50 protein-coding genes (1 of these 50 only partly in view) are annotated in these 56,997 nt (G+C 74.0%); 38 read left to right on the top strand and 12 right to left on the bottom strand.

Features of this window, described 5'->3' with window-relative positions:
* Positions 1-349: the 5' end (the start) of a RecB family exonuclease gene (locus ABZ806_RS24865; protein WP_500219773.1), read on the bottom strand. The gene continues 611 nt to the left of window position 1, outside the view; 349 of the gene's 960 nt are visible here — the first part of the coding sequence; its start codon is at positions 347-349; its stop codon lies beyond the left edge, outside the window.
* Positions 350-466: 117 nt separating this feature from the next.
* Between ABZ806_RS24865 and ABZ806_RS24860 the strand changes: the two genes are divergently transcribed.
* The 12 genes from ABZ806_RS24860 (at position 467) to ABZ806_RS24805 (ending at position 14,001) form a co-directional block, all read left to right on the top strand.
* Positions 467-1,648 (top strand): M50 family metallopeptidase, encoded by a 1,182-nt coding sequence (locus tag ABZ806_RS24860; protein ID WP_500219772.1) that lies wholly within the window; start codon positions 467-469, stop codon positions 1,646-1,648.
* 106 nt (positions 1,649-1,754) lie between these two features.
* Positions 1,755-2,765, top strand: coding sequence for a tRNA (adenine-N1)-methyltransferase (locus ABZ806_RS24855; protein WP_500219771.1), 1,011 nt, complete (start codon positions 1,755-1,757; stop codon positions 2,763-2,765).
* 381 nt (positions 2,766-3,146) lie between these two features.
* Positions 3,147-4,910, top strand: a complete 1,764-nt coding sequence (gene arc, locus ABZ806_RS24850; protein ID WP_500219770.1) for a proteasome ATPase — start codon at positions 3,147-3,149, stop codon at positions 4,908-4,910.
* A 147-nt stretch (positions 4,911-5,057) separates the two neighbouring features.
* A complete protein-coding gene (gene dop, locus ABZ806_RS24845) occupies positions 5,058-6,575 on the top strand; it encodes a depupylase/deamidase Dop (protein WP_500219769.1) in 1,518 nt (505 codons plus the stop codon).
* Between the two features lie 279 nt (positions 6,576-6,854).
* Positions 6,855-7,064, top strand: a complete 210-nt coding sequence (locus tag ABZ806_RS24840) for a ubiquitin-like protein Pup (protein ID WP_067638008.1) — start codon at positions 6,855-6,857, stop codon at positions 7,062-7,064.
* Between the two features lie 106 nt (positions 7,065-7,170).
* Positions 7,171-8,310, top strand: coding sequence for an endonuclease domain-containing protein (locus tag ABZ806_RS24835; protein ID WP_500219768.1), 1,140 nt, complete (start codon positions 7,171-7,173; stop codon positions 8,308-8,310).
* A 194-nt stretch (positions 8,311-8,504) separates the two neighbouring features.
* The gene (gene prcB / locus ABZ806_RS24830) at positions 8,505-9,350 is read left to right on the top strand and encodes a proteasome subunit beta (RefSeq protein WP_500219767.1); all 846 of its coding nucleotides are present in this window, start codon (positions 8,505-8,507) and stop codon (positions 9,348-9,350) included.
* A 21-nt stretch (positions 9,351-9,371) separates the two neighbouring features.
* A complete protein-coding gene (gene prcA / locus ABZ806_RS24825; RefSeq protein WP_500219785.1) occupies positions 9,372-10,136 on the top strand; it encodes a proteasome subunit alpha in 765 nt (254 codons plus the stop codon).
* Positions 10,137-10,301: 165 nt separating this feature from the next.
* Positions 10,302-11,660 (top strand): Pup--protein ligase, encoded by a 1,359-nt coding sequence (gene pafA / locus ABZ806_RS24820; protein WP_131941345.1) that lies wholly within the window; start codon positions 10,302-10,304, stop codon positions 11,658-11,660.
* A gap of 169 nt (positions 11,661-11,829) precedes the next feature.
* Positions 11,830-12,729, top strand: coding sequence for an FKBP-type peptidyl-prolyl cis-trans isomerase (locus tag ABZ806_RS24815; protein ID WP_500219784.1), 900 nt, complete (start codon positions 11,830-11,832; stop codon positions 12,727-12,729).
* Positions 12,730-12,804: 75 nt separating this feature from the next.
* The gene (locus tag ABZ806_RS24810) at positions 12,805-13,476 is read left to right on the top strand and encodes a helix-turn-helix transcriptional regulator (protein ID WP_500219766.1); all 672 of its coding nucleotides are present in this window, start codon (positions 12,805-12,807) and stop codon (positions 13,474-13,476) included.
* Positions 13,477-13,509: 33 nt separating this feature from the next.
* Positions 13,510-14,001, top strand: coding sequence for a DUF3291 domain-containing protein (locus ABZ806_RS24805; RefSeq protein WP_500219765.1), 492 nt, complete (start codon positions 13,510-13,512; stop codon positions 13,999-14,001).
* Here the strand turns inward: ABZ806_RS24805 and ABZ806_RS24800 are convergent.
* On the bottom strand, positions 13,998-15,080 hold the full coding sequence (locus tag ABZ806_RS24800; RefSeq protein ID WP_500219764.1) for a DUF3866 family protein: 1,083 nt from the start codon (positions 15,078-15,080) through the stop codon (positions 13,998-14,000). The genes ABZ806_RS24805 and ABZ806_RS24800 overlap by 4 nt on opposite strands.
* 96 nt (positions 15,081-15,176) lie before the next feature.
* Here ABZ806_RS24800 and ABZ806_RS24795 point away from each other — a divergent pair, with 96 nt between their 5' ends.
* The 6 genes from ABZ806_RS24795 (at position 15,177) to ABZ806_RS24770 (ending at position 21,702) form a co-directional block, all read left to right on the top strand.
* Positions 15,177-16,187, top strand: a complete 1,011-nt coding sequence (locus tag ABZ806_RS24795; protein ID WP_500219763.1) for a helix-turn-helix transcriptional regulator — start codon at positions 15,177-15,179, stop codon at positions 16,185-16,187.
* Entirely contained in the window at positions 16,184-17,188 is a 1,005-nt protein-coding gene (locus ABZ806_RS24790) for a helix-turn-helix transcriptional regulator (RefSeq protein WP_500219762.1), read from the top strand. Before ABZ806_RS24795 ends, ABZ806_RS24790 begins: the two co-directional genes overlap by 4 nt.
* Positions 17,189-17,251: 63 nt before the next feature.
* On the top strand, positions 17,252-17,470 hold the full coding sequence (locus tag ABZ806_RS24785; RefSeq protein WP_500219783.1) for a hypothetical protein: 219 nt from the start codon (positions 17,252-17,254) through the stop codon (positions 17,468-17,470).
* A 26-nt stretch (positions 17,471-17,496) separates the two neighbouring features.
* Positions 17,497-17,886, top strand: a complete 390-nt coding sequence (gene tatA, locus ABZ806_RS24780) for a Sec-independent protein translocase subunit TatA (RefSeq protein WP_500219761.1) — start codon at positions 17,497-17,499, stop codon at positions 17,884-17,886.
* A gap of 51 nt (positions 17,887-17,937) precedes the next feature.
* A complete protein-coding gene (gene tatC / locus ABZ806_RS24775; RefSeq protein ID WP_500219760.1) occupies positions 17,938-18,804 on the top strand; it encodes a twin-arginine translocase subunit TatC in 867 nt (288 codons plus the stop codon).
* 129 nt (positions 18,805-18,933) lie between these two features.
* The gene (locus ABZ806_RS24770; RefSeq protein ID WP_500219759.1) at positions 18,934-21,702 is read left to right on the top strand and encodes a DEAD/DEAH box helicase; all 2,769 of its coding nucleotides are present in this window, start codon (positions 18,934-18,936) and stop codon (positions 21,700-21,702) included.
* Positions 21,703-21,817: 115 nt separating this feature from the next.
* Here ABZ806_RS24770 and ABZ806_RS24765 read toward each other — a convergent pair whose 3' ends face one another.
* Both ABZ806_RS24765 and ABZ806_RS24760 read right to left on the bottom strand, forming a co-directional pair.
* Entirely contained in the window at positions 21,818-22,687 is an 870-nt protein-coding gene (locus ABZ806_RS24765) for an oxygenase MpaB family protein (protein WP_500219758.1), read from the bottom strand.
* Positions 22,688-22,792: 105 nt separating this feature from the next.
* Positions 22,793-23,665 (bottom strand): aldo/keto reductase, encoded by an 873-nt coding sequence (locus tag ABZ806_RS24760; RefSeq protein ID WP_500219757.1) that lies wholly within the window; start codon positions 23,663-23,665, stop codon positions 22,793-22,795.
* 138 nt (positions 23,666-23,803) lie between these two features.
* Here ABZ806_RS24760 and ABZ806_RS24755 point away from each other — a divergent pair, with 138 nt between their 5' ends.
* From ABZ806_RS24755 to ABZ806_RS24735, 5 genes are all read left to right on the top strand, one after another.
* A complete protein-coding gene (locus ABZ806_RS24755) occupies positions 23,804-24,790 on the top strand; it encodes an ABC transporter ATP-binding protein (protein ID WP_500219756.1) in 987 nt (328 codons plus the stop codon).
* Positions 24,787-25,632 carry an ABC transporter permease subunit gene (locus tag ABZ806_RS24750; RefSeq protein WP_500219755.1) on the top strand — a complete coding sequence of 282 codons (846 nt, stop codon included), beginning with the start codon at positions 24,787-24,789 and terminating at the stop codon, positions 25,630-25,632. Before ABZ806_RS24755 ends, ABZ806_RS24750 begins: the two co-directional genes overlap by 4 nt.
* 133 nt (positions 25,633-25,765) lie before the next feature.
* Positions 25,766-26,416 (top strand): TetR/AcrR family transcriptional regulator, encoded by a 651-nt coding sequence (locus ABZ806_RS24745; RefSeq protein WP_500219754.1) that lies wholly within the window; start codon positions 25,766-25,768, stop codon positions 26,414-26,416.
* Positions 26,397-27,188: an ABC transporter ATP-binding protein gene (locus tag ABZ806_RS24740; RefSeq protein WP_500219753.1), complete on the top strand. Its 792-nt coding sequence runs from the start codon at positions 26,397-26,399 to the stop codon at positions 27,186-27,188. The genes ABZ806_RS24745 and ABZ806_RS24740 overlap by 20 nt, the downstream gene beginning before the upstream one ends.
* A complete protein-coding gene (locus ABZ806_RS24735; RefSeq protein WP_500219752.1) occupies positions 27,185-29,590 on the top strand; it encodes an FtsX-like permease family protein in 2,406 nt (801 codons plus the stop codon). The genes ABZ806_RS24740 and ABZ806_RS24735 overlap by 4 nt, the downstream gene beginning before the upstream one ends.
* A 58-nt stretch (positions 29,591-29,648) precedes the next feature.
* Here the strand turns inward: ABZ806_RS24735 and ABZ806_RS24730 are convergent, their stop codons facing one another.
* Positions 29,649-30,386: an SRPBCC family protein gene (locus ABZ806_RS24730; protein ID WP_500219751.1), complete on the bottom strand. Its 738-nt coding sequence runs from the start codon at positions 30,384-30,386 to the stop codon at positions 29,649-29,651.
* A gap of 19 nt (positions 30,387-30,405) precedes the next feature.
* Positions 30,406-31,041 carry an ArsR/SmtB family transcription factor gene (locus ABZ806_RS24725; RefSeq protein ID WP_500219750.1) on the bottom strand — a complete coding sequence of 212 codons (636 nt, stop codon included), beginning with the start codon at positions 31,039-31,041 and terminating at the stop codon, positions 30,406-30,408.
* 95 nt (positions 31,042-31,136) lie between these two features.
* Between ABZ806_RS24725 and ABZ806_RS24720 the strand changes: the two genes are divergently transcribed.
* From ABZ806_RS24720 to ABZ806_RS24705, 4 genes are all read left to right on the top strand, one after another.
* Complete coding sequence (locus ABZ806_RS24720; protein ID WP_500219749.1) at positions 31,137-32,921, top strand: glycoside hydrolase family 15 protein; 1,785 nt, start codon at positions 31,137-31,139, stop codon at positions 32,919-32,921.
* Positions 32,922-32,963: 42 nt separating this feature from the next.
* A complete protein-coding gene (locus tag ABZ806_RS24715; RefSeq protein WP_500219748.1) occupies positions 32,964-36,044 on the top strand; it encodes an FAD-binding and (Fe-S)-binding domain-containing protein in 3,081 nt (1,026 codons plus the stop codon).
* A gap of 64 nt (positions 36,045-36,108) precedes the next feature.
* Positions 36,109-36,588, top strand: a complete 480-nt coding sequence (locus ABZ806_RS24710) for a MarR family winged helix-turn-helix transcriptional regulator (RefSeq protein WP_500219747.1) — start codon at positions 36,109-36,111, stop codon at positions 36,586-36,588.
* Between the two features lie 184 nt (positions 36,589-36,772).
* Complete coding sequence (locus ABZ806_RS24705) at positions 36,773-37,552, top strand: DUF4142 domain-containing protein (protein WP_500219746.1); 780 nt, start codon at positions 36,773-36,775, stop codon at positions 37,550-37,552.
* Positions 37,553-37,555: 3 nt separating this feature from the next.
* Here ABZ806_RS24705 and ABZ806_RS24700 read toward each other — a convergent pair whose 3' ends face one another.
* Positions 37,556-38,425 (bottom strand): NAD-dependent protein deacetylase, encoded by an 870-nt coding sequence (locus ABZ806_RS24700; RefSeq protein ID WP_500219745.1) that lies wholly within the window; start codon positions 38,423-38,425, stop codon positions 37,556-37,558.
* Between the two features lie 442 nt (positions 38,426-38,867).
* Here ABZ806_RS24700 and ABZ806_RS24695 point away from each other — a divergent pair, with 442 nt between their 5' ends.
* A complete protein-coding gene (locus ABZ806_RS24695; protein ID WP_500219744.1) occupies positions 38,868-40,085 on the top strand; it encodes a beta-ketoacyl-[acyl-carrier-protein] synthase family protein in 1,218 nt (405 codons plus the stop codon).
* A 9-nt stretch (positions 40,086-40,094) separates the two neighbouring features.
* On the opposite strand, the gene ABZ806_RS24690 is transcribed toward ABZ806_RS24695, so the two are convergent.
* Together ABZ806_RS24690 and pgfA are read right to left on the bottom strand one after the other, a co-directional pair.
* Positions 40,095-40,457, bottom strand: a complete 363-nt coding sequence (locus ABZ806_RS24690; RefSeq protein ID WP_500219743.1) for a hypothetical protein — start codon at positions 40,455-40,457, stop codon at positions 40,095-40,097.
* A gap of 13 nt (positions 40,458-40,470) precedes the next feature.
* Positions 40,471-41,484, bottom strand: coding sequence for a cell envelope lipid trafficking protein PgfA (gene pgfA / locus ABZ806_RS24685; RefSeq protein WP_500219742.1), 1,014 nt, complete (start codon positions 41,482-41,484; stop codon positions 40,471-40,473).
* A gap of 169 nt (positions 41,485-41,653) precedes the next feature.
* Between pgfA and nirB the strand changes: the two genes are divergently transcribed.
* From nirB to ABZ806_RS24655, 6 genes are all read left to right on the top strand, one after another.
* Positions 41,654-44,155 (top strand): nitrite reductase large subunit NirB, encoded by a 2,502-nt coding sequence (gene nirB, locus ABZ806_RS24680; RefSeq protein ID WP_500219741.1) that lies wholly within the window; start codon positions 41,654-41,656, stop codon positions 44,153-44,155.
* A complete protein-coding gene (locus ABZ806_RS24675) occupies positions 44,152-45,630 on the top strand; it encodes an FAD-dependent oxidoreductase (RefSeq protein ID WP_500219740.1) in 1,479 nt (492 codons plus the stop codon). Before nirB ends, ABZ806_RS24675 begins: the two co-directional genes overlap by 4 nt.
* Before the next feature lie 72 nt (positions 45,631-45,702).
* Complete coding sequence (locus tag ABZ806_RS24670; RefSeq protein WP_500219739.1) at positions 45,703-46,560, top strand: amidohydrolase family protein; 858 nt, start codon at positions 45,703-45,705, stop codon at positions 46,558-46,560.
* Between the two features lie 55 nt (positions 46,561-46,615).
* Positions 46,616-46,909 (top strand): DUF2470 domain-containing protein, encoded by a 294-nt coding sequence (locus ABZ806_RS24665; protein WP_500219738.1) that lies wholly within the window; start codon positions 46,616-46,618, stop codon positions 46,907-46,909.
* A 48-nt stretch (positions 46,910-46,957) separates the two neighbouring features.
* On the top strand, positions 46,958-47,626 hold the full coding sequence (locus ABZ806_RS24660) for a biliverdin-producing heme oxygenase (protein ID WP_500219737.1): 669 nt from the start codon (positions 46,958-46,960) through the stop codon (positions 47,624-47,626).
* A 135-nt stretch (positions 47,627-47,761) separates the two neighbouring features.
* On the top strand, positions 47,762-47,944 hold the full coding sequence (locus ABZ806_RS24655; protein ID WP_500219736.1) for a hypothetical protein: 183 nt from the start codon (positions 47,762-47,764) through the stop codon (positions 47,942-47,944).
* On the opposite strand, the gene ABZ806_RS24650 is transcribed toward ABZ806_RS24655, so the two are convergent.
* The 3 genes from ABZ806_RS24650 to ABZ806_RS24640 all read right to left on the bottom strand — a co-directional run bounded on the left by ABZ806_RS24650 (position 47,945) and on the right by ABZ806_RS24640 (position 51,385).
* Entirely contained in the window at positions 47,945-49,441 is a 1,497-nt protein-coding gene (locus ABZ806_RS24650) for an RNB domain-containing ribonuclease (protein ID WP_500219735.1), read from the bottom strand.
* 42 nt (positions 49,442-49,483) lie between these two features.
* The gene (locus ABZ806_RS24645; protein WP_500219734.1) at positions 49,484-50,248 is read right to left on the bottom strand and encodes a Crp/Fnr family transcriptional regulator; all 765 of its coding nucleotides are present in this window, start codon (positions 50,246-50,248) and stop codon (positions 49,484-49,486) included.
* Positions 50,249-50,464: 216 nt separating this feature from the next.
* On the bottom strand, positions 50,465-51,385 hold the full coding sequence (locus ABZ806_RS24640; protein ID WP_500219733.1) for a 5'-3' exonuclease: 921 nt from the start codon (positions 51,383-51,385) through the stop codon (positions 50,465-50,467).
* A 99-nt stretch (positions 51,386-51,484) separates the two neighbouring features.
* Here ABZ806_RS24640 and ABZ806_RS24635 point away from each other — a divergent pair, with 99 nt between their 5' ends.
* The 4 genes from ABZ806_RS24635 to ABZ806_RS24620 all read left to right on the top strand — a co-directional run bounded on the left by ABZ806_RS24635 (position 51,485) and on the right by ABZ806_RS24620 (position 56,839).
* Complete coding sequence (locus ABZ806_RS24635) at positions 51,485-52,594, top strand: M24 family metallopeptidase (RefSeq protein ID WP_500219732.1); 1,110 nt, start codon at positions 51,485-51,487, stop codon at positions 52,592-52,594.
* Positions 52,595-52,877: 283 nt separating this feature from the next.
* Positions 52,878-54,107 (top strand): ABC transporter ATP-binding protein, encoded by a 1,230-nt coding sequence (locus ABZ806_RS24630; protein ID WP_500219731.1) that lies wholly within the window; start codon positions 52,878-52,880, stop codon positions 54,105-54,107.
* Positions 54,104-55,426 carry an ABC transporter substrate-binding protein gene (locus tag ABZ806_RS24625; RefSeq protein WP_500219730.1) on the top strand — a complete coding sequence of 441 codons (1,323 nt, stop codon included), beginning with the start codon at positions 54,104-54,106 and terminating at the stop codon, positions 55,424-55,426. The genes ABZ806_RS24630 and ABZ806_RS24625 overlap by 4 nt, the downstream gene beginning before the upstream one ends.
* Positions 55,427-55,450: 24 nt before the next feature.
* Entirely contained in the window at positions 55,451-56,839 is a 1,389-nt protein-coding gene (locus ABZ806_RS24620) for a carbohydrate ABC transporter permease (protein ID WP_500219729.1), read from the top strand.
* Positions 56,840-56,997: the final 158 nt, after the last annotated feature.

The raw sequence follows: 56,997 nt of genomic DNA, 5'->3' as shown, positions 1-56,997 counted from the left end.
CCCCGGCGTCCCCCTCCGCGAACAGCCCCGAGAGCTCCGGCTCCGCCGCCAGCAGCCGCTCCCACTCCGGCGCCAGCATCTCCAGCGCCGCCGCCGGCGTCCGCCCGCCCGTCGGCAGGTCGAACAGCCGCTCCAGCACCGCGTGCACCAGCGTCCCCCGCACCGCCGCCGCGCTCGGACGCTCCGGGATCCGATCGATCACCCGGAACCGGTACAGCAGCGGACACGTCATGAAATCGCCCGCACGGGACGGCGACAACGACCCCACCACCGCGACGTCCCCCGCGCCCCCGCCGCCGCCCCGCGCGGACGGAACGGACGCCTCACTACCCGCCTCGGTCGTCGTCATGGCACAGCAGACTAGGCGACACCCCCGACGAAAATCCCGCACCCGCCCGCACCGGCCCGCCCGCACCGGCCCGGCGGCGGGGCACAGCCCGCCTGCCGGGGCCGTAGCATCAAAGGCGTGACACACAGCGCGCCCCCGACCCAGGGCAAGAAACCGGCCGGGGCCCCCGGCCCCGACGACGGCCGCACCCCGCGACCCGGCCTCTCCATGGGCCGCGTGTTCGGCGTCCCCGTCTACGTCTCGCCCAGCTGGTTCCTGGTCGCCGTCCTCGTCACCGTCATGTTCGAAGGCCAGGTCAACGACGTCGTCGAACGCCCCCTCAGCTACCTCGTCGCCTTCACCTACGCCGTCCTGCTCTACGGCTCCGTCTTCGTCCACGAGCTCAGCCACGCCGTCACCGCCCGCATCTTCGGGCTCCCCGTGCGCTCCGTCACCCTGCACGTCCTCGGCGGCGAGACCGCCATCGAACGCGAAGCCCCCACCCCCGGCCGCGAATTCCTCATCGCCTTCGCCGGCCCCCTCACCAACCTCGTCCTCGCCGGACTCGGCCTCCTCGCCCACGCCACCCTCCCGCTCCCCGACGTCGCGCTGCTCCTCCTCGAGGCCCTCACCTTCGCCAACCTCCTGGTCGGCCTGTTCAACCTCCTGCCCGGCCTCCCCCTCGACGGCGGCCGCCTCGTCCGCGCCGCCGTCTGGAAGGTCACCGGACGCAGCCGCAGCGGCGGCATCATCGCCGGCTGGGTCGGCCGCGCCGTCGCGATCGGCTGCCTCGTCGCCGGCGCCTACCTCGCCACCTACACCACCGCCGACAACGGCGGCATCGGCTGGCTCGCCCTTCTGTGGTCCGCCCTCATCGCGTCCTTCATCTGGGTCGGCGCCACCCAGGCCATCCGCGCCGAACGCGTCCGCGACCGCATCCCCCTGCTGTCGGCCCGCGGCCTCGCCCGCCGCGCCGCCCTCGTCAGCGCCGACACCCCCCTCGCCGAGGCGATCCGCCGCGCCCACGCCGACCACGCCGGCGCCATCGTCATCGCCGACCACGACGGCCGGCCCCTCGGCCTCGTCAACGAGAAGGCCGTCACCGCCACCCCCGAGCAGCGCCGCCCCTGGATCACCGCCGGCGAACTCTCCCGCGGCATCCACGACGACCTCACCCTCCCCGCCGACATCACCGGCGACGACCTCCTCGACGCCCTCCGCCGCGCCCCCGCGTCCGAATACCTCCTCGTCGAACCCGACGGCCGCGTCTACGGCGTCCTCGCCGTCGCCGACGTCGACCGCGCCTTCACCGGGATCTGACCCGAACCCCGACCCCCGCCCCGCCCCGCCGCGCCTCGCCGCGGCCCTCCGGCGACCGATCCGCCGCGGCCCGACCGCACCGCGCCCGCCGATAACCTTGACCCCCATGAGCGAACCCCAGCCGAACGGCCCCGCGCACGCCCCCGGCCGCACCCCCCACGGCCCCTTCCGCCCCGGCGACCAGGTTCAGCTCACCGACCCCAAGGGCCGCATCAACACCATCACCCTCCAGCCCGGCAAGCTCTACCACTCCCACAAGGGCTCCATCCCCCACGACGACGTCATCGGCAGCCCCGAGGGCACCGTCTTCCGCTCCACCGGCGGCATCGAATACCTCGCCTTCCGCCCCCTCCTCGCCGACTTCACCCTCCGCATGCCCCGCGGCGCCGCCGTCGTCTACCCCAAGGACGCCGCCCAGATCATCGCCATGGCCGACATCTTCCCCGGCGCCCGCGTCATCGAGGCCGGCGCCGGATCAGGCGCCCTCACCTGCTCCCTCCTGCGCGCCGTCGGCGAACACGGCCTCATCTCCTCCTACGAGCGCCGCCCGGACTTCGCCGACATCGCCCGCGGCAACGTCGAGAAGTTCTTCGGCGGCCCCCACCCCGCCTGGCGCCTCACCGTCGGCTCCCTCGAGCACGCCCTCACCGAGACCGACGTCGACCGCGTCGTCCTCGACATGCTCGCCCCCTGGGAGACCCTCGACGCCGTCGCCAAGGCCCTCGTCCCCGGCGGCATGGTCTGCGCCTACATCGCCACCACCACCCAGATGTCCCGCGTCGTCGAAGACCTCCGCGCCCACGGCAACTTCGCCGAGCCCTACGCCTTCGAGACCATGCTCCGGTCCTGGCACGTCGACGGCCTCGCCGTCCGCCCCGACCACCGCATGGTCGGCCACACCGGCTTCCTCGTCACCGCCCGCCGTCTCGCCGACGGCGTCACCCCGCCCGCCCGCCGCCGCCGGCCCGCCAAGGGCGCCCACCCCGGCACCGGCACCGCACCCGGCACCGCACCCGGCACCGCATCCGGCAGCGACGCCACGCCCGGCAGCGAAGCACCCGGCGCCGACGCCACGCCCGGTGCCGACGCCACGCCCGGCGACTCCGCCGAGTCGTAGATCACACGCGGTGCCGCGGACGGCCGCCCGGCACCCGGACGGCCACCCCGGCCCGTCACCGTCCGTCACCGGCACCCCGCCCCACCTGCCCCCGCCCCGTCCCGCCGCGCCGCGACGCGCCGCACCCGCGGCCCGCGTCCCCGAGAGTCACCGCACATCCACACGACTCGGCAAACCTCGCACCACGACACGCCCGGACACACGAACCCGCAGGTCCGCGCCCCGTAACCCCCCGCCCCGCAGCACCCCCGCGGCACCCCTCCCGACCCTCCCGGAAGGCCCCCGCACGACAGGAACACCGAATGGGCAGGTTACGGAAGCCCTCCAGATAGGTAGGGTCTCAGTAGGTCGTCGGCTCTCTTCGTGAGGAGGTGACGGGGCGTGGCCGCTCGTGACGATGCTGGGGCGCGCAGGGCGCAGCACGAAAAGGAGGTCAGGGACCTCCAAACGCAGATCTCCTTCCTGGAGGAGGAGATCTCCGTGCTGCGCCGCAAGCTCGCGGAATCCCCGCGCCAAGTACGCGTACTAGAAGAACGCCTCCATGAGGCACAGGCGAACCTGGCCGCCGTAACCGGCCAGAACGAGCGACTCGTAGCGACCCTCAAAGAGGCTCGCGAACAGATCGTGGCGCTCAAGGAGGAGGTCGACAGGCTCGCACAACCACCATCCGGATTCGGCGTCTTCCTCGAAACCCGCGACGACGGAACGGTCGACATCTTCACCGGCGGACGCAAACTCCGCGTGAACGTCAGCCCCACCGTCGACATCGAGGAACTCCAGCGCGGCCAGGAGGTCATGCTCAACGAGGCCCTCAACGTCGTCGAAGCACTCGCCTTCGAGGAGCAGGGCGAAGTCGTCATGCTCAAGGAGCTCTTCGACGACGGCGAACGCGCCCTCGTCATCGCGCACGCCGACGAGGAACGCGTCGTCAAACTCGCCGAACCGCTCCGCGGGGTACCCCTCCGCGCCGGCGACTCGCTCATGCTCGAATCCAGGTCCGGCTACGCCTACGAGAAGATCCACAAGGCCGAGGTCGAAGAACTCGTCCTCGAAGAGGTCCCCGATATCTCCTACAACGAGATCGGCGGCCTCGGCTCCCAGATCGAAATGATCCGCGACGCCGTGGAACTTCCCTACCTGCACGCCGACCTCTTCCGCGAACACCAGCTCAGGCCACCCAAGGGCGTCCTCCTCTACGGACCCCCCGGATGCGGCAAGACGCTCATCGCCAAGGCCGTCGCCAACTCGCTGGCCAAGAAGGTCGCCGAGCAGACCGGCGCCGAGGGCAAGAGCTTCTTCCTCAACATCAAGGGCCCCGAGCTGCTCAACAAGTACGTCGGAGAGACCGAGCGGCACATCCGGCTCGTCTTCCAGCGCGCCCGCGAAAAGGCGTCCGCCGGAACCCCCGTCATCGTCTTCTTCGACGAGATGGACTCCATCTTCCGCACCCGCGGCTCCGGAGTCTCCTCCGACGTCGAGAACACCATCGTCCCGCAGCTCCTCAGCGAGATCGACGGTGTCGAGGGCCTGGAGAACGTCATCGTCATCGGCGCGTCCAACCGCGAGGACATGATCGACCCCGCGATCCTGCGCCCCGGCCGGCTCGACGTCAAAATCAAGATCGAACGACCCGACGCCGAAGCGGCCAAGGACATCTTCTCCAAGTACATCCTCAGCGGACTCCCGCTCCACCCCGACGACCTCAAGGAGCACGGCGGCTCCGAAGAGGCCACCGTCGAGGCCATGATCCAGCGGACCGTCGAGCGCATGTACACCGAGACCGAGGAGAACCGCTTCCTGGAGGTCACCTACGCCAACGGCGACAAGGAAGTCCTGTTCTTCAAGGACTTCAACTCCGGCGCCATGATCCAGAACATCGTCGACCGCGCCAAGAAGATGGCCATCAAGCAGTTCCTCGACACCGGCCAGAAGGGGCTGCGCGTCAGCCACCTCCTCGCCGCCTGCGTCGACGAGTTCAGCGAGAACGAGGACCTGCCCAACACCACCAACCCCGACGACTGGGCCCGCATCTCCGGGAAGAAGGGCGAGCGGATCGTCTACATCCGCACCCTCGTCTCCGGAACCAAGGGCGCCGAGGCCGGACGGTCCATCGACACCGTCGCCAACACCGGCCAGTACCTGTAGCGCCCCGCACCATGACCGAAACCGCGCGGCGGCCTCCCGGAAGGGGGGCCGCCGCGCCCATGCGCACCGGCGCCCACGCCGCGCCACACCCCCGCCACACCCCCGGTCCCGTGGCTCCACCCCCGCGGCCCCGATAGGCTCGACGATATGAGTGTTCGGCGGGTGATGGGCATCGAGACCGAGTACGGCATCTCCGTACCCGGGCAGCCAGGGGCCAACGCGATGGTGACCTCCTCCCAGGTCGTCAACGCCTACCTCGCGGCGTCGGCGGCGCGGGCCCGCAGAGCCCGCTGGGACTTCGAGGAGGAGAACCCCCTCAGGGACGCCCGGGGCTTCGACCTCGCCCGCGAAGTCGCCGACCCCACCCAGCTCACCGACGAGGACCTCGGCCTCGCCAACGTCATCCTCACCAACGGCGCACGGCTCTACGTCGACCACGCGCACCCCGAGTACTCCGCGCCCGAATGCACCAACCCCCGCGACGCCGTCATCTGGGACAAGGCCGGCGAGCGCGTCATGGCCGACGCCGCCCAGCGCGCCGCCCTCGTCCCCGGCACGCACCCGATCCAGCTCTACAAGAACAACACCGACAACAAGGGCGCCTCCTACGGCTGCCATGAGAACTACCTCATGCGCCGCGAGACCCCCTTCGCCGACATCGTCCGGCACCTCACCCCCTTCTTCGTCTCCCGCCAGGTCGTCACCGGCGCCGGCCGCGTCGGCATCGGCGTCGACGGCCGCGGCGACGGCTTCCAGATCAGCCAGCGCGCCGACTTCTTCGAAGTCGAGGTCGGCCTGGAGACCACCCTCAAGCGCCCCATCATCAACACCCGCGACGAACCCCACGCCGACCCCGAGAAGTACCGGCGGCTCCACGTCATCATCGGCGACGCCAACATGGCGGAGCTGTCCACCTACCTCAAGCTCGGCACCACCTCCCTCGTCCTCGCCATGATCGAGGACGGCTTCCTCACCGTCGACCTGTCCGTCGACATGCCCGTCGCCGCGCTGCGGGCGGTCTCCCACGACCCGTCCTGCAAGCACCTGCTCACGCTCCGCGACGGCCGCAAGATGACCGCCGTCCAGCTCCAGATGGAGTACCTCGAGCAGTCCCGCAAGTACGTCGAGGACCGCTTCGGCGCCGACGTCGACGAGATGACCAAGGACGTCCTCGACCGCTGGGAGTCGGTCCTGCACCGCCTCGGCGACGACCCCATGCAGCTGTCCCGCGAACTCGACTGGGTCGCCAAGCTCGCCCTCCTGGAGGGCTACCGCAGCCGCGACGGCCTCGACTGGTCCCACCCGCGCCTGCACCTCGTCGACCTGCAGTACGCCGACATCAGGCCCGACAAGGGCCTCTACAACCGGCTCGCGGACCGCGGCCGCATCGAGCGGTTCGTCACCGAGGCCCAGGTCGAGGCCGCGATCGACGACCCGCCCGAGGACACCCGCGCCTACTTCCGCGGCCGCTGCCTGCGCCAGTACGCCGAGTCCGTCGCCGCCGCCTCCTGGGACTCCGTCATCTTCGACGTGCCCGGACGCGAGTCGCTCCAGCGCGTCCCGACCCTGGAGCCCCTGCGCGGCACCAAGGAGCACGTGGGCGCCCTCCTGGACCGCTGCCGCACCGCGGCCGACCTGGTGGCCACCCTGACCGGCCAGAGCTGAGCCACGGCCTTCGGAGCCGGGCGGCGCACGAGCGCCGCCCGGCTCTTTCGCGTCCATTGGATAGTGTGACAAACCAGCCCTAAAGCCCCGCTGACCTGCGCCAACGGGCGAAGTCTCGGTTTCGTGACCGCTTTGCCCGTTTCACCGGTCGGCGGACCGGCGATAACCCGACCATGCCCCCGGTCCTGGGGTCGGCGGCGGCGAAACGGACGTTCAAGATCCGCTCGCCGGCGAAGATCCCGGCTAGGGTCGGAGGCACCGGCAGAGCGGAGGTACGGAATGGCCACGAAGGACACCGGCGGTCAGAAGCAGACCACCCGGCGCACGGAAGAGGTCGAGGAGACCGAGGCCACGACGACCGAGGACGTGCAAGAGCGCCAGGAGAAGCTCACGGACGACGTGGACTCAATTCTGGACGAAATAGACGAAGTTCTCGAAGAGAACGCAGAGGAATTTGTCCGCGGTTTCGTGCAAAAGGGCGGACAGTGAACAAATCGGACATGGCGCTTACGGCGGGGAGTTGCCTTTTCTCCCAGAAACTCCCCTAATTAAATAGCGCGCAAAGGTCATGGGCGGGGCCGGTAAGGTCCCGCCCATGACGTCGAAAAAGTGCCCGGACTGCGGTGAGGTCAAGCCGGCCTCGGAGTTCTGGAATCGTCAGGCCTCCAGCGACGGACTGGCCTACTACTGCAAGGCCTGCTTCGGTCTGCGCAACAGCCGCTCGTATCGAAGGAAGCAAGCGGGACAGGGGAAGGAGGTGAGGCCTTACCGGAGGCACTCGGAGGTCCCGGAAGGAACGAAGTTTTGCCCGCGGTGTGAGGTGGTCAAGTCCGTCGACGAGTTCGGGAGTAATCGCTCGCGGAAGTCCGGACTCTCCACATACTGCAAGCCGTGCCACAACCAGGTGATCGCAGAGCACAAGCAGGAAAAGCATGGCGGTCAGCGCAACTACATGCTCAAGCTCCGCTACGGCGTGACCGAGCAGGAGGTGGCGCGGATGATCGCCGAACAGGGCGGTGTCTGCGTGATCTGCCTCCGGGCGGAGGCGAAGCACGTCGACCACAGCCACCTCACCGGCCTGGTCCGCCGGATCCTCTGCTTCAAGTGCAACGGCGGCCTCGGCCAGTTCCACGACGACCCCCAGGTGCTTCGCCTGGCCGCGGACTACCTCGAGCTGCGCGGCTCGCACGCGCGGAGGATGCGGATCGAGATCGGTGCTCCGGTGTTCGGAGGTCCGGACCGCGTCCGCTGGGACCCGTTCTGGCGGACGCGTGCGAACAGCCAGCAGTCAGCGCGGCACTACCACCTGCGTGCGAAGTACGGAATCAATGACGAGGACGCGAGGTGGCTCCTCAAGGTGCAGGGGGGCTACTGCGCCGTCTGCGCAGACCTCCCCGCCGAGCACGTCGACCACGACCACAAGACGGGAGCGGTGCGCGGCCTGGCCTGCTCGGGATGCAACACGGGTATGGGACAGCTCAGGGACGACCCGATCGCCTTGCGGAGGGCGGCGGACTACGTTGAGGGGCGGCTCGTCCAGATGGTGCCGACGCCGGACGGCGGCGCGCGGCCGTCGCTGACCGTCCCGGACGTCGACCCGGCGAAGGTGCCCAAGGGCGGCTGGAAGGAGTTCTGGGAGGAGGACGGCGCGTACCGCAAGGCGACGCTGCCGTTCGACGAGGAACTCGACATGCCGACGTTCGACGACTCCGACGGAGCTCTGACGTCTTCCTGATGACGCATCAGTTCCGAGAGGCGTGATGCCCGAGCGCCGGGGCGTGCGTGCGGGGGTGCGGGTCGGGTTCGCCGTGGGCTGACTTGGCGGGGGAGGGCGTGGCATGCGCGCAGGCGACCTTGAACAGTAGGGTCGTAGACGTCCGTGCCGGTGGGGTTGGAGCGCCGGTGCCATGGTGGAGGGAAGGGAGTCGCGTGGCGTCCCACGAATCGCACACCGGACGTCTGCCCGGGTTGTTCGCGAGCCCGGACACGTCGTCGTTCACCGAGTTCCTGGGGGCGTACTCCCCGCAGCTGCTGCCGGGCGGGCGGACGCCGCCGGCGTCGCGGGCGGGGGAGGACATCCCGCACGGGACGACGATCGTGGTGGTGGGCTTCCCCGGCGGGGTGGTGATGGCGGGGGACCGGCGGGCGACGGCGGGCAACGTCATCGCGCAGCGCGACATCGAGAAGGTGTTCCGCGCGGACGAGTTCTCCGCGATCGCGATCGCGGGGACGGCCGGGATCGGGATCGAGATGGTGCGGCTGTTCCAGGTGGAGCTGGAGCACTACGAGAAGCGCGAGGGCCGGACGCTGTCGGTGGAGGGCAAGGCGAACCGGCTGGCGATGATGGTGCGGCAGAACCTCGGGATGGCGATGCAGGGCCTGGCGGTGGTGCCGCTGTTCGCGGGCTATGACGAGGAGCGGGACGAGGGCCGGATCTTCTCCTACGATCCGGCGGGGGGCCGGTACGAGGAGCGGGACTTCCACTCGATCGGCTCGGGTTCGGTGTTCGCGCGGGGTGCGCTGAAGAAGCTGTACCGGGCGGACCTGTCGGCGGAGGACGCGGCGCTGGTGTGCGTGCAGGCGCTGTACGACGCGGCCGATGACGATTCGGCGACGGGCGGGCCCGATCTGGCGCGGCGGATCTTCCCGGTGGTGGCGTCGGTGACGTCGGACGGGTACCACCGGCTGGGCGAGGACGAGGTGGGCGCGCTGGCGCAGGCCGTCGTCGACGGACGTTACGACTCGCCGGGCGGTCCGACCGCCCCGCTGCGATAGAAGGGATCCTGACCGGTGTCCATGCCGTTCTATGTGTCGCCCGAACAGCAGATGAAGGACAAGGCGGACTATGCGCGCAAAGGTATCGCGCGTGGCCGCAGTGTGGTGGTTCTGCAGTACGACGACGGCATCCTGTTCGTGGCGGACAATCCGTCGCGGGCGCTGCACAAGATCAGTGAGATTTACGACCGGATCGCGTTCGCTGCGGTGGGGAAGTACAACGAGTTCGAGAACCTGCGGCTGGGCGGGGTGCGGTACGCCGACATCAACGGGTACCAGTACGACCGCCGGGACGTGACGGCGCGGGGTCTGGCGAACGTGTACGCGCAGTCGCTGGGGACGATCTTCACGGAGACGAACAAGCCGTACGAGGTGGAGCTGGTCGTCGCGGAGGTGGGGGAGGACGCGGAGACGGACCAGATATACCGGCTGACGTTCGACGGTTCGGTGGCGGACGAGCACGGCTATGTGGCGATGGGCGGGCAGGCCGATGCGGTGGCGCAGTCGCTGAAGGACGGCTACCGCGATGGTTCGTCGCTGGTGGACGCGCTGCGGACGGCGGTGCGGGCGCTGGAGGCGCAGGACGCCGACCGGCATCTGGAGGCGACGTCGCTGGAGGTCGCGGTGCTGGACCGCAATCGGGAGCACCGGCTGTTCAGGCGGCTGACGGCGGCGCGGATCGCGGATCTGCTGTCGGCGGCGGACGGCGCCGCGGGGCCGGCCGCCGGGGCGGATGCCGGCGCGGACGGTTCGGCCGGGGCGGCTTCGGAGGCGGACGAGGACTGAGGCGCGGGCCGGTGCCGCGGGGCGCCGGCCGGTGCGGGGCCCGTCGTGGCGGGGGCGGCTGTGGCCGCCTTCGCCGCGGCGGGTTCTTCGTGCGCGCGGGGGCTCGCGGGAAACGGTGGGGTCGAGAGACTGCCAAGTGGGGGTCGCGCCGCATAGGGTCATGGTGTGGACAGGCGCATCTTCGGGCTTGAGAACGAGTACGGCGTCACGTGTACGTTCCGCGGGCAGCGGCGGCTGTCACCGGACGAGGTGGCGCGCTATCTGTTCCGGAGGGTGGTGTCGTGGGGTCGTAGCAGCAACGTGTTCCTGCGCAATGGGGCGCGGCTCTATCTGGACGTGGGGAGTCATCCGGAGTACGCGACGCCGGAGTGCGATTCGGTCGTGGATCTGGTGACGCATGACAAGGCGGGCGAGCGGATCCTGGAGGGTCTGCTGGTGGACGCCGAGCGGCGGCTCCGCGAGGAGGGCATCGCCGGTGACATCTATCTGTTCAAGAACAACACCGATTCGGCGGGGAACTCCTACGGCTGCCATGAGAACTATCTGGTGGGCCGGCACGGGGAGTTCGGCCGGCTGGCGGACGTGCTGATCCCGTACCTGGTGACGCGGCAGATCATCTGCGGGGCGGGGAAGGTGCTGCAGACGCCGCGGGGTGCGGTGTACTGCGTGTCGCAGCGGGCGGAGCACATCTGGGAGGGTGTGTCGTCGGCGACGACGCGGTCGCGTCCGATCATCAATACGCGGGACGAGCCGCACGCGGACGCGGAGCGGTTCCGGCGGCTGCACGTGATCGTCGGTGACTCGAACATGAGCGAGACGACGATGCTGCTGAAGGTCGGGGCGACCGATCTGGTGTTGCGGATGATCGAGGCCGGGGTGGTGATGCGGGACCTGACGCTGGAGAACCCGATCCGGGCGATCCGCGAGGTGAGCCATGACATGACGGGCCGGCGGAAGGTGCGGCTGGCGAACGGCCGGGAGGCGAGTTCGCTGGAGATCCAGAAGGAGTACTTCGGGAAGGCGCGCGATTTCGTGGACGCGCGGGGCGGCGACGCGACGGCGAAGCGGGTGCTGGAGCTGTGGGAGCGGACGCTGCGCGCGGTGGAGACCGGCGACCTGGATCTGGTGTCGCGGGAGATCGACTGGGTGACGAAGTACAAGCTGATCGAGCGGTACCGGCGGAAGTACGATCTGCCGCTGTCGTCGCCGCGGGTGGCGCAGCTGGATCTGACGTACCACGATGTGCACCGCGAGCGGGGCCTGTACTACCTGCTGGAGAAGCGGGGGTCGGTCGACCGGGTGACCCGGGACCTGGACATCTTCGAGGCGAAGTCGGTTCCGCCGCAGACGACGCGGGCGCGGCTGCGGGGCGAGTTCATCCGGAAGGCGCAGGAGAAGCGGCGTGATTTCACGGTGGACTGGGTGCATCTGAAGTTGAACGATCAGGCGCAGCGGACGGTGCTGTGCAAGGACCCGTTCCGTTCGGTGGACGAGCGGGTCGACAAGCTGATCGCGGGGATGTAGCGGGGCCTCCGGTGGGCGTGTCGCGGTGGTGTCCGCGACACGCCCGCCGGGGGCTACCGGCTGGTCACGTGGGCGGTAGGGTGAGCGGGCTGTAGCGGTCGCCGCCCCTCGGAACCCCTCGGAGGACCCCCGTATGCTCCGCCGTTTCCGGTCGTTGTCCTTGGCCGTCGTGCTCGCCGCGCCGCTGGTGCTGTCGGCGGGGTGCTGGTGGGGCGGCGATGGTGTGGCCGTGACGGTGCGGGGTGATTTCGGGAAGGTTCCGGAGGTGAAGTTCCCGAAGGGCGAGCCGGGTGATTCGCTGGCGGTGGAGACCCTGAAGGAGGGGAAGGGGGCGGCGGCCCGCAAGGGTGATCTGGTGGTGGCCGACTATGTGGGTTACCGCTGGAGCAAGGAGGGGCGGAAGCTGCTGGCGAGCAGTTACGTGAAGGGGCAGGCGGGGGCTTTTCCGACGGGTCAGCTGGTGCCGGGGCTGGTGAAGGCGTTCGAGGGGGCGCGGGCGGGGTCGCGGGTGGTGGCGCGGATCCCTCCGAAGGAGGGTTTCGGTGCTGACGGTGATCCGAAGTATCAGGTGGGGTCGGATGACACGCTGGTGTACGTGCTCGATGTGCGGGCGGTGTATTCGAAGACGGCGGGTCCGCATGGGAGGCAGGCGCCGCTGAACGATCCGGGGCTGCCGAAGGTGGCGGAGGCTCCGGTGGGGAAGGCGCCGGTGGTGACGATGCCGCGGTCCGCGCCGCCGGGGAAGCTGGAGGTGCGGGCGCTGGTGCAGGGGGACGGGCCGGCGGTGCGCAAGGGGCAGCTGCTGGTGCTGCAGTACGCGGGGTACTTCTGGCGGAACGGGCAGGTCTTCGATGAGTCGTGGTCGAAGGCGGGTCCGCGTGCGGTGCCGATCGGGACCGGTCAGGTGATGAAGGGCTGGGATCAGGGCCTGGTGGGGCAGCGGGTGGGGAGCCGGATGCTGCTGGTGGTGCCGCCGTCGCTGGGGTACGGGAAGAAGGGGCTGGCGCAGGCGGGGATCAAGGGGAGCGACACGCTGGTGTTCGTGGTGGACCTGCTCGGCGCGAACTGATCGCCGCTGCCTACGTCGCCGCCTCCTCCGTCGCCGCCTTCTAAGCGGTATCCCCGTTGTTCTTAGAATGGCGGGGTGGAGGACATCGACGCGATCGCGCTGCTGCAGGATCCGGTGCGGCGGCGGCTGTACGAGTACGTGGCGGCGCTGGGCCGCGAGGTGGGGCGCAACGAGGCGGCGGAGGCGGCGGGGGTCGCGCGGACCCTGGCCGCGTTCCATCTGGACAAGCTGGTGGACGCGGGGCTGCTGGAGGTGGGCAGCCGGCGGTTGACGGGCCGGTCGGGGCCGGGTGCGGGGCGTCCGGCGAAGGTGTACCGGCGGTCGGGGGCGGAGCGGTCCGTGTCGGTGCCGGGGCGCGATTACCGGACGGTGGCGGGGCTGCTGGCGGAGGCGGCGGAGTCGGCGGGCCTGGACATGGAGCTGCAGGACGCGGCGCGCCGGCGGGGGCGGGCGCTGCGGGAGCGGGCGCTGCGGGCGCCGCGGGAGCGGCCCGGTGGCGTCGGGGAGCTGGCGGAGGTGCTCGCCGAGCGCGGCTACGAGCCGGTCCGGGACGCGGAGGGTGATGTCCTGCGGATGCGCAACTGCCCGTTCCATGCGGTGGCGGAGCAGTTCCCGCCGCTGGTGTGCGGGATGAATCTGGCGCTGCTGGAGGGGCTGGTGGAGGGTTCGGGGGTGCGGGTGCGGATGGATCCGCGTCCCGGCTGGTGCTGCGTGGCGGCCGAACCTTCTAAAAACAACGAGGATTGACATAGAAGCGGGCCCCGTGGTGGGCTGGGGATCATGAACGCAGACACCCGGTGGCATCTCGCCCAGTTCAACGTCGCCACGCTCCGCCACCCCCTCGACGACCCGCGCACCGCGGACTTCGTCGCGCTGCTGGATCCGGTGAACGCGCTCGCCGACGCGGCGCCGGGCTTCGTGTGGCGGCTGGTGGAGGAGGGGCGGCCCGACGCCACCGGGATGCGTCCGGCCGGTGCCGACGTGATCGTCAACTTCTCGGTGTGGGAGTCGGCGGAGGCGCTGTGGGACTTCGTCTACCGCAGCGCGCACCTGGAGACGATGCGCCGCCGCCGCGAGTGGTTCCACCGGCATGCGGAGGCGCACCTGGTCATGTGGTGGATCCCGGCGGGCCACGTCCCGACCGTCGGGGAGGGCCTGGAGCGCCTGGCGGTCCTGCGCGCTCAGGGCCCGTCCCCGCGCGCGTTCACCTTCAACTCGGCCTACACGGCCGAGGAGGCCGCCGGCGCCGGGCCGGCGGCCGTGCGCGGCTAGCCGAGCAGGCCGGCGGTGTGGCGGCCGGCGGCGGCGGCGGCGAGGAAGTAGGGGAGGTCCTCGTCGAGGCGGCGGCCCATGGTGGACAGGCGGACGCCCCAGTCCTCCTCGGCGGCCCGCAGGGTCTCGTGGAGGCCGTCGACGGGGACGGGGACGAGCCGGTGCCGGTCGCCGAGCGGGGCGGCCTCGGCGGCGACGCGGGCGCCGAAGGGGCCGCCGAGTTCGGGGACGGGGATGTCGGCGGCGGCGAGCGCGACGCGGCCGTAGGCGGTGAGGCAGTGGTGGGAGACCCCGATGTGGCGCTCCCGCCTGTCGCCCTCGCTGACGCGCAGGGAGCCGACGGGCCGTCCGCGCAGCACGGACGCGGCGTTGACGGCCTCCCCGGCCGAGACGCCGGAGAACCCCCAGGTCGTGCCGGTGCCGAGATTGCCGGGCCCCTGGGCGAGGACGACGGCGTCTGCGCCGAGGACGAGCCGGGCGGCGAGGAGCCCGGTGTGGACGGTGACGGCTTCGAGGTCGCCGCCGAACGCCTGCCCGACGGTGACGGTGGCGGCGAGGGCGCCCGCGTCCTTGAGCCGGGCGATGGACATGGAGAACCAGGACGGCAGCGCCCCGCCGTCCGGCATGACGTACACGACCCGCGCGGCCGGCCGGGCGGCCAGCAGTGCGGCCAGGATCGGCGGGAGCGCGGAGTGCAGGTCGGCGACGACGACGGGCATGCCGCCGAGGGAGTCGGCGTCGCGGAGCAGGTCGTGGTGGGGGGAGTCCTGCTCGTCGGCGCCGAGGACGGTGGCCTGCAGGGGGGTGTAGCGGGCCTTGACGAGGTGGCCGGGGCCGGTGGGGTCGGGCGGGAGCCGGTCGGGGACCGCGACGACCATCGCGTAGCCGCCGGTCCCGAGTCCCATCGCCAAGGCCGTAGTGTTGAGCAGGACGGTATCGCCCGGTTCGGGCCGTCCCACCAGGGCGGGATAGGCCAGCGCGCGGTGCGTGCCGTCGCCCCCGATCGAGACGTTCAGCTCGACCGCTCCCGGCCATTCGCGGCGGATGTCCTCAACTGTGCCTTTGCGCCATCGGATCACACCGGGAAACGGTAGCGTCCTGCACGACGGCTCGCGGGGACGATCGGCCCACCCGGCCGAGGGCGGGGCCTACGGAGGGAACGAGGTGGTGGCGGAGTGTCGCGGCGCAAGACCGAGCGCCTGCTGAATCTGGTGGTCTGCCTGCTCGCGACCCGGCGCTATCTGACGGCCGAGCAGATCCGCCGGGCGGTGCCCGGCTACCCGGACTCCGACGAGGCGTTCAAGCGCATGTTCGAGCGGGACAAGGAGGAGCTGCGCGAGCTCGGCGTCCCGCTGGAGGTGGGCAGCGACCAGCAGGGCGGCGGCGGTGAGGAGATCGGGTACCGGATCCCGCCGCAGGCCTACGAGCTGCCCGACATCCACCTGACGCCGGACGAGGCGGCGGTGCTGGGCCTGGCGGCGCGGGTGTGGCAGCGGGCGAGCATGGCGGAGGCGGCGTCGGGCGCGCTGCTGAAGCTGCGCGCGGCGGGGGTGGAGACGGACGCGGCGCCGGCGGTGGGGATCGAGCCGCGGGTGAACACCCACGAGCCGGCGTTCGCGGCGCTGTGGGAGGCGGTGCGGGACGGCCGCCCGGTGGCGTTCGACTACCAGGGCATCGGGCGGACGTCGGTGGCGCGGCGGCACCTGGAGCCGTGGGGCGTGGTGAGCCGCCGCGGCCGCTGGTACGTGGTGGGGTTCGACCGCGACCGCGACGAGCAGCGGGTGTTCCGGCTGAGCCGCGTCGTGGGGGAGGTCGCCGCGGACGGCCCGGCGGGGTCGGTGACGGTCCCGGACGGGGTGGACGTGCGGCGCATCGCGTTCGACTGGGGCGACCCGGTGAGCGAGCCGCGGCCGGCGGCGGTGCGGCTGCGGCGCGGCGCCGCGCAGGGCCCGCGCCGGTGGGCCCGCGATGTCCGCCCGGCCGAGGACGCGGCGTGGGACGGGGAGTGGGACGAGGCGGTCCTGACGTTCCGGGACGCCGACCGGTTCGCGCCGTACCTGGCGCGGTTCGCCGACGATGTGGTGGTGCTCGACCCGCCGGATCTGCGGGAGGCGGTGATCCAGCACCTGAAGTCGGTGCTGGCGGGCACCGGCGGGCATCCGGGGGAAGCGGGGGAGGCCCGATGAGCGGCAAGGCGGGGACCAGGGCCGGGGCGACGACGTCCACCGACCGGCTGGGGCGGCTGCTGGCGCTGGTCCCGTACGTGGTGAACCGCGACTCGGTGCTGCTCGGCGAGGCCGCGGCGGCGTTCGGGGTGACCGAGAAGCAGCTGATCGACGACCTGAACCTGCTGTGGTGCGTGGAGCTGCGGGCGCCCGACCCGTACTGCCCGATCGACCTGTCCTACGAGGGCGGGGAGATCACGGTGGCGGAGGCGGAGTCGATCGCGCGGCCGCTGCGGCTGAAGGTGGACGAGGCGTCGGCGCTGCTGGTGGCGCTGCGGATGCTGGCGGGGATCCCGGACCTGGACGACCGGGACGCGCTCAGCCGGGTGATCGCGAAGCTGGAGAGCGCGGCGGGGGAGGCCGCGGCGGTGTCCAGCCAGGTCGCGGTGGAGGTGGACGCCTACGGCGGGACCGCCGACCCGGCCCGCACCGCGGTCGGGGTGCTGCGGGACGCGATCGCGGCGGGCCGCCGCGTGCACCTGACCTACTACGTGCCGGCGCGGGACGAGAACACCGAGCGGGACGTCGACCCGATGCGGCTGCTGGTCGTGGAGGGCAACACCTACCTGGAGGGGTGGTGCCGGCGGGCGGAGGCGGTGCGGCTGTTCAAGCTGGACCGGATCGCCGACCTGTCGGTGCTGGACGTGCCCGCGCAGGTGCCGGACGAGGCCGAGCCGATCGACGTCGACGCCGGCCTGTTCCGCCCGTCGCCGCAGGATGAGGCGGTCACGCTGGAGCTGACGCCGCGCGGCCGGTGGGTCGCCGACTACTACCCGTGCGAGAGCGTGCAGGAACTGGGGGAGGGGCGGCTGCGGGTCGTCCTGCGGACCCCGGACGCGCGGTGGGTGCGGGGCCTGGCGCTGCGGCTCGGAGACCAGGGCCGGGTGGTGGCGCCGGCGGGCGTCGCGGCCGCGGTGCGCGAGGAGGCGGCGCGGGCGCTGGCCCGCTACGGCATGGGGTGAGGGCGCGGGCCGGGAGCCGGGCGGGTCGGGCGCGGCGCGCGGATCGGATACCGTGGCCGGGTGATGTGGGTCGCGGTGTCGGTGTCGCTGGGCTTCGCCGGCCTGGCTGTGCTCGCCTGGTGCGCCTTCAGGGTGTGGCTGGGCGTGCGGCGTTTCGGTCGTGAACTGGAACGCACCAGGCGGAGGCTGGAGCCGAAACAGTCGGCGCTGCGCGATGAACTCTCCCGTATCGAGGACGCCCGGCCGCCACAAACGCCCGGCGAGGGCGTACGATCGGCCTGAGTGCCATTCTGCTGAAGAGGATTGCCATGCCGAACATCGGGACTCCCGAACTGCTCATCATCCTGCTGGTCGTCGTGCTGATCTTCGGGTCGGCGAAGCTTCCGCAGCTCGCCCGGTCGCTGGGCAAGTCGGCGCGGATCCTCAAGGCCGAGACCAAGGGCCTGCGCGAGGACGAGGACGACGCGCCCGCGGACCGGACCGCGCAGGCGGCGGCCCCGGCCCAGCCGGCGGCGCAGCCCGCGGCGCAGGCCGAGGACCCGCGGGAGCGGGCGGCGCGGCTGCGCGAGGAGGCGGCGCGGCTGGACCGCGAGGCGGCGGCCGGTGAGGCCGGCCAGCGGCCGCGCGGCGCGATCGGGTCCGGTGAGCCGATCCAGGGCGTGCCGGTGTCGGACCCGGGCAAGCTCCGCCAGGGCTGAGCGGCCCGGCCGCCGACGATTCCCGCCGACCCCCGAGCCTGAATGCCGACGATGAGACTGAGCAGGCCCGATGCCGCCGCCCCCGACGGCCGCATGCCCCTCATGGACCATCTCCGTGAGCTGCGCAACCGGTTGATCAAGGCGATCCTCGCCTTCGTGGTCGGCGCGATCGCCGGCTGGCTGCTGTTCGACCCCGTGTGGGACTTCCTGAAGCAGCCGTACTGCTCGCTGCCGCAGTCCCATGTGATCGACAAGGACCAGTGCTCCCTGTTCGTCAACGGGATCTTCTCCTCGTTCTTCCTGAAGCTGAAGATCTCCTGCATCATCGGCGCGGTGATCTCCGCGCCGGTGTGGCTGTACCAGATATGGGCCTTCGTCGCGCCGGGCCTGTACAACCGCGAGCGGCGCTGGACGTATGTGTTCCTCGGCGCCGCGGTCCCGCTGTTCTTCGTCGGGACGGCGCTGGCGTACGTGACCGTCGACAAGGGCCTGGCGATCTTCCTGGGGTTCGTCGCCGACGACGTCAAACCGCTGATCACGGTCGACAGCTATCTCAGCTACGTGCTGACGATGCTGCTGGTGTTCGGGCTGACGTTCGAGCTCCCGCTGTTCGTGGTGGTGCTGAACCTGGCCGGGGTGCTCAGCTCCAAGCGGATCCGCGGCCTCCAGCGGATGATCCTGTTCGGCATCTTCGTGTTCGCGGCGGTCGCCACGCCGAGCGCCGACCCGTTCACGATGCTGGCGCTGGCGCTGCCGACCGTGCTGCTGTTCGAGATCGCGGCGCTGCTGGCGTTCCTCAACGACCGCCGCCGGGCGCGCCGCGCCGACCCGTACGAGGGCCTGTCGGACGACGAGGCGTCCCCGCTGGACCTGGACGCGATCGACGCGGAGTTGGAGAAGGGCGACGCCGCCCGCTGACCGCCGCCCGGTGACCGCCGCCCGGTGACCGCCGCCGTGCCGTCCGCCGTCGTGCCGCGCGCCGGCCGCCGCGGATCGAGTCGGCCGTGAATTGGGTATCGGGCCGGTCGAAACCGTAGGCTCGACGGTATGACCACCCCCGACACGGCGTCGGCCGACCAGAGCCCGGCCCAGCGGTACGCCGCCTACCGCAGGCGCACCGCCGGGAGCGGCCCGGCCCTGCTGGACTTCCGCACCCTGTACGACTTCGAGCTGGACGCGTTCCAGCTGGAGGCGTGCCGGGCGCTGGAGGGCGGCAGCGGCGTGCTGGTCGCCGCGCCCACCGGTTCCGGGAAGACGGTGGTGGGGGAGTTCGCCGTCCACCTGGCCCTCACCGGCGGCGGCAAGTGCTTCTACACCACGCCGATCAAGGCGCTGTCGAACCAGAAGTACGCCGACCTGGTCCGCCGGTACGGGCCGGCGAAGGTGGGGCTGCTGACCGGCGACAACAGCGTGAACGGCGAGGCGCCGATCGTCGTGATGACGACCGAGGTGCTGCGGAACATGCTGTACGCGGGGTCGCAGACCCTCGCGGGCCTGGCGTTCGTGGTGATGGACGAGGTCCACTACCTCGCCGACCGGTTCCGCGGCGCCGTGTGGGAAGAGGTGATCATCCACGTCCCGGACTCGGTGCGGATCGTGGCGCTGTCGGCGACGGTGTCCAACGCCGAGGAGTTCGGCGAGTGGCTGCACGAGGTCCGCGGCGACACCGCGGTGATCGTGGACGAGCACCGTCCCGTCCCGCTGTTCCAGCACATGCTCGTCGGCGCCCGCCTGTACGACCTGTTCGTCGACACGGGCAAGGGCAAGGACCGGCAGGCGCGGCTGAACCCGCAGCTGACCCGGATGGCGGTCGAGGAGGTCCGGCGCGCCAAGGTCAACCAGGGCCGCCGCACCGGCCGCCGCCGCGCGCCGCGCCCGCAGCGGTTCCGGCCGCCGCACCGCCCGGACGTGATCGAGCGGCTGGAGCGCGCCGGGCTGCTCCCGGCGATCACGTTCATCTTCTCCCGGGCCGGCTGCGACGCCGCCGTCCTGCAGTGCCTGCACGCGGGGATCCGGCTGACGTCCAAGGAGGAGTCGGAGGAGATCCGCGCGCACGCCGAGCTGCGCACCGCCGACATCGCGCCGGAGGACCTGCGGATCCTCGGGTTCGGCGACTTCCTGGAGGCGCTGCAGCGCGGCGTCGCCGCGCACCACGCCGGGATGCTGCCGACGTTCAAGGAGATCGTCGAGGAGCTGTTCACCCGCGGGCTGATCAAGGCGGTGTTCGCGACGGAGACGCTCGCGCTCGGCATCAACATGCCGGCCCGCACCGTGGTGATCGAGAAGCTCGACAAGTGGAACGGCGAGGCGCACGTCGACCTGACCCCCGGCGAGTACACGCAGCTGACGGGGCGCGCGGGGCGGCGCGGCATCGACGTGGAGGGCCACGCCGTCGTGGTGTGGGGCCCGAACGTGGAGCCCGCGTCGGTCGCGGGCCTGGCCGGCACCCGCACCTACCCGCTGAACTCCAGCTTCCGGCCGTCGTACAACATGGCGGTGAACCTGGTCGGCGCCGTCGGCCTCGAGCGGGCCCGGACGCTGCTGGAGGAGTCGTTCGCGCAGTTCCAGGCCGACCGGGCCGTGGTCGGGCTGGCCCGGCAGGTCCGCAAGAACGAGGAGGCCCTGCAGGGGTACGCCGAGGCCGCGCAGTGCCATCTCGGCGACTTCATGGAGTACGCGGCGATGCGGCGGCGGCTGTCGGACCGGGAGGCGGAGCTGTCCCGGGAGCGGACGTCGGCGCGCCGCGCGGAGGCCGCGAAGTCGCTGGAGCGGCTGCGGCCCGGCGACGTGGTCATCGTGCCGTCGGGGCGCCGCTCCGGGCTCGCCGTCGTCCTCGACCCGGGGGTCGGGCGGCGCTCGGACGGGCCGGCGCCGCTGGTGCTGACGATCAACCGGTCGGTGCAGCGGCTGTCGGTCCAGGACTTCCCGCGCGCCGTGGAGCCGGTCGACCGGATCCGGATCCCGAAGTCGTTCAGCCCCCGCAACCCGCAGGACCGCCGCGACCTGGCGTCGACGCTGCGCAACCGGGTGCCCGACGACGTCCGCGACCGCAAGCGGTCCCGCGCCGACACCGCCGCCGCCGACGACGCCGAGATCACCCGGCTGCGCGCCGACCTGCGCCACCACCCGGTGCACGGCTGCGACCAGCGCGAGGACCACGCCCGCTGGGCCGAGCGGTACCACCGGCTGGACCGGGAGACCGAGCAGCTGCGCCGCCGCGTCGAGGGCCGCTCCCAGGTCATCGCCCGCACCTTCGACCGGGTGTGCGCCGTCCTGCAGCAGCTCGGGTACCTCGACGGGGACTCCGTCACCGACGAGGGCCGCCGCCTCGGCCGCATCTACAACGAGCTGGACCTGCTGACCGCCGAGAGCCTGCGCGAGGGGCTGTGGGAGAAGCTCGGCCACGCCGAGCTGGCCGCGTGCGTGTCGGCGCTGGTGTACGAGTCGCGGCAGCCCGACGACGCGGCCCCGCCGCGCACCCCGGCCGGTGCCGCGCAGGACGCGCTCGGCTCGATGGTGCGGCTGTGGGGGGAGCTGGAGGCGGTCGAGCACGACAACCGGGTGTCGTTCCTGCGCGAGCCCGACCTCGGGTTCGCGTGGACGGCGTACCGGTGGGCGAAGGGCGACGACCTCGACGAGGTGCTGCTGGAGAGCGACCTGACCGCCGGCGACTTCGTCCGCGCGGTGAAGCAGCTGCTGGACCTGCTCGGCCAGGTCGCCGACGCGGCGCCGCCGAACAGCCACATCCGCAAGACCGCGCGCCGCGCGATGGACGCGATGCGCCGCGGCGTCGTCGCCTACAGCTCCGTCGGCTAGTGCCCCCGGCCGGCGGCGTTGGCCAGTGGCGTCGGCAAGCGGCCCCGGCCAGCTCCGTCGGCCGGCGGCGTCGGCCAGCGGCGCCCCGGCTAGCGGCCCGGGCAAGCGGCCGCGGCTAGGGGTGGTGGGCGCTCGCCGTCGCGTTCTTGCGGCGGGCGCGGCGGGCGGACAGGGTGCGGTCCACGCGGTAGGTCGCCAGCCGGACGAGGAGCGCCTGCGGCGGGCGCCGCAGGAACCGGGGCGTCACGCGGTGCCCGGCTGAGGCGCTCCACAGCAGCAGCCCGGCGGCGCGGCGGCGGCCCGGCGTCCACGGCAGCCCGTACTGCGCGCGCAGCGGCTCGGGCAGCAGCGCGGCGGTGATGAGCCGGAACACGGCGAGGGCGGGGAACAGGACGCGGAGCTTGCGGGGCCACAGGACGGCGTCGGCGACCTCGCGGCCCGCGTCGGTGACCTCCAGCCCGGCGAGCGTCTCGGCCATGTAGGCGCGGAACGCGGCCAGGTCGGGGGGCTGCGCGTCCAGCGGGCAGCCGAGGACCTCGGCGACGACGCGGGCCTGCCGGTAGTACTCCTCGGGGTCGGTGTCGCGGGGCCGCATCAGCGTCTCGTGGATGTACAGGGCCGAGTCGATGAGCGTGGCGTTGACCCACATCTGCAGGTCCGGGTCGTTGCCGGAGTAGCCCTCGCCGCGGACCATCGTGTGGATGCCGCGGACCTTCGCGGCGATCCGCGCGACCTGCTCGGGCGTCCCGAACGTGGTGACGAGCAGGAAGTCCAGGGTGCCGAACAGGCGGGCGAGGGGGCGGTCGGCGAAGTCGCTGTGCTCGGCGACGCCGCGGGCCACGCCCGGGTGGGCGAGCTGCATCAGCAGCGCCCGCCCGGCGGCGAGGCCGACGAGCGGCTCGGCGGCCAGCGTGCGCAGGACGTCGCGGTCGGCGAGCCGCTCCGCCGGCCGGTCGGGTGCGGGGAGCGGGGGTGTGGCGGGCAAGGCGGGCCTCCCGGCGGTTCGGATCCTCGCCCGCCATCCTCGCGCAACTATTGACGGACGGTCAATAAGCCCGGCCCGGCCCCCGCGCCGGGGTGTCCGCGCGGGTCAGGAGCCGACGGCGGTCAGCGCGGCGACCTGGTCCGCGCTCAGTTCCACCCCGGCGGCCGCGGTGTTCTCCTCCAGGTGCGCGACCGTGGACGTGCCCGGGATCGGCAGCATCACCGGGGAGCGCGCCAGCAGCCACGCCAGGCTCACCTGGGCGGGGGTCGCGCCGGTCGCGGCGGCGACCTCGTCGACCGGGCCGCCCGGACGCGCCAGCCTGCCGGCCTTGATCGGGAACCAGGGGATGAACCCGAGGCCCTCGGCCGCGCAGTGCTCCAGGACGTCCTCGTAGTTGCGGTCGGCCAGGTTGTAGCGGTTCTGCACGGTGGCGATCGCGGTGACCCGGCGGGCCTTTTCGATCTCCTTCACCCCGACCTCCGACAGGCCGATCGAGGCGATCTTCCCCTCGTCGCGCAGGGCCGCGAGCTCCCCGACCTGGTCGGCGAGCGGGACCTGCGGGTCGACCCGGTGCAGCTGGAACAGCCCGATCCGCTCCACGCCGAGGCGCCGCAGGGCCATCTCGACCTGCTGGCGCAGGTAGGCGGGGCGGCCGAGCATGTGCCACTCGTCCGGTCCGGTCCGCACGAACCCGGCCTTCGTCGCGACCAGCAGCCCCTCCGGGTAGGGGTGCAGCGCCTCCCGGATGACCTCCTCGCTGGCGAACGGGCCGTAGGAGTCGGCGGTGTCGATGAAGTCCACGCCGAGTTCGACGGCCCGGCGCAGCACCCGGACGGCCTCCGCCCGGTCGCGGGGCGGGCCCCACGTCCCCGGGCCGGTCAGCCGCATCGCGCCGTAGCCGAGGCGGTGGACGGTGTGCTCGCCGATGGTGAAGGTGCCGGAGGCGTGTGCCGGGGCGGCCGCTGAGGTGTCGGACATGCCGGCGATCTTACCGAGCGGGCCGGACCCTACCCAGGTCGGAGGCGCCTCATCAGCGCGGAGGAGCCGGGCACCGCGGCGGGCGCGCTACTGTGATCACGATCACGGAACCACCGCCGACCAGCCCGGGAAGTGCCAATGATCGAGGCGGAGAACCTCAGCAAACGCTACGGAGACAAGACCGCGGTCGACGACCTGTCCTTCACGGTCGCGCCCGGCCGGGTCACCGGCTTCCTCGGCCCGAACGGGGCCGGGAAGTCGACCACGATGCGGCTGCTGCTCGGCCTGGACCGGCCCGACCGCGGCGACGCCCGCATCCACGGCCGCCACTACCGCGACCTGGACGCGCCGCTGCGCGTCGTCGGCGCGCTGCTGGAGGCGCGGGCCGTGCACACCGGCCGCAGCGCCTACAACCACCTGCTGTGCCTGGCGCAGACGCAGGGCATCGGCAAGCGGCGCGTCGACGAGGTCGTCGACCTGGTCGGGCTCACCGGCCCCGCCCGCAAGCGCGCGGGCGGGTTCTCCCTCGGCATGGGGCAGCGGCTCGGCATCGCCGCCGCGCTGCTCGGCGACCCGTCGGTGCTGATCCTGGACGAGCCCGTCAACGGCCTCGACCCCGAGGGCATCATGTGGATCCGCACCCTCATGCAGCGGCTCGCCGCCGAGGGCCGCACGGTGTTCGTCTCCAGCCACCTGATGAACGAGATGGCCGTCACCGCCGAGCACCTCATCGTCATCGGCCGCGGCCGGCTGATCGCCGACTGCTCCACCGAGGAGTTCATCGAGCGCAGCACCGAGAAGACGGTGACGGTGCGCAGCCCCGACGCCGACCGGCTCGCCGGCGTCGTCGCCGCCGAGGGCGGCAAGGTCGCCGCGGGCGGCGACGGGCTGATCACCGTGACCCAGATGGAGGCGCCCCGGGTCGGCGAGCTGGCCGCCGCGGAGGGGATCGTCCTGCACGAGCTGACCCCGAGCCGCGGCTCCCTGGAGGCGGCGTTCATGGAACTGACCCGTGACAGCGTCGAGTACGGCGCGGACCCCGGCATCGATCCCGGCATCGATCCCGGCGCCGTCCGGGGCGCCGTGCCCGGAGCCGTCCCGAGCCCGGAGGGGGACCCCCGATGACCGCGCCCACCGCCGCGTCCGCCGCCCGGCCCGCCGCCGGCCCGCCCGAGTTCGGCCGGCCCGGCTTCGGCCGGCTGCTGGTGTCGGAGTGGACGAAGATCCGCACCGTCCGCTCCACGCTGTGGTCGCTGATCCTGCTGGTCGTCCTCGACCTCGGGTTCACCGCCCTGTTCGTCGGCCTCACGATGTCGCAGTGGGACAACACGAGCGCCGGGGACCGCGCGGCGATCTCCGCCGACCCGGTCAGCTTCATCCTCGGCAGCGGGTTCTTCCTCAGCCAGCTGACCGTCTGCGTCCTCGGCGTGCTGGTGATCGGCTCGGAGTACTCCACCGGCATGATCCGCGCCAGCCTGCTGGCCGTGCCGCGGCGGCTGCCGATGCTGTGGGCCAAGGCCCTGGTGTTCGGGCTGGTCGTCCTCGTCCTCGGCATCGCGGTGTCGTTCGTCTCGTTCTTCATCGGCGTCGGCCTCGTCGGGGACCGGATGGAGATCTCCCTCGGCGACCCGGGCGTGCTGCGCGCCGTCATCGGCGGCGGCCTCTACCTGGCGATGCTCGGCCTGTTCGCGCTCGCGATCGGCGCGATCGTGCGGCACACCGCCGGCGGTATCACCGGCGTCATCGGGTTCGTGCTGGTGCTGGCGCCGCTCGCCATGCTGCTGCCCGGCAGCATCGGCGACCACGTCCACGCCTACCTGCCGTCCGAGGCCGGCACCCTGATCGCCAAGGCCCAGCAGGGGCCGGACGACCTGCTGTCGCCCTGGCAGGGCTACGGCGTCTTCGCGCTCTGGACCGTCGCGCTGCTCGCCCTCGCCGCGTTCCTGCTCAAACGCAGGGACGCCTGAGCCACCCCCGCCCCAGCGTCCCCGTGCCGGATCCCCGGCGCGGGGACGTTCGCGTTTCCGCATCCCCCGCCACCTGGACTGTTGCACGATGCAAAGATCCGGGCGTACCGTGTTGGTCAGTTGCTTAAAGCGGATGACCAAGAGGCGGGGGACGATGGCGGACGGCGCGGTGCCGACCCGGATCCGGCTGCTGGAGGCGGCCGTCGCGGTGATGGCCGAGGGCGGCTGGGCGGCGGTGACGTCGCGGGCCGTGGCCGAGCGGGCGCGGGCCAACAACGCGCTCGTGCACTACTACTTCGGGTCCGTGGACGCCCTGCGGCGGGCCGCGGTCGCGCACGCGGTCGAGAAGGAGCTCGAAGGCCCCGTGGAGGCGATCCTGCGCGCGGCGGACGCCCTCACCGGAGTCGCCGACGGCGTCCGTGAGCTCGTGGACCGCGGCGCCGGCACCACCGGGCAGCGGGTGATGGTCGAGGCGATGACGCACGGCCTGCGCGACGGCGAGCTGCGCGCCGGGACCGAGCGGCAGCTCCGGATGTTCCGGGACCTGCTCGCCGCCCGGCTCGCCGAGGACCGGGCGGCGGGGCGGCTGCGCCCCGACGCCGACCCGCGCGGCCTGGCGGTGGTGTTCGCCGCCCTGCTGGACGGGCTGCTCATGCACGTGCTGATCGACCCGGAGACCGAGGCCGGCGACGCGACGGCGGGGCTGACCGCCCTGCTGCGCCCGGCCGGCCCCCCGCCCGGGCAGGCAGGCGAAGGAGACGGCGATGAGGAGACACGGCGGTGAGCGGGCGCCCGCCCGCACGGGCGGGCCGGCCCCGGCCCCGCGCGACCCGGGGGACGCGGGGGCCGCGGTCCCGGCGGTCCTGCTGCGCGGGGCGGGCAGGACCTACGGGACCGGGCACGCCCGGGTCCACGCGCTGCGCGAGGTGGACCTGGAGGTGCCGCGGGGCGAGTTCGCCGTCCTGCTCGGCCCGTCCGGGTCCGGCAAGACGACCCTGCTCAACCTGATCGGCGGGATCGAGCCCGCCACCGAGGGCGTGGTGACCGCCGGGGGCCGCGACCTGTCCGGGCTCGGCGAGGACGCCCGCACCGCCTACCGGCGCGACACCGTCGGGTTCGTGTTCCAGTTCTTCAACCTGATCCCGTCGCTGACCGCGCTGGAGAACGTCCGGCTGGTCGCTGAGCTGACCGGCCGCGGCGACCGGGAGCGGTCGCGGGCGGCCCTGTCGGCCGTCGGGCTCGCCGGGCGCGCAGGCCACTTCCCGGCACAGCTGTCGGGCGGCGAGCAGCAGCGCGTCGCGATCGCCCGCGCCATCGCCAAGGACCCGGCGCTGCTGCTGTGCGACGAGCCGACCGGCGCCCTCGACCTGGAGACCGGCCGCGGCGTCCTGCGCGTCCTGCAGGACCTGAACCGCGAGGGCCGGACGGTCCTGGTCGTCACCCACAACGCCGCGATCGCCGCGATCGCGCACCGCGTGGTGCGGATGCGGTCCGGGCGCGTCGTCGAGGTCACCGCCAACGCCGCGCCCGCCGGCGCCGACGAGGTGACCTGGTGACCGGCGGGGTGAGCGGCGGGGTGATCGGCAGGGGGAGCGTCCTCAACGTCAAGCTCCGCCGCGACCTGCGGCGCCGCCCCGCGCAGCTGGTGTCGGTGGTGGTGCTGGTGATGCTCGGCGTCGCGCTGTTCGGCGCGTCCTACGACGCCTACCGGAACCTCGATTCCGGCTACCAGGCGCTGTTCCACGAGTACCGGTTCGCCGACCTCACCCTGACCGGCGGCGACACCGCCGCGATCGCGGCGGAGGCGTCGGCGCGGACCGGGGTGGAGGCCGTCGCCGTCCGCACCGTCGCGGACGTGCCGCTGCGCCTGCCGGGCGGCGGGACCCTCGTCGGCCGCGTCGTCGGGCTGCCCGCAGGGGCGCAGCCCGGGGTGAACCGGGTGAAGGTCCTCGACGGCGCCTACCTCGACCCGGCCGCGCCGCGGGGCGTCCTCGCCGAGAAGCACCTCGCCGACCACGCGGGGCTGGCGCCGGGCGCCGGGGTGTCGGTGTGGGACGGGCACGCGTGGCGGACGCTGTCGGTGCGCGGCACCGCGTCCTCGCCCGAGTACCTGTGGCCCGCGCCGAGCCGCCAGAACGTGCTGCCGGCGCCCGGCTCGTTCGGCGTCCTGTTCGTCCCCGAGGCCCTCGCCCGCCGGGTCGCCGGGACGGCGGCGCCGAACCAGGCCGCCGTCTACTACACCGCCGATGGGCGCGGGCACGCCGCCGGACTCGACGCGGCCCTCACCTCCGCCGCCCGCGGGCACGGCGCCGGCGCCGCGATCACCCGCGCCGAGCAGCCCTCCAACGCCACCCTCGCCGAGGACATCAAGGGGTTCTCCGAGCTGGCCGTGCTGTTCCCGCTGCTGTTCCTGGCCGCCGCGGGCGTCGCCGTCTACGTCGTGCTGACCCGCCGCGTCGCCCGCGACCGCGTCGTCATCGGCACGCTGCGCGCCTGCGGGTTCGGCCGCCGCACCCTCGTCGTCCACTACCTGGCGACCGGGGTCGCGGTCGGGCTCGCGGGGTCCGTCCTCGGCGTCGCCGCCGGGCTGCTGCTCGCCGGGTCCGTGACGCGGCTGTACGGGGAGGCGATCGGGCTGCCGGAGACGCTGGTGTCGGTGCGCGCGTCGACCGTGCTCGCCGGGCTGGCGTTCGGGGTGGCCGCCGGGGCGCTCGCCGCGCTCGCGCCCGCGCTGTCGGCCGCCCGCGTCCCGCCCGCCGAGGCGATGCGCGGCACCGTCCCGGCGACCGGGGGAGCGGGGCGGCTCGCCCGGCTGGGACGCGCGGTGCCCGCCGCCGGGCGGCTCCCCGCCGGAGCGTGGCTGGTGCTGCGCGGCCCCGCCCGCCAGTTGCGCCGGACCCTGTACACCATGGCCGGCGTCGTCCTCGCGCTCGTGCTGATCCTGGTGTCGTGGGGGATGCTCGACTCCTCCCGGGCCACCGTGTCCCGGCAGTTCGACCAGATCCAGCGGCAGGACGCCGAGCTGGTCCTCGGGCGCCCCCTCGGCGGCGCCGGGCTCGAGGCGCTGGCCGCGACCGGCGGGGTGCGGGCGGCCGAGCCGTCCGCGCACGTGCCCGTCACCATCACCGCCGGCGGCAGGGGGTACTCCACCACCGTCGTCGGGCTCCCCGCCGGGACCCGCATGCACCGGTTCCTCACCCCCGGCGGCGGCGAGCGGGCCCTCCCCGGGCGCGGCGCGCTGGTCGGCGCCGCACTGCGCGGGCGGCTCGGCGTGGACGTCGGCGACCGCATCGGGCTGCGCCTGGCCGGCGGCCGCACCGCCACCACGACCATCGCCGGTTTCGTGGACGAGCCGCTCGGCACCTACGCCTACGCCACCCTCGGCCAGGTCGCCGCCTGGGCGCCCGGCACCGAGCCCGACACCGTTCTCGTCACGTTCGACCCCGGCGCCGACCGCGCCGCCGTCGAGCACGCCCTCGCCGCCCGTCCCGGCGTCGTCGCCTACACCGACGCGCGGGCCGTGAAGAAGACGATGGACGCGTACATGAACCTGTTCTACGTGTTCGTGGCGGTCATGCTCGCGTTCGGCGGGCTGCTGGCGTTCACCGTCCTGTTCGCCACCCTGTCGGTGAACCTCGCCGAGCGCGGCACCGAACTGGCCGCCCTGCGCGCCGCCGGCGTCGGGCGGCGCCGCCTCGGCCGCCTCGTCACCGCCGAGAACCTCCTCGTGGTGACCGCCGGCGCGATCCCCGGCCTGATCCTCGGGCGGCTGGCCACGGGCGCGTTCCTCGGCGCGTTCAACAGCGACCTGATGTCCTTCCACACCGAGATCAGGCCCGCCACGTTCGCCTGGTCGGCGCTCGCCGTCATCGCCGCCGCCTGGCTGGCGCAGCGACCCGGCCTGCGCGCCCTCGCCCGCATGGACCTCGCCGCGCTCGTCCGGGAGCGCGCGGGCTGAGCCCCGTGCGCGGCGGCGCCGCACGGGACCTCCCATGCGGGCGCCGCCGCGCGCCGGGTCAGGCGTAGACGCCGTTCAGCCAGTCCTGCCAGGACCCCCGCGCCCGCTCCGCGGACGCGGCGGCGTCCGGCGCGAACCGGTGCAGGGCGACTCCGACCGGCCCGCCCCACGCGTCCCGGCCGAAGATCCGGTACATCGCGTCGCCGGTGCGAAGCCCCGCGAAGTGCTCGGTGCGGTAGTCGAGGACCGCGCCGGCCGGGCCGGTGCCGGGCAGGTCCACCCGCACCGTGTCTCCCTCGGCGGCGTCGTCCAGCCCGAGCGCCTTCACGGCGGCGGCGAACGAGCCCTTCCGCATGGACGCCTCCGGCCCCTGGATGTCGGAGTGGACCGCCCGGCGGCCGGTGAAGTGCGTCAGGTACTGGCGGAGCGTGTGCAGGTAGAAGTCGGTGTGCCTGCTCGCGCCGTCGTACTGGTCGTCCCAGCCGCCGGTGAAGATACCGCTGTGCACGTACCGGACCCAGGCGCCGCCGCCCTCGCGCGGCTCGATCAGGTGGTCCACGACGTTCAGCGTCTGCGGCATGCCGCCGAGGCCGTCCGGGTCCTCCGCGCGGCTGGTCAGCCGGTGCGGCGGGTCCCAGGCGGTGATGACGCCCATGCCGGCGGCCGTGCCGCCCTCGCGGGGCTCGAACTCCATCGGCCACAGCCACGCGGCGGTGCCGGTGGTGACGGCCTCCCACACCTGCTCGGGGGACGCCTCGGTCTCGTACTCGCGGACGATCTCGAATTCCCTGCCCATGGTTCCCTCTCCTCGCCGTTCAGGTTCCGATCTGCTCCGGGGCGTCCGGCCGGCCCGCCGCCGGCGCCCCCGGTTCGCTCTTCAGGGACGGGTGGACGGCGATGACGACGCGGTGCGCCCGCCCGCCCTCCGCCGACCCGTCGTGGTACTTGCGGACGAGCGCGCCCACCCCGGCGGCCAGCTCCTCGACGAACGCGGCCCGGTCCGCCGCCGAGGCGAACACGACCTCCCCGTCCAGCGCGAAGGTGGCGAGCCGCTTGTCGGCCCGCGCCGCCCCGGTGATCAGCGCGCCCACGTCGCGGACCAGCCGCGCCGCGAGCGCCAGCAGCCAGCGCGCCGACAGCGCGTCGCGGTGCCGGCCGGGGTCGGGCTGCAGCGTCGCCAGCGCCAGCGGGGAGATGACGTAGGACGCCGCCGTCGCCCGCATCAGCCGCTCGGTCATGTTGCCCTTGCGGCGCTCGCCGACCAGCTCGACGAGACCGTGCCGCTCCAGTGTCCGCAGGTGGTAGTTGACCTTCTGCCGGGGCAGCCCCACCCGCGCGGCGAGGGCGGCCGCCGACATCGGCTCGCCGAGCTCGGCGAGCAGCCGCGCCCGCATGGGGTCCAGGGAGGCGGCCGCCGCCTCCGCGTCCTCGATCACCGTCACGTCCAGCATGCCCCCATCATGGCTACCGACAAATAGATTTGTCAAGACAGAGCTAGTTGTCGGAGAGTCCGGGTCATCGGCCGTCTCCCGGGTAATGGGCAGGCATGGTGACCGACCCGGTAGCCCCGTACGCCCCGCCGAAGGCCCTGCGCGACTACGCCTTCATCGCCGACGGCGAGCGCGGCGTGCTCGTCGGCCCGCACGGCGAGTACGCCTGGATGTGCTTCCCGCACTGGGAGTCGGCGCCCGCCTTCGCGGGCCTGCTCGGCGGGCCGGGCGGCTACCTCGTCCAGCCCGTGTCCGACCGGTTCGTCTGGGGCGGCTACTACGAGGACCGCGGGCTCATCTGGCGCAGCCGGTGGGTGACCGCCGAGGGGTCCATCGTCGAGTGCCGCGAGGCGCTGGCCCTGCCCGCCCGCCGCGACCGCGCCGTCCTGCTGCGCCGCTGCCGGGCGGTGCGCGGCCGCGCCCGGCTGCGCGCCCTGCTGGACGTGCGCGCCGGCGGCCCGCGGATGCGGAGCCCGCACCACCACGACCCGGACTGGACGGCCCGCAGCGGCGGCACCCGGATCCGCTGGCGCGGCGCCGACGAGGCCGTCGTGCGGGAGGGCCCGGACGGCGGCGCCCTCCTCGCCGCGACGTTCGACCTCGCCGAGGGCGAGACCCGCGACCTGGTGCTGGAACTCGCCGAGGACACCGCCGCCGGCCCGGCGCCGGCCCTGGACGCCGGCGCCCTGTGGGAGGCCACCGAACGGGACTGGCGGCAGGCCGTCCCCTCCTGCGACGACACCATCGCGCCCCGCGACGCCCGGCTGTCCTACGCCGTGCTGACCGGGCTGACCAGCCGGGCGGGCGGGATGGCCGCCGCGGCGACCACGGCGCTGCCCGAGCGCGCCGACGAGGGCCGCAACTTCGACTACCGCTACGCCTGGATCCGCGACCAGTGCCTCGCCGGCCAGGCCGTGGCCGCGCACGGCGGCCCGCCGCGGCTGCTGCGCGGCGCCGCCGGCTTCGCCACCGCCCGCATCCTGGCCGACGGCGGCCGGCTCCGGCCCGCCTACACCGTCACCGGCGACCCGGTGCCGCCGCAGCGCGACAGTGCCCTGCCCGGCTACCCCGGCGCCCGCGCCGTCACCGGCAACCGGGCGAGCGAACAGTGGCAGCTGGACGCCGTCGGCGAGTCGCTGCTGCTGCTCGCCACCGCCGCCGAGCACGACCGCGCCGAGCCCGCCGCCCGCGAGGCCGCCCGCATCGCCGCCGACGTGATCGGCCGCCGCTGGGGCGACCCCGGCGCCGGCATCTGGGAGACCGAGGACCGGCTCTGGACCCACTCCCGGCTGATCTGCGTCGCCGGGCTCCGGCAGGCCGCCCGCGTCCTCGGCGGCCCCGGCGAGTCCGCCTCCTGGAACGCCCTCGCCGACGCCATCCTCGCCGAGACCGCCCGGACCGCGCTCACCGCGGGCGGCCGGTGGAAGCGCGCCGCCGACGACGACCGCGTCGACGCCGCCCTGCTCGTCCCGCCGCTGCGCGGCGCCCTGCCCGCGGGCGACCCGCGCAGCGTCGCGACGCTCCAGGCCGTCCGCGACGAGCTCGTCCAGGAGGGCTTCGTCTACCGGTACCGGATCGGCGGCGAGCCCCTCGGCGTCGCCGAGGGGTCCTTCACCCTGTGCGGGTTCTTCCTCGCCCTCGCCGAGCACCGGCGGGGCGAGACCGCCCGCGCCCTCGGCACCTTCGAGCGGGCCCGGTCCGGCACGGCCACCAGCGGGCTGTTCTCCGAGGAGTACGACGTCGGGCAGCGGCAGCTGCGCGGCAACATCCCGCAGGCGTTCGTGCACGCCCAGCTGCTGGAGACCGCCACCCGCCTCGCCGGCCGGCCGGACCCGCGCTGAGCGCACCGTATCGAGAGCCCATCCGCGGGTATGCGTTCGGTCATGGCGATTTCGGCTGAGGACACCAGGCAGGGCGGAAGGCGGACCGGGCACGGGCGGGACGGGCGGGAGGCGCTGCGGCACGCGCTCGCCGCGCGGGTGGACGGCGAGGTCCGGTTCGACCCCGGGTCGCGCGCCGCGTACGCGCACGACTCGTCCAACTACCAGCAGCCCCCCATCGGGGTGGTGGTGCCGCGCGGCGTCGAGGCCGGCGCGGAGGCCGTCCGCGTCTGCGCCGAGCACGACGTCCCGGTCCTGTCGCGCGGCGGCGGGACGAGCCTCGCCGGGCAGTGCGTCAACACCGCCGTCGTGATCGACTGGTCGAAGTACTGCCGCAGCCTGGTCTCCCTCGACACCGGCGCGCGCCGCGCCGTCGTGGAGCCCGGCGCGTGCCTGGACGACCTGAACGAGGAGCTGTCCGGGCACGGCCTCATGGTCGGGCCCAAACCGTCCACGCACGACACCTGCACGATCGGCGGGATGATCGGCAACAACTCGTGCGGCGCGTCCGCGCAGGCGTACGGGAAGATGGTCGACTCCGTCGTCCGCCTGGAGGTGCTCACCTACGACGGCGTGCGCATGTGGGTGGGGGAGACCTCCGACGAGGAGTACGAGCGGATCCTCGCCGAAGGCGGGCGGCGCGCCGAGATCTACCGGGCGCTGCGCGGCCTGCGCGACGACGGCATGGAGCTGGTCCGCACCCGCTACCCCGACATCCCGCGCCGCGTGTCCGGCTACAACCTCGACTCGCTGCTGCCGGAGAAGAACTTCGACGTCGCCCGCGCGCTGGTCGGGTCAGAGTCGACGCTCGTCACGGTCCTGCACGCCGAGATCGAGCTCGTGCCCGTCCCGGCGCACCAGTCGCTCGCCGTCCTCGGCTACGACGACATCCCCGACGCCGGCGACGCCGTGCAGCGCATCCTGCCGTTCAGGCCCCTCGCCCTGGAGGGCATGGACGAGCGCCTCCTCGACCTCGCCAAGCAGGACCACCTCGCCGGGCCGCGCGTCGTGCGGGACATGCCGGACGGCGCCGGCTGGCTCATGATCCGGTTCGGCGGCGACACCAAGGACGAGGCCGACGGGCGCGCCCGCGCGCTCATCGAGCACATGGAGAACGGACCGAACCCGCCGCGGCACACCTTCGTCCGCGACCCGGCCGAGGAGGAGCTGCTGTGGCAGGTCCGCGAGGCCGGGCTCGGCGCCACCGCCTACCCGCCCGGCCGCCCCGACACCCACGAGGGCTGGGAGGACGCCGCCGTCCCGCCCGAGCGGCTCGGCGACTACCTGCGCGACTTCCGCGCCCTGATCCGCGAGTTCGGCTACGGGCCCGTCTCCCTCTACGGGCACTTCGGGCAGGGCTGCGTGCACACCCGCATCCCCTTCGACCTGGAGGACGAGCGGGGCACCGGGAACTACCGCCGGTTCATCGAGCGCGCCGCCCGCATGGTCGCCGGCTACGGCGGGTCGCTGTCGGGCGAGCACGGCGACGGCCAGTCCCGCGCCGAGCTGCTGCCGATCATGTTCGGCGACGAGGTGATCCGGCTGTTCGAGCGGTTCAAGGCGGTCTTCGACCCGGGGAACCGGATGAACCCCGGCAAGATCGTCCATCCGTACCGGCTGGACGACAACCTCGACCACCTCGCCTACGACCCCGCCGAGCCGCGGACGCACTTCGCCTTCCCCGACGACCACCACCGGTTCACCCACGCCGCCGCCCGCTGCGTCGGCATCGGCAAGTGCCGCGCCTCCTCCGGCGGCGTCATGTGCCCCAGCTACCGGGCGACGGGGGAGGAGGAGCACTCCACCCGCGGCCGCGCCCGCATCCTGATGGAGATGATGCGGGGCATGCCCGGCGACGAGGGGCGGGGGAACGGCATGCCGGACCCGTCGGTGCCGGGGCCCGGCGGCGCCGCCGTCATCACCGACGGGTGGCGGTCGGAGGACGTCCGCGACGCCCTCGACCTGTGCCTGGCGTGCAAGGGCTGCCGCAGCGACTGCCCCGTCAACGTGGACATGGCCACCTACAAGGCCGAGTTCCTCGCCCACCACTACAAGGGCCGCGTCCGCCCGGCCTCCCACTACACGATGGGCTGGCTGCCGCTGTGGGCGCGGCTCGCCGCGTTCGCGCCCGGCGCCGCCAACACCGCCCTGCGCCTGCCCGGCCTGAGCGGCGCCGCCAAGCGGATCGGCGGCATCGCCCCCCAGCGCGACATGCCCGAGTTCGCGCCCGAGCGGTTCACCGACTGGTTCAGGCGCCGCCCGGCACCGGACGGGCCGGGCGGCAGGCGGGTCGTGCTGTGGCCCGACACGTTCACCAACAACTTCCACCCGCACATCGGCAGGGCCGCCGTGCGCGTCCTGGAGGCGTCCGGGTACCGGATCGAGGTCCCGCCGGTCGCGCTGTGCTGCGGGCTGACGTGGATCTCCACCGGCCAGCTCGGCGTCGCCGCCCGCGTGCTGCGCCGCACCGTCCGCGCGCTCGCGCCCCGGCTGCGCGAGGGGGTGCCGGTCATCGGGCTCGAACCGTCCTGCACCGCCGTGTTCCGCGCCGACGCGCCCGAGCTGATGGAGCGCGACGCCATGGCGGACGACGTGAAGCGGCTCCGCGACCAGACCCGGACCCTCGCCGAGCTCCTGGACGAGCGCCAGGAGGAGGCCGGCGGCGCCTCGCCCCTCGCGGCCCACGACACCGTCGCCGGGCTCGACACCCCGAAGGTCCGCGCGATCGCGCAGCCGCACTGCCACCAGCACGCCATCATGGGGTTCGGCGCCGACCAGCGCGTCCTGTCCCGCGCGGGCGTGGAGGTGGAGACCCTCGACGTCGGCTGCTGCGGCCTCGCCGGGAACTTCGGGTTCGAACGCGGCCACTACGAGGTCTCCACCAAGATCGCCGAAGAGGGCGTGTGGCCCGCCGTCGCGGACGCCGGCCCCGGCACGGCCGTGCTCGCCGACGGGTTCTCCTGCCGCACCCAGATCGAGGCGGGGACCGCCGCCCGGCCCCGCCACCTCGCCGAACTGCTCGCCGAACTGCTCGCCGACCTCCTGCCCGGCGGCGCGGAGGGGCGTACGGACGGGCAGCGGTGAGCGCGGGCCAGCGCCGCCCCGGGCGTGTTGGCGCACCCGGGGCCCGGCCCTGTAGAAAGTCGTCATGAGCGAGGACGGGGACGCCGGCGTCGACGAGGTCACCTCGGCGATGCTGACCGCGTCGCGGCTGCTCGTCGCGATCTCCGTGCGGTCGCTGGCCGCCGTCGAGGGCGCCGTCACGCTGCCGCAGTTCCGGCTGCTCGTCGTGCTGTCGTCGCAGGGGCCGTCCAAGCTCGTGACGCTCGCCGGGCTGCTGGAGGTCAACCCCTCCACCGCGATGCGGATGGTGGACCGGCTAGCCGCCGCCGGGCTCGTCCGCCGCGAGGCCAGCCCCGAGAGCGGCCGCGAGGTCCGCATCCAGGTCACCGCCGCCGGACGCCGCATCGTCGACGACGTCACCGCCCGCCGCCGCGCCGAGATCGCCGGTGTCGTCTCCCGCATGCCCGCCGGGCAGCGGCGCGCCCTCGTCGCCGCCCTGCGCGCCTTCACCGAGGCCGGCGGCGAACCCCCGGCCACCGCCCTCGCCCAGCTCGGCTGGACCTGACCCCGCCCCCGCCGAGCCACCCATCCCGCCCGCCGGGCCGTCGAACCGCGCGGCCGCGACCTCCGTACTGCAGCCGTAACGCCCTTCACCCCGACCGAGAGGCGGTGCCCGGATGCCCCGACCCCGACGGGCCGCCGTACCCGCACCGGCTGCACCGGCCGCACCCGCACCAGCCTGGGCCGCCGTGACCGCGCCGGCCTGGGCCGCCGTGACCGCGCCGGCCTGGGCGGCCGTGACCGCGCCGGCCTGGGCGACTGTGCCCGCGCCGGCTCGGGCCGCCGTGGCCGCGCTGGCCGCGGCCCTGCTGCTGGGCGCCTGCCAGCCGGCCGCGCGGCAGGCCGCCGACGGCGCCGCGGTCGCGCCGTCCCCCGCCGACGAGGCCGCCGCCCAGTCCACCGTCACCACCGACTGGGGCCCCCTCGGCCCCGCCGACCGCGACGTGCTGGTGCGGCTCCGGCAGGCCGCGCTGTGGGAGATCCCCGTCGCCCGCCAGGCGCGGCGCCGCGCCGCCCGGCCCGCGACCCGCCGCGCGCTCACCGAGGTCGCCCGCCGGCACACCCGGCTCGACCTGCTGAACCGGCGGTTCGCCGGGCGGCTCAACGTCGCGCTGCCGGCCCGGCCCAGCCCCGAGCAGCAGAGCTGGATGTCGGAGATCACCGGCAAGTCCGGCAACGACTACGACCGGACCGCCGTCGCGCGGATGCGGATGGCGCAGGGCCTGCTGTTCGCCGAGCTCGGCGCCGTCCGCGCCGGCACCCGCAACACCCTCGTGCGGCGGTTCGCCGAGCAGGCGCAGCCGCTCGTCACCGAGCAGCTGCGGCAGCTGGAGACCACGGGGTTCGTCACCGGCGACACGCTGCCCGACCCGCCCGCCGTCACCGGGCCGCCGCCGCCCGCGCCGCCCGGCACGCGGGTCTCCCCGGCGCCCGCCGCGACGTCGCTGCTGTCCGGCGGAGGACGGTGACGCCTACCGCCCCAGCTCGTCCACCAGCGCGGTGAGGGCCGGGCCGAGCGGCGCGTCCAGCGTCACCCGGGCGTGCTCGTCGCCGCGCGTCGCGCCCCGGTTCACGATCGCCACCGGGACGCCGTGCCGCGCCGCGTGCCGGACGAACCGGTACCCCGACAGCACCGTCAGCGACGACCCGAGCACCAGCAGCGCGCCCGCGCCCTCGGTGAGCGCGTAGCACTCCCGCACCCGCGCGGGCGGCACGTTCTCCCCGAAGAAGATCACATCGGGCTTGAGTACGCCGCCGCACCGCTCGCAGCCCACGACCCGGAACGCCTCGATCTCCGCGTCCGCGACCACCGCGTCGCCGTCGGGGTTGATCGCGTCCGCGCGCGCCTCGAAGCCGGGGTTCGCGGCGCGCAGCCGGGCCTCCAGCCGCCCGCGCGGCGTCCGCTCCCCGCACGCCAGGCACACCACCCGGTCCAGCGCCCCGTGCAGCTCGACCACCCCGTCCGCGCCGGCCGCCTGCTGCAGCCCGTCGACGTTCTGCGTGATGATCCCCGCGAGCAGCCCGCGCCGCTGCAGCTCCGCCACCGCGCGGTGCCCCGCGTTCGGGCGCGCCGCCGCGATGTGCCGCCAGCCGAGGTGGCTGCGCGCCCAGTACCGGCGCCGCGCCGCCTCGCTCCCGGTGAACGCCTGGTAGGTCATCGGCTCCGCGCGGCGCCGGCGGCCCGTCTCGCCGCGGTAGTCCGGGATCCCCGACTCGGTGGACAGGCCCGCGCCGCTCAGCACCACCACCTCGCCGTCCGACACGAGATCGGCCAGCAGCGGCACCCCGCCCGCCGGCGCCGCGATCCCCGTTCCCGCCGTGCTCTCCACAACCCGCGTCACCCCTCCATGGTGCACGACCAGCACCAGTGAGGGACGAAACACCCGATACCGGTGTGGCGCGTGTCACCGGGGTGACAAAAATCGCCCGGAGAATGTGCACGGGCTGGCAAGTTCCGACGAACGCCGCCGCGCTAGCTTCCGAAGCCCCGCTTCTCCTCCGCGGGATCCCCCCGAACCGCGAGGTGAGCGGATGACCGCTGAGCACCCTGCCCAGGAATCCCGCGCCCAGGAATCCCGCGCCCAGGATTTGCGTGCCCAGGAATTGCGTGCCGAGGGATCCCGGGCCCAGGAATCCCCTGAAGGTCCGCGACACCGCGCCCGGCGAGTACCGACGGCCGGCCCCCGTGCCCAGGAATCCCGGGCCAGGGGATCACGGGACCGGCTGTACCGGGCCGGGGAACGCCGCGCTGGGGATTTCCGGGCCGACGGGACGCCCCGCGTCGTGGTGACCGGTTTCGGGGTGAAGAGCCCGGCCGGCGGCACCCCCGCGGAGGTCTTCGCGACCGTCCTCGCGGGCAAGTCGCAGGCCGTGCACGTCCCCGAGCTGCTGGAGGCCGGGACCGCGGTGTCGTTCGGCTGCCCCGCCCAGCCGCTGGACGAGGACCGCTACTTCAGCAGGGCCGAGCGGCGCCGCCTCGACCGGGTGACCAAGCTCGGCGTCGCCGCGGCCGACGACGCGGTGGCCGACGCCGGGCCCGGCTACGGCGGCGGCCCGGCCCGCCGCGGCGTCTACGTGGGGACGGCCGCCGCCGGGCTCGCCTCGACCGTCGCGCTCGGCGGCCACGAGCACGCCGGGACCCTGGACCGGGTGCCGGTCCCCGCCGTCCCGAAGACCATGCCGAACGCGACCGCCGCGAACGTGTCGATCCGGCACGGCTGCGAGGGCCCCTGCCTCACCTTCTCCACCGGCTGCGCCAGCGGCGCCACCGCGATCGGCGAGGCCGTCCTCGCCATCCGCGCCGGGCGGATCGACGCGGCCGTCGCCGGCGGCGCCGACGCGATCCTCACCCCGTTCGCGATGGCCGCGTTCGCCCGCATCGGCACGCTCGCGCGCCGCGACCCCGACCCGCACGCCGCGGGCCGCCCGTTCGACGCCGACCGCGACGGGTTCGTGGTCGGCGAGGCCGCCGCGTTCCTCGCCCTGGAGCGCGCCGACCACGCCGCCGCGCGCGGCGCCCGCGTCTACGGGGAGGTCGCCGGCTACGGCTGCGCCGCCGACGCCGCGGACCTCCTGCAGCCCCGCCCGGACGGCGCGGTCGCCGCGCGCTGCATGGCCGCCGCGCTCGCCGACGCCGGGCTCGGCGCCGTCCGGATCGGGCACATCAGCGCCCACGCGACCGGCACCCGCGCCAACGACGCCGCCGAGGCGCTCGCGATCGGCCGCTGCTTCGGCCGCCGCACCCCGCCGGTCACCGCGACCAAGGGCGTCACCGGGCACATCCTCGGCGCCGGCGGCGCGCTGCAGGCGATGGTCGCGCTGCTCAGCGCGGCCGACGGCCTCGTCCCGCCGACCGCCGGCTTCGCCGCCCCCGACGCCGGCACCGCCCTGCTCGACATCGTCCACGGCGAGGTGCGGACGATCGCGCCGGCCGCGCCCGCGCTGTCGAACTCGTTCGGGTTCGGCGGGCACGACGCGACGCTCGTCCTGATCCCCGCCTGAGCGGGCGGTTCAGCGGCCCGGGTTCTCCAGCTGGAAGAAGTTGCTCTGCGAGCCGTCCTTCTTGTGCTCCTGGAAGAGGAAGTTCAGTTCGCGCTCGTCGAACGTGGTGAACCAGTCGTCCCAGGAGATGTGCTCCAGGTTCTCCCCGCCGTAGCCGGGGAAGTCGAACAGGAGCCGGCCCGGCCGGCCGCCGTAGTCGCTGCCCGGCACGGTGGACGGCTCGGCGCCGCGCTCGTCCGCCCAGTCGCGGATCACCTCGTGGTCGGTGGTGACGAGGCTGCGGCCCGGCCGCTCCTCGTGCTCGCCCGGCGAGGCGATCTCCTGCTCGTAGCGGTGCTCACCCTGCACGGGACGGTGCTGCGACTCGCCCATCGCGATTACCCCCTTACGCGGACGGTTCTGACCTTTCGTCCGTCCTACCCGCCCATCCGCGGGTTAACGGGCCGCGGGGCGACGGCGCGCCCGGGGTGCCGCCGCGCCGGCCGCCGTTCACGGTGAGCAGCGCCCCCGCCGCGACCAGCAGCAGCCCGGCGCCGCCGGACACCAGCGGCAGCACGGTCGACAGGATCCGGATCTTCCCGGCGCCGTCGTCGGACCTCGCCTGCAGGGCGTGCCGCGACTCGGGGGTCATCCGCAGGGTGAAGTCGGCCACCACGAGCCGCCCCGGCCCCCGCCGGGGGCGCAGCTCCGACACGACCCGCTGCCGCTGGTCGACCGGCGCGCCCGTCCGCGGGTCCACCCAGTACGTGCCCTCGGCCCGGTAGTAGCGGTCCACCGGCACGGCCGGGGAGCCCGCGCCGCGGCCGAGCAGTTCGCCCGGCACGGCGGGCAGCTCCCCGGCCACCCTGGTCTCGGGGATGCGCACGACGAACCGGTAGGCGGGCGTCCCGCCGACCCGCTCCTCGCCGTCGAACACGGCCGGCCAGGTGCGCAGCGTCGCGGTGTCGAACAGCTCCAGGCCCTTCTTGCGGGCCTGGACCGGCCAGAACAGGCCCACCCCCGACTGCCGGACGGCGGTGTCGCCGTCGACCGCCGCGCCGCAGCAGTCCCGCAGCTCGCCGGTGCGGCGGTCGAACGCGTACCGCTGCCTCTGCAGCTCGATCGTGGTGCCGCGCCCCACGTCCTGGACGACGGTCGTGGAGTCCCACACGGCGACTCCGCCGGAGGCCGAGCCGGGATCGCCGCGGACGGTGTTGGTCGCCACGACCGTCGCGCCCGTCCGCGGCGTCGCCGTGGTGGCGTCGAAGTAGGCGGCGTTCTCGGCCCGCAGCCGGGTCACCTGGTACACGTCCGCCGGCGCGCCGATCAGCGTCGGCGCCACGTAGAAGCGGACGAGGACGCCGGCGGCCAGCAGGAACGCGCCGAGCCCGATGAGGGACGCACCGATGATCCGTCGCATGGCGGCCTCCGGCCCGCGGCCGCGGTCGCGGACTACGCGTGGTCTTCCATCTTCCTGGGAGTGTCCCCCAGCGCCGTCCGGAAGGAAATGGGAACGGTGAGGTGCAGTTAACGCGCGGGTGACGCGGGTGATCCATCCGGGAAATACGGACCGCCGAGCATCGGGGTTCATGGGAGCCGACAGCAGACAGGGCAAGCGGCTGGTCGTGGCCGGGCACGGACCGGCCGCGCACCGCCTCGTGGAGGCCCTGCGCGAGCGCGACGCAGCCGGGGCCTGGACCGTCACCGTCATCGGGGAGGAGCCCCGCGCCGCCTACGACCGGGTGGCGCTGACGACGCACCTGGAGGGCGCCGACCTCGCCTACCCGGCGCACGGCGGCGGGGTCGCCGTCCGCCTCGGCGAGCGCGTCACCGGCATCGACCGCGCCGCCCGCGCCGTCACCACCTCGGCCGGGCGCCGCGTCGCCTACGACGCGCTCGTCCTGGCCACCGGCTCGGCGCCGTTCGTGCCGCCGGTGCCCGGCGCGGACCTGCCCGGCGTGTTCGTGTACCGCACGATCGACGACCTGGACGCCATCCGCGAGTACGCGCGGGGCAGGGGCACCGGCGCGGTCGTCGGCGGGGGGCTGCTCGGCCTGGAGGCGGCCCGCGCCCTGCAGGGCCTCGGGCTGCGCAGCGCCGTCGTGGAGGTCGCGCCCTGGCTGATGCCGCGCCAGCTGGACGAGGGCGGCGGCGCGATGCTGCGCCGCCACATCGAGGGCCTCGGCATCGCCGTCCGCACCGGCGTCCCGATCCGCGCCCTGGAGGCCGGGGACGACGGGGCCGTCCGCCGTATCGTGCTCGACGGCGGCGAGCCGGTCGAGGCGGAGGTCGCGGTGTTCTCCGCCGGCATCCGCCCGCGCGACGAGCTGGCGCGCGGCTGCGGCCTGCCGGTGGGGGAGCGCGGCGGCATCGTGGTCGACGAGACCTGCCGCACCGCCGACCCCGCCGTCTGGGCGATCGGCGAGTGCGCCCTCGTGGGCGGCACCGTGTACGGGCTGGTCGGGCCGTGCTTCTCCATGGCCGAGGTCGTCGCCGACCGGCTCCTGTCGGACGCGAGCACCGCCGTGTTCGAGGGCGCCGACATGTCGACGAAGCTCAAGCTGATGGGCGTGGACGTCGCCAGCTTCGGCGACCCGCTGGCCGGCTCCGGACCGGGCGCGCTCGGCGTCACCTACACCGACCCCGTCGCCGGCGTCTACAAGAGGCTCGTCGTCAGCGACGACGCCCAGACCCTCCTCGGCGGCGTCCTGGTCGGCGACGCCGAGTCCTACGGAACCCTCCGCGCCCACGTGGGCGGGAGCCTGCCGGGCGCGCCCGAGCAGATGCTGTTCGGCGGAACCGAGGAGGCCGGCGGCGACCTGCCCGGCTCGACCGTCATCTGCTCCTGCAACAACGTCACCGCCGAGGGCATCCGCCGCGCGATCTCCGAGCACTCCCTGACGGACGTGCCCGGCGTCAAGGAGTGCACCCGCGCAGGGACGAGCTGCGGAAGCTGCGTCCCCCTGGTGAAGCGCATCCTGGACGCCGAGCTGACGGCCGCCGGGATCGAGGTCGGTAAGGCGATCTGCGAGCACTTCGACTACAGCCGCGCCGAGCTGTTCGACATCATCCGCGCCGGGGAGGTCACCAGCTTCACCCGGCTCGTCGAGGAGCACGGGACGGGACGCGGCTGCGACATCTGCCGGCCCGCCGTCGCCTCCATCCTGGCCAGCCTCGGCAACGGCCACATCCTGGAGGGCGAGCAGGCCGCCCTGCAGGACACCAACGACCACTTCCTCGCCAACCTGCAGAAGAACGGCACCTACTCGGTCGTGCCGCGCGTCCCCGGCGGCGAGATCACCCCCGACAAGCTCATCGTGATCGGCGAGGTCGCCCGCGACTTCGGCCTCTACACCAAGATCACCGGCGGGCAGCGGATCGACCTGTTCGGCGCCCGCGTCGAGCAGCTCCCCGAGATCTGGCGGCGGCTCGTCGACGCCGGGTTCGAGTCCGGCCACGCCTACGGCAAGGCGCTGCGCACGGTGAAGTCGTGCGTCGGGTCGACCTGGTGCCGCTACGGCGTCCAGGACTCGGCCGCCATGGCGATCCGCCTGGAGCTGCGGTACCGGGGGCTGCGCGCCCCGCACAAGCTGAAGTCGGCCGTGTCCGGCTGCGCCCGCGAGTGCGCCGAGGCGCAGAGCAAGGACTTCGGCGTCATCGCCACCGAGAACGGCTGGAACCTCTACCTCGCCGGGAACGGCGGCATGCGGCCCCGGCACGCCGACCTGTTCGCCACCGACCTCACCGGCGACGAGCTGATCCGCTGCATCGACCGGTTCCTGATGTTCTACATCCGCACCGCCGACCGGCTGCAGCGCACCGCGAGCTGGCTGGAGTCCCTCGACGGCGGCCTGGACTACCTCCGCGAGGTCATCGTGGACGACCGGCTCGGCATCTGCGCCGACCTCGACGCCGCCATGGAGCGCCACGTCGCGTCCTACTCCGACGAATGGCGCGACACCCTCGACGACCCCGGGCGGCTCCGCCGGTTCGTGTCCTTCGTCAACGCCCCGCGCACCCCGGACCCGAGCATCGGGTTCGCGGTCGAGCGCGACCAGATCAAGCCGCTGCCGCTGGAGGTGAAGCGATGAGCGCCGCAACGGGCGTCGTCGTCGTGGGGAACGGCATGGCGGGGTCCCGGTTCGTCACCGAGCTGCGCGCCCGCGACACCGCGACGCCCGTCACCGTGTTCGGCGCGGAGACGCAGCGGCCCTACAACCGGGTGCTGCTGTCCAACGTCCTCGCCGGGGTGACGCGGCCCGACCACATCAGCCTGGTCGACGCCGCCTGGTACGCCGCCCACGGCGTGGACGCCCGCCTCGGCGTCGAGGTCACCCGCGTCGACCGGGCGGCGAAGACCGTGCACGCCTCCGACGGGACGGCGGTGCCCTACGGGACGCTGGTCCTCGCGACCGGCAGCACCGCGTTCATCCCGCCGATGCCGGGCCTGCGCGACGGCCTGCCCGAAGGCGCCCTGGTGTTCCGCACCCTGGACGACTGCCGCCGCATCACCGAGCTGGCCGCGTCGGCGCGCCGCGCGGTCGTCGTCGGCGGCGGCCTCCTCGGCATCGAGGCGGCGCGCGGGCTGGCGGGCCGCGGCCTGGACGTCACCGTCCTGCACCTGGCCGGGCACCTCATGGAACGCCAGCTCGACCCGGCCGCCGGCAGGGTCCTGGCCCGCACCCTCGCCGCGCTCGGCATCGGGACGCGGCTGCAGGCCGACGTCACCGCCCTGCGCACCGCCGGCGGCGCCGTCACCGGCGTCGAACTGGCCCGTCCCGGGGGCGGGACGGAGGTCGTCGGCGCCGACCTGGTCATCCTGTCCTGCGGCGTGCGCCCCGAGGTGGCGCTGGCGCGGGAGGCGGGCCTGGCGATCGGCCGCGCCGTGGTCGTGGACGACGAGCTGCGGTCGGTCACCGACCCGTCCGTCCGCGCCATCGGCGAGTGCGCCGAGCACCGCGACGAGGTGTACGGGCTCGTCGCGCCCGCCTGGGAGCAGGCCGGCGTGCTCGCCGGGCTGCTCGCCGGCACCGACCCCGCCGCCCGCTTCACCGGCGCCCGGCAGATCACCCGGCTCAAGGCCGCCGGGATCGAGCTCGCGTCGATGGGGGAGACGCACTTCGGCGACGACGACGAGGACGTGGAGGTCGTCCGGTTCACCGACGCCGCGCGCGGCACCTACAAGAAGGCGGTGATCCGGGAGGGGCGGCTGATCGGCGCGATCCTGCTCGGCGAGACCTCCGCCGCCGGGACCCTCACCCGGCTCTACGACCGCGCCGGGCCGCTGCCCGCCGAACGCCTCGGCCTGCTGTTCCCCGGCATGGGGCGCGCGGGCGCGGCCGGGGAACCGGCCGAGTCGCCGGTGCGGATGCCGGACGCCGCCACCGTCTGCCAGTGCAACAATGTCAGCAAGGGGGAGATCCGCGCCTGCTGGCAGGCCGGTGCCCGCACCGCCGCCGGCGTCGCCCGCGCGACCCGCGCCGGGACCGGCTGCGGCGGCTGCCGTGACACCGTCGAGGGCATCCTCGCCTGGCTGGACGGCCAGGACTCCGCCGACGTCGCCTGAACCCCCGGCCCGGACCCCCGGCCCGAACCCCGCTTCTCCGGGGGGCCGGGGACGGCGGGTAGGCTCCGCCGCATGCTGGACGGACGGCCGCTGATCGACGCGCACGTGCACACCGCCCGGCTGCCGACCCTGCCCGCGGCATGGCGGCAGTGGGCCGAGGAGTTCGGCGCGTCCCACCCGTGGCAGGACCTCTACGACGCCGACGGGACCCTCGTCCCCGAGCGGGTCGACGCCTACTTCGAGGACGAGGGCGTCGACATCGCCCTGCTGCTGTGCGAGTACAGCCCGAAGACGACCGGCACGCAGCCCATCGAGGACCTCCAGCCGCTCCTCAAGCACAACCCGCGCCGCTTCAAGCCGATCGCCAACGTCAACCCGCACCTGCACTACCCGATCGACGCCGAGGTCGCGCGGCAGCTGGAGTTCGGCGCCGCCGCCCTGAAACTGCACCCCGTGCACGGCGGGTTCAGCGTCGCCGACCCCGAGCTGTACCCCGCCTACCAGGTGTGCCGCGACGCGGGCGTGCCCGTCGTCGTGCACTGCGGCACCAGCTCCTTCCCCGGCTCGGCCAACCGGTACGCCGACCCGACGCCGATCGACGACGTCCTGCGGCTGTTCCCCGGCCTGACGTTCGTCCTGGCGCACGGCGGGCGCGGCTGGTGGTACGACGCCGCCGCGTTCCTCGCCCTGTCGCGCGAGGAGGTGTGGATCGAGCTGTCCGGGCTGCCGCCGCGCCGGCTCCCCGAGTACTACGCCCGGCACGACCTGCGCCGCCTCGCCTGCAAGTTCATCTTCGGCACCGACTGGCCCGGAGTGCCCGGCGTCGCCCGCAACGCCCGCGCCATCGCCGGCCTCGGGCTGGACGAGGAGACGCTCGCCCTCGTCCTCGGCGGCAACGCCCTCCGCGTCTACCGGGGCCTGGCCCTCTGAGCCGTCCGCCCGACCCGTCCGTTTCATCCTTGTACCTGCAGGAAAGGACTGTTCCATGACCGACCCCGGTCCGTTCACCGAGGACGTCGTGCGGCAGATCATGCGCCACATGAACGACGACCACGCCGCCGACTGCCTCACCATCTGCCGGGCGCTCGGCGGCCGGCCCGGCGCGACCGCCGCCCGGATGACCGGCCTGGACGCCGACGGGATCGAGTTCGCCGTCGCCGACGGCGGCGTGGAGCACCCCGTCCGGATCCCGTTCGGCGCGCGGCTCACCGAGCGCCCGCAGGTGCGGCACGAGGTCGTCCGGATGACCGAGGAGGCGCGCGCCGCGCTCAGCGGCTGACCGGCGGGGACTGGACGTTCCCGACGCCGTGTCGGTAACGTGGCCGGCATGGCGTCGGAGAACGAGGCTTCCCACGGGGCCTTCTCAGCGCGGCTGCGCGCCGCGACGTGGGACGACCACGGCGACAACGAGAGCTCGCCCTACATGAGCGCGCTGGTCGAGGGCCGCCTCGCCCGCGACGAGTACGCGGTCCTGGTCGCGCAGCTCCACCCGGTCTACGACCTGCTGGAGGAGGCCGCCGACCGGATGGCCGCCGATCCCGTCGCCGGCCGCTTCGACCTGGCCGGGCTGCGCCGCCGCGGCGCGCTGGAGGCCGACCTCGGCTACTTCTACGGGCCCCGCTGGCGCGCCCGGATCGAGCCGAACGCCGCCACCGCGCGGTACTGCGACCGGCTCCGCGAGGTCTGCTTCGGCTGGCCCGGCGGCTTCGTGGCCCACCACTACACCCGCTACCTCGGCGACCTGTCCGGCGGCCAGTACATCGGCCGCCAGGTCCGGCGGGCCCTCGGCCTGTCCGCCGGCGACGACGGCGCGGCCTTCTACCGGTTCCCGGGCAAGCCCAAGGACTACAAGGACCGCTACCGCGTGCTGCTCGACACCGCGCCGTGGGACGCCGCCGAGCAGGCCCGCGTCATCGACGAGGTCAGGGCCGCCTACCGGCTCAACGCCGCCGTCACCGCCGAACTCGGGGAGCACGTCCGTCCCAGCGCCGCCTGACACGTCCGAACCTCCGCCGGGCCGGTTTTCGGACGGGCCGTAAAGGGGGCAGCGGTTTGGCGGACGGGGACGCGGAGATCCGGTAGGCAGCCGAGGGGCCCGCCGCGGGCTCCCGACCCCCACCGGAGGCCCGACATGCTCGCGATCGTCGCCGCGATCGTCTTCGCCCTCGCCCTGCTGTTCGACCTGGCCGACGTGTCCTCGGACGCCATCAACAACGGGACGCTGACCGTCCTCGGCCTGCTGCTCATCTCGCTGCACTTCGCCGGCGTCGGCACCGGCACGAACTGGCGGCCCCGCCGCCGCGGCCGCCGCTGATCACGCGGTGCGGGAGAAGCGGACCCGGCGCCGCGCCGGGTCCGCCTCCTCCAGCCGCACCTTGACCTGCTCGCCGAGCGGGAGGTCCGCGCCCTCGCAGCGGCCGAACACCGGCGGCGCCACCAGCTGGACGCGCCCGCCGGTGCGGTCGCCGTTCACGTCCACCACCACCGCGTCGAAGACGTCCCCGACGTGGTCGCGCAGCAGCAGCGCCTCGACCAGGTCGACGCAGGCGTGGTCGACGTCCGCGGCGCGGCGCAGCGCGCGCTGCATCACCTCCGGCAGCCCCGGCAGCGCCTCCCGCGCCCACCCCGGCACCGGGCGGCCCGCCGCCAGCGCCAGGCACACCTCGGTCGCGTACCGGTCCGCCAGCCGCCGGATCGGCGCGGTCACGTGCGCGTACGGGGCGGCGACGGCGGCGTGCACCGGCTGCTCCGGCCGCGCCCCGTCGAACGCCGTGTAGCCCGCTCCGCGCATCAGCCCGGCCGCGTCGTGCAGGAACGCGGCGTGCCGGGGCAGGGCCGGGTCGAGGGCGCGGACGATGTCGCCGTAGGAGGCGCCGGCCGGCCAGGCGACGCCGAGCGCGCGGGCCGCGAGCCGCAGCCGCGCCTCCGCCTCGGCGGGCGCGGGCGGCATCGTGCGCAGCAGCCCGACCCCGCCGTCCAGCATCAGCCGGGCCGCCGCCCGCCCGGTCAGCAGCGAGATCTGCGCGTTCCACGCCTCGGTCGCGAGGTCGCCGCGCAGCTTCAGCGCCCAGCCGCCGCCGGCGTGCACGACCTCCTGCTCGGGCAGCGGCAGGCTGACCCCGCCGCGCGCCGCCTCCGCCGCGATGAGCCGCTCGCCGATCTCGCCGAGCAGCGCGATCCGCGGATCCCCGCCCCCGTGCCGGCCGGTGCCCTGCCGGCCGGTGCCGCGCCGGCCGCTGTCGTGCCGGCCGGCCCCGGGGCGGCCCGCGCCGTCGTGCCGGGCGGTGGCGTAGTCGAGGCGGGCGCGGCTGCGGACGAGGGCGCGGCGCACGTCGACGCCGGTGATCCGCCCGGCGTCGTCGACGTCGATCGTCCACGCGACGGCCGGGCGGTCGCGGCCCGGCAGCAGGCTCGCCGTCCCCTCCGACATCGGGCGCGGGTGCAGCGGGGAGCTGGCGTCCGGCAGGTAGAGGGTGACGCCGCGCGCGCGGGCCTCGGCGTCGAGCGCGCCGCCGGGCCGCACGAACCCGGCCACGTCCGCGATCGCGTACCGGACGCGGTGCCCGGTGCCGCGCCGCTCCAGGTGCATCGCCTGGTCCAGGTCCATCGAGCCCGGCGGGTCGAGGGTGAAGAAGGGGACCCCGCGCAGGTCGGCCCGGCCGTCGCCGAGCGCCGGGGGCGCGGCGGCCTCGGCGAGGACGGCGGGCGGGAACCGGCCGGGCACCGAGTACTCGGCGCGGATCCGGTGCAGCCCCGCGCGGACCTCGGCGTCGGCCTCGGCGGTACGCAGTCGCAGCGGTCGGCGCGGCACAGAACCGAGCGTACGGGACGGAACCCCCGAACCGATCGGAATCTACAATGTAAAGGCGCCGGCCGGCCCGGCCCCGCCGGACCCGCCCTCCGGGGTCCGCGCGAACGCCCGCAGCCCCGCCGGATCCAGCACGGTCAGCCGGCGCCGGCCGGTGCGGACCAGCCCCTCCTCCCGCAGGACCGCCAGGGCCCGCGCGACCGTCTCCCGGGAGGCGTCCATCCAGCTGCCGAGCTCCTCCTGCGACAGCGGCGGCCCGATCGCGACCTCGCCGCCGGGGCCCGCCGGGACGTGCCGGGCCGACATCTCCGCGAGCCCCGCGAGCAGGATCGCCAGCCGCCGCGGGCCCTGCGCCGACACGTGCGCCCGCAGCCGCCGGTCCGCGTCGTCCAGGCGCCGCACGAACGTGCCGCTGACCAGCATCCACACCCGCGGATGCGCGTCCAGGAAGGCGGTGAACCGGGCCGCCGGCACCAGCAGCGCCCGGAGCTCGTCGAGCGCCTGCACGGTCGCCGACCGCTCACGCCGCCCGAGCACCGCGCTCTCGCACACCAGGTCGCCCGGCCCCCGCACGGCCAGCACCACCGAGTGCCCCTCCGCGCTGGAGGCGACGACCTTCGCCCAGCCCGACTCGATGACGATGATGTGGTCGGAGTCGTCGCCCTGGTAGCACAGGGGCGCCCGCGGCCGGTAGGCGCGCGCCCGCCCCGCGGCCCGCAGCGCGGCGCGCTCGGGGTCGTCCAGCGCATCCCAGAACCCCGCGGCGGCGCCGCCGCGGGTCGTGGTCCGCTCGCTCACGCGCTCGCTCACCGCACGTCCGTTCCGGTCCGGGACCGCGTGAACCGGCACCCGCGGCGCATGGGGGGAGTGGGGCGGTGAGGCCCAGTGCCGCGGGTACCGGTCGTCTGCACGCGTCTCTGCACGCCTCCAGGAGAACCCGTCACCGCCTCGGATGCTGCCCGCCGGGGAACGCCCTGTCTGCGTCCTATGACACTTTTGGCGAAAATTGCAGTGAAATCGCGGTGCTCATCGCGCGAGGGCGTTCAGCAGGCGGTTGACGGGGCTGCCGAGATTCCACGTGTCGGCCAGCTCGACGAGGGCCGCGGCGTCGCGCGGCCGCGCGGGCAGCCGGTCGTCCAGCCCCGCCAGCTCCGGCGCGTCGATGCCGGTGACCACCCGCACCACCGTCTCGGCGGCGGCCAGGTACCCGCGCGCCGCCTCCATCCGGCGGCGGGCGCCCGCCGGGAAGCCCTCGTCGGTGCCCGCCTCCAGCGCCGCGAGGATGCCCTCCACCGACCCGAACCGGGTGACGAGCGCGGCGGCCGTCTTGTCGCCGACGCCGGGCACCCCGGGCAGGCCGTCGCTCGGGTCGCCGCGCAGCGTCGCGTAGTCGCCGTAGCCGCGGCCGGGGATGCCGTACTTGGCCGCGATCTCCTTCTCGCCCATGATCTGCAGGTTCCGGATGCCGCGCGCGGTGTACAGGACGGCGACCGGGCCGCGGTCGTCGACGAGCTGGAACAGGTCGCGGTCGCCGGTCACGATGTCGACCGGCCCGGCGGCGGCGCCGCGCACCGCGAGCGTCCCGATCACGTCGTCGGCCTCGTAGCCGGGGACGCCGGCGCGCGCGAGCCCGACCGCGTCCAGCACCGCGTCGATCACCGGGAGCTGCGCCTCCAGCGCGTCCGGGGTCTGGTCGCCGCCGTCCGCGGCCACCCGGTGCGCCTTGTAGGACGGCAGCGCCGCCACCCGGAACGCCGGCCGCCAGTCGGCGTCCATGCAGCAGACCAGCCGGTCGGGCGACCGGTCCGCGACGAGGCGCGCGATCATGTCGATGAGCCCGCGCACCGCGTTCACCGGCGTCCCGTCGGGGGCCGTCACCGACTCGGGCACCCCGTAGAAGGCGCGGAAGTACAGCGAGGGCGTGTCCAGCAGCATCAACCCGCTCATGGGCAGACATGCTCCCACGCGGGTCCGACGGCGCGCGGCACCGCCGCTCCTGGGATCCTGGTACCGGCCATCGGACAGGACCGAAGAAGGGAGACGGGTGTGACAACGGAGTTGTATCCGCCGGAGCGCATCGGGCGGGTGCGGGAGGCGACGGCGAAGGCGGGCCTCGGCGCGGTGCTGCTGACGCCCGGCCCGGACCTGCGCTACGTCACCGGCTACGACGCGCTGCCGCTGGAGCGCCTCACATGCCTGGCGGTGCCCGCCGAGGGGGAGCCGTTCCTGGTCGTCCCCCGGCTGGAGCTGCCCGCCGCGCGGGAGTCGCCGGCCGGGGCGCTCGGCGTCGAGCTGGTGCCCTGGGACGAGACCGACGACCCGTTCGCGCTCACCGCCGCCCGGCTCCCCGCCGGCATCGCGGAGGTCGGCGTCGCCGACCGGATGTGGGCGGTCATGGCGCTGCGGTTCCGCGCCGCGCTGCCCGGCGCCGAGCAGGTCGCGGCCGGGTCGGTGCTGCGCGAGCTGCGGATGCGCAAGTCCGCCGCCGAGGTCGCGGCGCTGCGCGAGGCGGGCGCGGCGATCGACCGTGTGCACCGGCTCGTGCCGGGGTTCCTCGCGGCGGGCCGCACCGAGCGGGAGGTCGGCCGCGACATCGCCGACGCGATCATCGCCGAGGGGCACGCCCGCGTCGACTTCGTCATCGTCGGGTCCGGCCCGAACGGCGCGAACCCGCACGCCGAGCTGTCGGACCGCGTCATCTCGCCGGGGGAGCCCGTCGTGGTCGACATCGGCGGGACGATGCCGAGCGGCTACTGCTCGGACTCCACCCGCAACTACTGCGTGGGCGAGGCGCCCGCCCGGTACCGCGACTACTACGCGGTGCTGGAGGAGGCGCAGCGCGCGTCGTGCGAGGCCGTCCGGCCGGGCGCCACCCCCGAGGCGGTGGACGCGGCGGGCCGCGACATCATCGCCGCGGCCGGGTACGGCGAGCACTTCTTCCACCGCACCGGGCACGGCATCGGCCTGGAGTCGCACGAGGACCCCTACATCGTCGCCGGCAACCGCGAGCCGCTGGAGCCGGGGATGGCGTTCTCCATCGAGCCGGGTATCTACCCCGGCCCGCACGGCGCCCGCATCGAGGACATCGTCGTGTGCACCGAGGACGGCTACGAGCCGATGAACGTCACCGAGCGGGGCCTGGTGACCGTGGGCTGATCCGCCCGGCACGGACGGCGCACGTGAGGGTGCGGACGGATTTTCGTCCGCACCCTCACGCCATTTCGGACAGGGCATATCAGGGGCGGAAACGGGTGGGTAACGATCTCTGCACCAAATGTGTCAGCGGGCACTGTGCTATTGCGGTCGGGGTAGTCCGCCATGTACCACCTAGATGCATTGTTACGCGGGGGTAAACCGGTTTCTTCCGTAGGGCGGTGAACCGCCTGCCGGGACGAGCCCGAGCCCTCCCCGAGCCGTGCCGTGCAGAAGAGGAGACGCCGTGGCAGAGGTCGACCTGACCAGCGTCGGGAAGGTCTATCCCGACGGCACGCGGGCCGTGACCGATCTGAGCCTCCACATCGCCGACGGGGAGTTCCTCGTCCTGGTCGGCCCCTCCGGCTGCGGCAAGACCACCGCGCTGCGCATGGTGGCCGGGCTGGAGGACATCTCCGAGGGCGAGGTCGTCATCGGCGGCCGCGTCGTCAACCGGGTCCCGGCCCGCGACCGCGACGTCGCGATGGTGTTCCAGAGCTACGCCCTCTACCCGCACCTGTCGGTGCGCGACAACATCGGCTTCGGGCTGTCGCTGCGCAAGATGCCGAAGGCCGAGATCCGCGCGAAGGTCGACCGCGCCGCGGAGATCCTCGGCCTCACCGACCACCTGTCGCGCAAGCCCCGCAACCTGTCGGGCGGGCAGCGGCAGCGCGTCGCGATGGGCCGCGCGATCGTCCGGGAGCCGCAGGCGTTCCTGATGGACGAGCCGCTGTCCAACCTCGACGCCAAGCTCCGCGTCCAGATGCGCGCCGAGATCGCCCGCATCCAGCGCGACCTCGGCGTCACCACGATCTACGTCACCCACGACCAGACCGAGGCGATGACGCTCGGCGACCGGGTCGCGGTGATGAAGAAGGGCGAACTGCAGCAGGTCGCGCCGCCGCAGGAGCTCTACGACCGGCCGGCCAACCTGTTCGTCGCCGGATTCATCGGCTCACCGGCCATGAACCTGATCCACGGCACGCTGTCCGGGGACGCGGCGAACCCGCGCCTGGAGATCGGCGGCCAGACCCTGGCGCTGCCGGCCGAGGTGCTGACCGAGCGCCCGGCCCTGGCGTCCCGCCTCGGGGGCGACGTCGTCGTCGGCGTCCGCCCCGAGGACATGGAGGACTCCGAGCTGGTGGAGGCGCCCGAGGGGTCCGGGCTGGACTCCACCGCCGACCTCGTGGAGGCGATGGGCTCGGACGTGCTGGTGCACTTCGCGATCGAGGCGTCCCAGGTCGTCACCGAGGACACCAGGGAACTCGCCCGCGACGCGGGGACCGACGTGCTGGGGCACCTGGAGAACCCCCGCACGGACCTGGTCGCGCGGTTCAGCCCGCGCACCCGCGTGAAGGTGGGCGATCCGGTGAAGATCCGCGTCGACACCGGCCGCCTGCACTTCTTCGATATCGAGTCCGGCGCGGCGATCTGGGGATCGCACGCCGCCGGTCCGCTCAGGGAGGATGAAGAATGAGGGTCAGCAGGCTGATGGGAGCCGCCGTCGCGGCGGGATTGCTCCTGTCCTCGGCCGCCGCGTGCGGCGGCGACGACGACGGCGGGAGCGACGGCTCCACCCCGGCCGGCGGGGGAGCGCTGAAGGGCACCACGATCGAGGTCGCGGCCAAGTGGACCGGCCAGGAGGAGGCCAACTTCCGCAAGGTGCTGCAGGCGTTCGAGCAGAAGACGGGGGCGAAGGTCAACTACGCCTCCACCGGTGAGAACACCGACGCCTACCTCGGCCCGCGGCTGGAGGCCGGCAACCCGCCGGACGTGGCGATCCTGCCGCAGCCCGGCCTCATGCAGCAGTACGCCGCGAAGGGGTCGCTGAAGCCGCTCGCCGCCGACGTCGTCGCGGAGGTCGGCACGAACTACTCGCCGTACTGGAAGGAGCTCGGCTCCGCCGACGGCAAGGCCTACGGCGTGATCGCCAAGGCCGCCTACAAGTCGATCCTGTGGTACCGGCCGCAGGCGTTCGACGAGGCCGGCGTGCAGCCGCCCGCGGCCTGGGCCGACCTGGTCAAGACCGCCGGCACGCTGCAGGACGCGGGCACCACCCCGTTCACCCTGGCCGCCGGCCCGCAGGACTCCTGGACGCTGACCGACTGGTTCGAGAACGTCTACCTGTCGCAGGCGGGCCCGGACAACTACGACAAGCTCGCCAAGCACGAGATCAAGTGGACCGACCCGACCGTCGGCAAGGCGCTGGAGACCCTCGCGCAGATCTGGGGCAAGCCCGACTTCCTGAACGGCGGCGTCGCCACCGCGACCAAGACCAAGTTCGACGAGTCGGTCACCCAGGTCTTCGGCCAGCAGAAGGCCGCGATGGTCTACGGCGGCGACTTCGCCGCCGCGAACATCTCCACCACCAAGTCCAAGGTCGGCACCGACGCCAAGGTGTTCGCGTTCCCGAAGGCCGGCGACACCGCCCCGGCGATCCTCGGCGGCGACGTCGCGGTCGCGATGAAGGACGGCAAGGGCGCGCAGGAGCTGATGAAGTTCCTCGCCTCCCCGGAGGCCGGCAAGGTCTGGGCCGGGCTCGGCGGCTACCTGACGCCGAACAAGAACGTCCCGCCGGACGCCTACTCCGACCCGATCGCCAAGCAGCTCATCACCCAGCTGCAGCAGTCCGGGGACGCCGCCCGCTACGACATGTCCGACCTGGCGCCCGCCGCGTTCGGCGCGACGCCCGGCAAGGGCGAGTGGGAGGCGCTGCGCCAGTTCGTGATGAAGCCGACCGACGTCAAGGGCGCGCAGGCCAAGCTGGAGGCCGAGGCCGCCAAGGCCTACAAGTAGGGCCGACGAGTAGGGAATCCCTGAATGAAGGCTCGGAATGAGGAGGTGCCGCCGGCCGTGACGGCCGGCGGCGCCGCCGCCGTCGACGTGCCGGTCGCCGGGCGGCCCGGCGGCCGCCGGGTCCGCGAGCGGCTGACCCCGCCGTCCTGGCTGGCCATGACGTTCCTGCTGCCGGCGCTGCTGCTGCTCGGCTTCCTGGTCGTCTACCCGATCGTCTACTCGGTGATCCGCAGTTTCTTCGACGCCTCGGGCGACGGCTTCGTCGGCGTCGACAACTACACCGGGATCTTCCAGGGGCACAACAACCTCGTCGCGGTGCGCAACACCGCCATCTGGGTCGTGGTGGCCCCGACCGTGACCACCATCGTCGGCCTGGTGTTCGCCGTCCTCACCGAGCGGATCCGGTGGTCGACGGCGTTCAAGATGGTCGTGTTCATGCCGATGGCGATCTCGTTCCTCGCCTCCGGCGTGATCTTCCGGCTGGTGTACCAGATGGACCCCGACCAGGGCGTCGCGAACGCGGCGATGGTCGCGATCCACGACACCTTCGCGCAGGACACCACCTACCCGGGCGCCGGCCCCCGCGGCGGCGGCGACGCCCTCGTGCGCGAGGACGCCGGCGCCGTCGTCACCACCAGGCCCTACCAGGCCGGGCAGAGCGCGCTCGTCCCGCTGCTGAAGGTCAAGCAGGAGTACCTGCCCAAGGACGCGAAACCGGCGGCGCGGCCGCCGGCGGCCAAGCCCGGCCAGCTGACGGGGACGGTCTGGTTCGACTTCACCAGGGGCGGCGGCGGGCAGCAGAACACGCCCAACGCCGGCGAGGCCGGGCTGCCCGGCATCAGGGTCGAGGCCGTCAAGGACGGCAAGGTGGTCGGAAAGGCCACCACGGAGGCCGACGGCACCTTCACGATGACGAAGGTCCCCGACGGCACGTACACGATCCGGCTGCCCGAGGACAACTTCACCGCCGCCTACCGCGGCGCGGAGTGGCTCGGCAGCACGCTGATCACCCCCGCGATCATCGGGTCGTACCTGTGGGTGTGGTCCGGGTTCGCGATGGTGCTGATCGCGGCCGGGCTCGCCGCGATCCCGCGCGACGCGCTGGAGGCGGCCCGGGTGGACGGCGCCACCGAGTGGCAGGTGTTCCGGCGGGTGACGATCCCGCTGCTCGCGCCCGTCCTGATGGTGGTGCTGGTGACGCTGGTCATCAACGTCATGAAGGTCTTCGACCTCGTCTACATCATCGGCGGCGGCGATCCGAACGCCAACGTGCTGGCGCTGCAGATGTGGACGGTGTCGTTCGGCGGCGGCAACGACCAGGGCGCCGGCAGCGCCATCGCGGTGCTGCTGTTCCTGCTGGTGCTGCCCGCCATGCTGTTCAACGTCCGGCGACTGCGGCAGGAGCGCACATGAGCACCGCGGAGAGGGCCGGGCAGGCGCCGCCGGCCGAGGGCGGCGACGGCGCGGCGGGCGGGGCCCGCCGCCGCCGGGGCGCCCGGCTCGGCGGGCGGTCCCGCGGGGGCGGCGGCGCGGCGGGGGGGGTGGTGGGAGCGGGGGTGAGGGGCGGGCCG

Source organism: Spirillospora sp. NPDC047418, assembly GCF_040643275.1.
GTDB lineage: Bacteria > Actinomycetota > Actinomycetes > Streptosporangiales > Streptosporangiaceae > Spirillospora.
This window is presented reverse-complemented; position numbering and strand designations above follow the sequence as displayed.

What these genes read in the sequence shown, in the direction of transcription:
- ABZ806_RS24855 (WP_500219771.1), top strand. Translation starts at nt 1,755, where the DNA reads ATGAGCGAACCCCAGCCGAACGGCCCCGCGCACGCCCCCGGCCGCACC.
- dop (WP_500219769.1), top strand. Translation starts at nt 5,058, where the DNA reads ATGAGTGTTCGGCGGGTGATGGGCATCGAGACCGAGTACGGCATCTCC.
- ABZ806_RS24840 (WP_067638008.1), top strand. Translation starts at nt 6,855, where the DNA reads ATGGCCACGAAGGACACCGGCGGTCAGAAGCAGACCACCCGGCGCACG.
- ABZ806_RS24835 (WP_500219768.1), top strand. Translation starts at nt 7,171, where the DNA reads ATGACGTCGAAAAAGTGCCCGGACTGCGGTGAGGTCAAGCCGGCCTCG.
- prcA (WP_500219785.1), top strand. Translation starts at nt 9,372, where the DNA reads ATGCCGTTCTATGTGTCGCCCGAACAGCAGATGAAGGACAAGGCGGAC.
- ABZ806_RS24805 (WP_500219765.1), top strand. Translation starts at nt 13,510, where the DNA reads ATGAACGCAGACACCCGGTGGCATCTCGCCCAGTTCAACGTCGCCACG.
- ABZ806_RS24790 (WP_500219762.1), top strand. Translation starts at nt 16,184, where the DNA reads ATGAGCGGCAAGGCGGGGACCAGGGCCGGGGCGACGACGTCCACCGAC.
- ABZ806_RS24785 (WP_500219783.1), top strand. Translation starts at nt 17,252, where the DNA reads ATGTGGGTCGCGGTGTCGGTGTCGCTGGGCTTCGCCGGCCTGGCTGTG.
- tatA (WP_500219761.1), top strand. Translation starts at nt 17,497, where the DNA reads ATGCCGAACATCGGGACTCCCGAACTGCTCATCATCCTGCTGGTCGTC.
- tatC (WP_500219760.1), top strand. Translation starts at nt 17,938, where the DNA reads ATGAGACTGAGCAGGCCCGATGCCGCCGCCCCCGACGGCCGCATGCCC.
- ABZ806_RS24770 (WP_500219759.1), top strand. Translation starts at nt 18,934, where the DNA reads ATGACCACCCCCGACACGGCGTCGGCCGACCAGAGCCCGGCCCAGCGG.
- ABZ806_RS24760 (WP_500219757.1), bottom strand. Translation starts at nt 23,665, where the DNA reads ATGTCCGACACCTCAGCGGCCGCCCCGGCACACGCCTCCGGCACCTTC.
- ABZ806_RS24755 (WP_500219756.1), top strand. Translation starts at nt 23,804, where the DNA reads ATGATCGAGGCGGAGAACCTCAGCAAACGCTACGGAGACAAGACCGCG.
- ABZ806_RS24750 (WP_500219755.1), top strand. Translation starts at nt 24,787, where the DNA reads ATGACCGCGCCCACCGCCGCGTCCGCCGCCCGGCCCGCCGCCGGCCCG.
- ABZ806_RS24745 (WP_500219754.1), top strand. Translation starts at nt 25,766, where the DNA reads ATGACCAAGAGGCGGGGGACGATGGCGGACGGCGCGGTGCCGACCCGG.
- ABZ806_RS24740 (WP_500219753.1), top strand. Translation starts at nt 26,397, where the DNA reads ATGAGGAGACACGGCGGTGAGCGGGCGCCCGCCCGCACGGGCGGGCCG.
- ABZ806_RS24730 (WP_500219751.1), bottom strand. Translation starts at nt 30,386, where the DNA reads ATGGGCAGGGAATTCGAGATCGTCCGCGAGTACGAGACCGAGGCGTCC.
- ABZ806_RS24725 (WP_500219750.1), bottom strand. Translation starts at nt 31,041, where the DNA reads ATGCTGGACGTGACGGTGATCGAGGACGCGGAGGCGGCGGCCGCCTCC.
- ABZ806_RS24720 (WP_500219749.1), top strand. Translation starts at nt 31,137, where the DNA reads ATGGTGACCGACCCGGTAGCCCCGTACGCCCCGCCGAAGGCCCTGCGC.
- ABZ806_RS24715 (WP_500219748.1), top strand. Translation starts at nt 32,964, where the DNA reads ATGGCGATTTCGGCTGAGGACACCAGGCAGGGCGGAAGGCGGACCGGG.
- ABZ806_RS24710 (WP_500219747.1), top strand. Translation starts at nt 36,109, where the DNA reads ATGAGCGAGGACGGGGACGCCGGCGTCGACGAGGTCACCTCGGCGATG.
- ABZ806_RS24690 (WP_500219743.1), bottom strand. Translation starts at nt 40,457, where the DNA reads ATGGGCGAGTCGCAGCACCGTCCCGTGCAGGGTGAGCACCGCTACGAG.
- pgfA (WP_500219742.1), bottom strand. Translation starts at nt 41,484, where the DNA reads ATGCGACGGATCATCGGTGCGTCCCTCATCGGGCTCGGCGCGTTCCTG.
- nirB (WP_500219741.1), top strand. Translation starts at nt 41,654, where the DNA reads ATGGGAGCCGACAGCAGACAGGGCAAGCGGCTGGTCGTGGCCGGGCAC.
- ABZ806_RS24675 (WP_500219740.1), top strand. Translation starts at nt 44,152, where the DNA reads ATGAGCGCCGCAACGGGCGTCGTCGTCGTGGGGAACGGCATGGCGGGG.
- ABZ806_RS24670 (WP_500219739.1), top strand. Translation starts at nt 45,703, where the DNA reads ATGCTGGACGGACGGCCGCTGATCGACGCGCACGTGCACACCGCCCGG.
- ABZ806_RS24665 (WP_500219738.1), top strand. Translation starts at nt 46,616, where the DNA reads ATGACCGACCCCGGTCCGTTCACCGAGGACGTCGTGCGGCAGATCATG.
- ABZ806_RS24660 (WP_500219737.1), top strand. Translation starts at nt 46,958, where the DNA reads ATGGCGTCGGAGAACGAGGCTTCCCACGGGGCCTTCTCAGCGCGGCTG.
- ABZ806_RS24655 (WP_500219736.1), top strand. Translation starts at nt 47,762, where the DNA reads ATGCTCGCGATCGTCGCCGCGATCGTCTTCGCCCTCGCCCTGCTGTTC.
- ABZ806_RS24640 (WP_500219733.1), bottom strand. Translation starts at nt 51,385, where the DNA reads ATGAGCGGGTTGATGCTGCTGGACACGCCCTCGCTGTACTTCCGCGCC.
- ABZ806_RS24625 (WP_500219730.1), top strand. Translation starts at nt 54,104, where the DNA reads ATGAGGGTCAGCAGGCTGATGGGAGCCGCCGTCGCGGCGGGATTGCTC.
- ABZ806_RS24620 (WP_500219729.1), top strand. Translation starts at nt 55,451, where the DNA reads ATGAAGGCTCGGAATGAGGAGGTGCCGCCGGCCGTGACGGCCGGCGGC.